Raw genomic sequence first — 57,671 nt, forward strand, 5'->3', positions numbered from 1 at the left:
AGTCAATCTGTCGCGCCAGACGTGTAGAAACCTTAGTGCGTTCGCAGGGACGACAGCGCGTTTGGAGCGCCGCCCGTGGCTCTCACGACGAGGGGACTATGCCTGCTCTCACTTCTCTCGGAACGCGCGCATCAGCTGGTCGTGCAGCGGCTTCATCAGATAGGAGATCACGGTGCGGTCGCCGGTCTGGACGAAGGCTTCGGCCGGCATGCCCGGGATCAGCTTGACGTCGCCTAAACGGGCAATCTCCTCCGGCGACATCGAGACGCGGATCGTGTAGTAGCTCTGGCCGGTGCGCTGGTCGGTGGTGACATCCGGCGAGACGCGGCTGACGACGCCGTTCAATTCCGGAGTGGTGCGTTGGTTGAAGGCCGAGAGCCGCAGCAGGGTCTTCTGGCCGACCTGCAGCTTGTCGATGTCCTGCGGATTGACCTTGGCCTCGACCTGCAGGTCGTCACTCTGCGGCACGATCAGCATGATGGTGTCGCCCGCGGTGATGACGCCGCCGACGGTGTGGACGGAGGACTGCAGCACCATGCCGTCCTGCGGGGCGCGGATGTCGACGCGGCGCAGCTGGTCCTCGGCGGTCACCTTGCGCTCGACGAACTCGCCGATCTTGTCGGTGGTCTCGCGCAGATCCTTCGACACCTCGCTGACCATGTCCTTGTCGACCTGGATGATCTGCAGCTCGGTCTCGCTGATCTTGCCCTTGGCCTGGGCACGCGCAGCGATGAACTGCGCGCGCTCGCCGTTGAGGCGGGCGGCGTCGCGCTCCAGGGTGGTCAGGCGCGACAGCTGCACCAGATGCTGCTCATAGAGCTGGCGCACGCCGTCGAGCTCCTTCTGCACCAGCGCGATCTCCTGGTCCTTGGCGGCAACCTGCGCCGAGAGGCCCTCGATCTCCTCGCCCAGCTGGGCCACGCGCTCGCGCAGCTGCGCCTTCTGGCCGATGCGGCCGTTGACGCGGACCTCGAACAGCTTCGTCTCGCTCGCCGTCAGGCTCTTGACGTCGGGGTCACTCATGCGCTGCAGCAGCTGCGGCGGAAACAGGATCTTGGCCCAGCCGCGCTGCTCGGCCTCAAGCCGGGCGGCGCGCGCCTGCAGCGCATCGAGATTCTTGGTGACGATGGCGAGAGACGCCTTGGTCACGGTGTCGTCGAGCCGCACCACGATGTCGCCGGACTTGACGACGTCGCCGTCACGCGCCCGGAGTTCGCCGACCACGCCGCCGGTCGGATGCTGCACCTTCTTGACGTTGGATTCGACCACGATCTGGCCGGGCGCGATCAGCGCGCCGGAGATCTGCTGGGTCGCGGCCCAGCCGCCGAGCCCGCCGGCAACCGCGACGACCACGCCCATGCCGACCAGCAGGTGGCGACGGATCGACTCGCGCACGCTCGCCGGCTTGCGTGCTCCCGTCAGCGGCCCCGCAATGACCTGACTGCTCATGCCTTCGTCACTCCGGCCTCGGAGACGATCTTGATCGGCGCCGGCGTCGTCACGCGCGGCTGCAGCACCTGCGCCAGTACCGTCTCCTTCGGACCGAACGCCTGCGCCCGGCCGTCCTTCATCACCAGCACCTGATCGACCGCCTCGATGCCGATCGGACGGTGCGCGACGACGACGACGATGGCGCCGCGCGCCCGCGCCGAGCGCACCGCGCGCGACAGCGCCTCGTCGCCCTCGGTGTCGAGATTGGAGTTGGGCTCGTCGAGCACGATCAGGAACGGATTGCCGTAGAGCGCGCGGGCCAGCGCCACGCGCTGCGCCTGGCCCGCCGACAGCGCCGCACCCTGCTCGCCGATCTGGGTGTCGTAGCCCTCGCGCATCTTGATGATCATGTCGTGCACGCCGGCTTCCTGGGCGGCGGCGATGATGCCATCGGGGGAGGCCTGCGGATCGAAACGGCTGATGTTCTGTGCGACCGAGCCTGCGAACAGCTCGACGTCCTGCGGCAGATAGCCGATGTGACGGCCGAGCTCGTCCGTCGACCACTGGTCGAGCGCCGCGCCGTCGAGCCGGACATGGCCCCGCACCGGACGCCAGACACCGACCAGCGCACGCACCAGCGACGACTTGCCCGACGCGCTCGGGCCGATGATGCCGAGGCCGTTTCCGGCGGACAGCGCGAAGCTGACATCCTGCACGATCGCCTTTTGATCGCCGGGCGCGACGATCGAGATCGCCTCGACCGACAGCTTGCCGACCGGCGGCTGCAGCAGGGTCGGCGCGGAACGCTGCGGCATGGTCTGCAGCAGCTGGCTCAGCCGGTGCCAGCTCTGCCGCGCGGCAACGAAGCTCTTCCAATGCGCGATCGCGAGATCGACCGGCGCCAGCGCCCGCGCGCTGAGGATCGAGCCGGCGATGATGATGCCGGCGGTCGCCTCCTGGTGGATGACGAGATAGGCTCCGACCGCGAGCACGGCCGATTGCAGCATCATCCGCAACACCTTGGCGATGGCGCCAAGACCGCCGACGACGTCGCTGGCGCGCTGGTTGCCGGCGAGATATTTCTCGTTGGTCTCGCTCCAGCGCTGCATCAGCCGCCCGGTCATGCCCATCGCGACCAGCACCTCGGCGTTGCGCCGGCTTGCGGTGGCGAGATCATTGCGACGGGCGGCGAGGCCCATCGCCTCCTTGGCTGGGGTGCGGGTGAGATACTCGGTGATCAGCGTCAGGGTGACGAGGATGACGGCGCCGACCAGCGCCGTGACGCCGAGCATCACGTGGAAGGCGAAGCAGATCGCCAGATACAGCGGCAGCCACGGCAGGTCGAAGAACGCGCCGGGTCCCTGGCTGCCGAGAAAGCTCCTGATGTTGTCGAGGTCGCGCAGCGGCTGCAGACCCTCATTGCGACCGCCGACCGACAGCGGCAGCCGCACCACCGTGTCGAACACCCGCGCGTTCAGGCTCTCGTCCAGCGCAGTGCCGATCCGGCCGAGAATGCGGCTGCGGATCATGTCGAGCGCGCCCTGCGCGGCGTACAGCGCGGCCGCGATGATGATGAGGCCGATCAGGGTCGGCACCGACCGGCTCGGCAGCACCCGGTCGTAGACCTCCAGCATGAAGATCGAGCCGGTCAAATAGAGCAGGTTGATGATGCAGCTCATCACGCCGACGCCGATGAACGCGCTGCGGCAGCCGCGCAAGGCATCGCTGAGTTCGGATTGCCTCACGTGAGGTGCGGCCGCCATCACCACCATCTCTTCAATTGATCAAATGAGCTGCAAGACCGCCGATAAAAAGCACAAACTGGCGGCAAACGCGGCGAAATATACTGATTCCTGCGGCGAGCGTCCAACGATGCTCACTTTAGCGTAAATTAGCGATGTGCCTGGGTGTGTCGCGCGGCGCAGTGCAAACGTTCAGCCGCGCCGGAGCGCAAGCCCTAGAGCCGCCCGCCGGTCCGCACCAGCCGCACCACCAGCAGAAGAATGATGGCGCCGAGCGCGGAATAGACGATTTCGGACACGAGGCCGGTCCCGATCCGGATGCCGAGCCGCGGGAAGATGAGGCTCGCGACCAGGGCGCCGAGCACGCCGATCACGATGTCGCCGACCAGCCCGAAGCCGGTCCCGCGCACGATCTTGCCGGCCAGCCAGCCTGCAACCAGGCCAACGAACAGAATGACCAGGATACCTTCGTTCGATACGTGCATGGCGTGTCCTCATCCGGCGCGGACGATCGATGCCACGCGTGACAGCACCTTAGCGAGGCCGCTGCGACGCTTCGACACGCGATGCACGGTTCTGGCGGCCGGGCGGCGTGTTTCGGGCGGACCGTTACGTTGCCGCCACACTCACTGGCGCCTCGGCCAGAATGCAGCGCGCCCGCCGCTGCGGCCCGAGCGCAATGTTCGGCGGCATCGCCTCCGAACAGCGCGGCTGCGCCAGGCTGCAGCGCGGCGCGAACGAGCAGCTCCGCGGCGCCTGGTCGAGCGAGGGCGGCGTGCCCGGAATGGTCTGCAGCCGCTCGCCGCGCCTGGCGCCGTGGACCGTCGACGCCAGAAGGCCTCGGGCATAGGGGTGCACGGGTTGGCGGACGATGTCGCGCAAGCTGCCCTGCTCCACGATCTCTCCGGCATACATCACCGCGACACGGTCGCAGATCTCGATCGCGACGCCGATGTCGTGGGTGACGAAGATGACGGACATGCCGAACTCGCGCTGCAGCTCGCGCAGCAGCAACAGGATCTGGATCTGCACGGTGGCATCGAGCGCGGTGGTCGGCTCGTCCGCGAGCAGCACCTTGGGACGGCACGCCAGCGCCAGCGCGATCATCGCCCGCTGCCCGCATGCCGCCGGACATCTCGTGCGGATAGGAGTCGAGCCTCCGCTTGGCCGAGGGAATGCGGACGACGTCGAGCATCTCCAGCGCCCGCGCGCGCCCTTCCGCGGAACTCTTGCCCTCGTGCCGCATCACGGTTTCGGCGATCTGCTTGCCGATCGTGTAGACCGGATCGAGCGCAAGCCCCGGCTCCTGGAAGATCATCGACGCCGTGCGGCCGCGGAACTGCGACAGCTCGTCCTCGCTCATCGCGAGCACGTCACGCCCCATGACCTTGACGCTGCCGGAAATCTGCGTCCGCCTGTTCGGCAGCAGCCGCATCAGCGCGCGCATGGTCACGCTCTTGCCGGAGCCGGACTCGCCGAGCAGGCCCAGCACCTCGCCATCCGCCAGCGACAGGCTGACATCATTCACCGCATGCACCGTGCGCTCGCCGGTGAAGCGAATGGTGAGGTTGTCGATCTCGACGAGGTTGGTCATGGCTACTTCACCTTGCCGCCAGGAACGCCCCGGCAGTTCTCCGATGCGAACTGCCACGCTCCCCCTCCAGGGGAGGGTGAGACCGCCGGGCGGGATGCAGACGTCTCTCCCATCATGGCAGCGTCGGCACCCTGGCGTGGAAGTCGGTCGCGCGCTGGAAGGCGGCGCCGATGGTCAGGATGGTGGCCTCATCGAACGAGCGGCCGATCAGCTGCATGCCGACAGGGAGCCCGGTGGCGGTGAAGCCGGTCGGGATCGCGAGCGACGGCAGGCCGAGATAGTTCACCGGGCGGGTGAAGCGGGTGATGCGCTGGATCACGGCTTCCGCGCCCGGGGCTCCGCCGACGTCGCTCTCGCCGATCGAGGGCGTCACCAGCGGCGACACTGGCGCGATCACCGCATCGACGCCGGAGGTCGCCGTGACATGCGCGGCCAAGGCAGCACCACGCCAGCGCAGGGCTTCGAGATAGGACACCCCCGACACCGCCAGCGCGTTCTGCAGCCGCATCAGCACTTGCGGACCGTAGTCCTGCGGCCGCTCGATCATCCAGCGCTTGTGAAAGGCCGCTGCTTCGACCGCGAGCACCAGCTGGCAGGCCGCAGTGAGCTGGCGCTGATCGGGCAGCTCGACCTGCACGATGTCGGCGCCCTCGGTCTTCAAAACCGCGATCGTCGCATCGAGGCAGCGCGCCACTTCAGGATCGAGATCATCCACATAGAACGCCTTGGGCACGCCGATCCTCAGGCCCTTGATCGAGGCTTGGGTGGCGCCGACATAGTCCGGCACCGGCGCGTGGCTCGCGGTCGGATCCTCCGGATCTGGACCGGCCATCAGCCCGAGCAGCAGCGCGCAATCCTCCGCGGTCTGCGCCAGCGGGCCGACCGTATCGAGCGATTGCGATAGCGGCATCGCGCCGGCGCGGCTGACGCGGCCCCAGGTCACCTTCAGGCCGGTGACGCCGCAGAAATTCGCGGGCATGCGGATCGAGCCGCCGGTGTCCGATCCGAGCGCCGCGAACGTCAGGCGCGCGCCGACCGCGGAGCCCGAGCCCGACGACGAGCCACCGGTGACGTAGCCGAGCTTCCACGGATTATGCACGGCGCCGTAATGCGCGTTGTGGCCAGTCGGACCGTAAGCGAACTCCGCCATCTGCAGGGTGCCGAGCCGGATCGCCCCGGCATCCTTCAAACGCTGCAGCGCGGTCGACGTGGTCGTTGCCACGAAGTCGCGCCGGATCAGCGAACCGCAGGTCGAGACGTGGCCGGCCTCGTAGTACATGTCCTTGTGCGCCAGCGGCACGCCGTGCAGCGGCCCCTTCGGCCCATCCTTGGCGAGATCAGCGTCGGCCTCGGCGGCCGCCTTCAGCGCCGGCTCGGACTCGATCGCCATGAAAGCGTTCAGCTTCGGCTGCCATTGCGCGATGCGGTGCAGGCAGGAGCGCGTCACCTCGACGGAGGACAGCTTCTTGTCCGCGATCGCCTTGGCGACGTCGGTCAGGGTCATCAAAGCAGGCTCGGTGGTCATCGGCCCACCTTCAGCGTCTGCGCCACGACGTAGCTCGCAGGCTCCAGGTCGAAAGGAAGAGTGCCGGCGACGGCGGCGAAATTATCGAAGGCCGGTCCGATCGAGTCTGAAATGCGCGCCGCGACTTCCTTGTCGACGGGCAGCCCGGAGGCCTCCGCGATGGCGCTGACTTGCTGGGGCGTGGGTCTGGTCATTCCGCTTCTCGCTGCTGATGTCCGCTCATCAGGCGGCCGGTGCCCGGCTATGTCCCGAACCTGATATCGCCATGTGGCAGGCGGCCTGATGACCCATTGTATCCAGCTCCGTCAATCTTGGCGCGACATTCGCGCATGGCGCCTCCGCAAACGGACAACGGGTGTGAAACCGGCAGCCGGCGGGCGGGTCGATCGGATTCGGCGGATCGCCCGAGATCGGCGGCACCTCGGTGCGCCTGTCCGGATCGGACGACGGCATCGCTGCCAGCAGCGCGCGCGTATAGGGATGCGCCGGCTTGGCCCAGACCTGTTCGACCGGACCGAGCTCGACGACCTCGCCGAGATACATCACCAGCACGCGGTCGGAGATGTAGTTGATGACGTTGAGGTCGTGGCTGATGAACAGATAGGTGAGGCCGAACTCGCGCTTGAGATCCATCAGCAGGTTCAGCACCTGGGCCTCGACCGACTTGTCGAGCGCCGACACCGCCTCGTCGAGGATGACCAGACGTGGCGACAGCGCCAGGGCACGCCCGATGTTGACGCGCTGGCGCTGGCCGCCGGAGATCTCGTGCGGATAGCGGTTGGCGAAGATCTCCGGACGCAGGCCGACCTTGCCGAGCAGCTCGCGCGCGAGTGCGCGCGCGGCGGTGTCAGCCATGCCGTGCACCTTCGGTCCGAACGCGATCGATTCCTCGATCGTCAGCCGTGGATTGAGCGAGGCATAGGAGTCCTGGAACACCATCTGCATGCCGCGCCTGAGCTCGCGCAACGACATCTCGTGGCCGACCTGGCGACCGTCGAAGATGATCTCGCCGGCATCGCGCTCCATCAGGTGCATGAGCAGCCGCGCCGTCGTCGACTTGCCGCAGCCGGACTCGCCAACGATGCCGACGGTCTCGCCCTTGCCGATGTTGAAGGAGACATCGTCGACGGCACGCACGGTCTTGCGCGCGCCGAACAGGCCACCGCGCACGGGGAAATGCTTCGTGAGCCCATCGACGCGCAGTAACGGCTGCGCTTTGCCGCCAAGGTCTTCGATCGGCGCCAGCCCGGTGACGGATGTTGCTTCACTCATGATGCGGCACTCAAGCAGGCGCGGCGAGTCCCGCTGGGCCCCCTCTCCCCGTTCTTACGGGGAGAGGGTCGGGGTGAGGGGCAGCCACACGGGAAGTGTGTGTGGTGAGACCTGTACCCCCTCACCCGGATCGCATCTGTCGATGCGATCCGACCTCTCCCCGCAAGCGGGGAGAGGTACACCGCCGATGCCGCGCAGTTGTCCGGTAAAATCAGCATGCCAAACATCAACTCCGGATGTCCATCGCGCTGCGCAGGCCGTCGCTCAGCAGATTGAAGCAGATCGACACCGCGAAGATCATCGCGCCGGGCAGTGCCGCCACCCAGGGGTTGACGTAGATTGCGGTGCGCAGGGTGTTCAGCATCAGCCCCCATTCCGGCTCCGGCGGCTTGGTGCCGAGGCCGAGGAACGACAGGCCGGCGGCGAGGATCATCGACACGGAAATAAGCCCCGTCGCGTAGACGAAGATCGGCCCGAGCACGTTGCCGAGCATGTGCGCGCGCATGATCGTGAAAGCATTGGCGCCGGAGGCGCGCGCGGCCTCGACGAAATCGCGGTTGCGCACGCCTGTGGTGACGCTCTCGGCGACGCGGGTGATCTGCGGCACGAACACGATGGTGAGCGAGACGATGGAGTTGGTGATCCCGGCGCCGAGCGCGCCTGAGATCGCGATCGCCAGCAGCACCGAGGGGAACGCGTAGAACACGTCGATCGTGCGCATGATCGCGGTGTTGACCCAGCCGCCGACATAGCCGGCGACGAGGCCGAGCAGGGTGCCGATGCCGAAGGCGAGAATGACCGGCGAGATGCCGATCAGCAGCGACAGCCTTCCGCCATGGATCAGCCGCGCCAGCATGTCGCGTCCGAGCTCGTCGGTGCCGAGCGGATAGTTCGGCGTCCCGATGTGGCGCAGCCGGCGGATCATCGAGCCCTGATAGGGATCGGCGAGATGCAGATAGGGCGCGAGCAGGGCTGACAGCAGGATCAGCAGCAGGATCGCGACGCAGACCATGCTGACCTTGTCCCTGACGATGCGGCGGCCGACGGTGGCCCAATAGCCGCGCGCGTTGGCCGCGGGAGCGGCCTGCAGCGAGGAGTCGTTGATCGCGCTCGAACCGACGCTCATCCCTAGCCCCGCTTGATACGCGGATCGATCGCGGCCTGCGCGATGTCGACCATGAGGTTGAGGATGACGAAGAACATCGCCAGCACCAGGATCGTGCCCTGCAGCAGCGGCAGGTCGCGCTGGAAGATCGCCGAATTCAGCAGCAGGCCCGAGCCGGGCCAGGAGAACACCGTCTCGATCAGAATCGAGCCGCCGAGCATGTAGCCGAGCTGCAGCCCCATGATCGCGAGCGCGGTCGGTGCGGCGTTCTTCAGTACGTGGCGGAACACCTGGGTCTCACGCAGGCCCTTGGCGCGCAGCGCCTCGACGAAATCCTGGCTGAGGATGTCCCCCGTCAGAGCCCGCACGGTGCGGGTGATGATGCCCATCGGAATCACCGAGGTGGTGATCGCGGGCAGCACCAGGAAGCGGAGATGGGGCCAGTCCCACGACCACGCGCCGGACCCGGACGGACCGGCGCCGACGGCCGGCAGCCAGTTCAGCTCGACCGAGAAGATGATGACGAGGACCATGCCGAGCCAGTAATGCGGCAGCGACACGCCGGCGATCGCGATCGACGTCGCGACCTTGTCGATCCAGGTGTCGCGGAAATAGCCGGCGACGAGGCCGAAGAACAGGCCGAGCGAGAAGCCGATGATGGCGGCGGCGATCGCGAGTGTGACGGTGTTGGACACCGCGCGCAGCACCTCGGCCAGCACGGGACGGCCGGTCGCGATCGAGTTGCCGAGATCGCCATTGACCGCGCGCCACAGCCACAGCCCGAACTGCACCGGCAGCGGCTTGTCGAAGCCGTAGGCGACGCGCAGCTGCTGCGCCAGCTCTTGCGAGGCGTCGGCTGGCAGCACCGCGACGAGCGGGTCGCCGGGCGTGATGTGAACGAGCATGAAGCAGACCAGCGCGACCCCGATGATGATGGGGATCGCATAGACCATCCGCCTGGCAGCGTAAGAGAGCACGGGTCACCTTCAATTGACTCTCACGATAGCCAGAGAGTCGCGACATGAGAGCGGCACAAAGAAACTCCCCTCCCCCCTTGCGGGGAGGGGTCGGGGGTTGGGGTCCCCACGAAGACTGCCGCCGGAGTACCCCCCACCCCGACCCTCCCCCGCAAGGGGGGAGGGAGCATAGCGGAGCAAGCGGCGGGTTAACGATCCGCCTCCAACTACTCCACCGAGATCGGCGAAAAGTCGATGAACCAGCTCTTCGGCTGCACCACGCCCTTGACCTTCGGGCTCATCGCGCGCGGGCCGACGTCGTGGGCGACGTAGAGGAACGCCGCGTCGTCGACTGAGGCGGCGTGCAGCTCGGCGAGCGCCTTGTCGCGCTCGGCGGGATCGAAGGTCTGGCGCGCCTTCTTCACCAGCTCGTCGAATTTGGGGTTGTTGATGAAGCCCCAATTGTTGGAGACGGGAGGCGCCATCGACGACTGCAGGAAGCGCACCAGCGCGAAGAACGGGTCCATCGCCGCATAGGTGACGTTGGTGGCGTTGGCGCCGTTGGCGGAGGCATCCTTGGCGCCGCGGCGCCAGTTGGTGAACAGCGTGTTCCACTCGATGACGTCGAGCTTGACGTCGAAATAGCATTCGGCCAGCGCCTGCTGCAGATACTCGTTCATCGGCAGCGGCTGCATCTGGCCGGAGCCCGACGCCGAAGTCTGGATCTTCACTTCAAGCTTCTTGTTCGGCCCGAAGCCGGCTTCCTGCATCAGCTTCTGCGCCGCCGCCTTGTCGTACTTGATCTCGAAGGTGACGTTGCCCCGCCAGGGATGGCCCTTCTCGAAGGTGCCGGTCGCCGGCACCATCAGGCCGGCGAGCAGACCATCGCGCAGGCCGTCGCGATCGACACAGAGATTGGCGGCCTTGCGGACGCGGATGTCGTTCCACGGCGAGCCCTCGACGCGCGAGAACTGCCAGGGCCAGACATGCGGCTGCTCATTGGCGTAGAGCTTGAAGCCGCGCTGCTTGATCTCGGGCAACGCGTCCGGCGCCGGCGCCTCGACCCAATCCACCTGACCGGACAGCAGCGCCGCGGTGCGCGCGTTGGCTTCCGGCATCGGCAGCAGGATCATCTTGTCGGACTTCGGAACCCGCGCCTTGTCCCAATAGGCCTCGTTCTTCGCAAGCTCGAGCCGCTCGCGCGGCGTGAACTTGCTCATCTTCCACGGGCCGGTGCCCGAGGCGTCCTTGGCGAACGCGGCCCAGGCGGCTTGCGACTTCGCCTTGTCGTCGGCGCCGGTCGCGGCCTCATACAGCTTCTGCCACTTGGTCGGACTCGCCATGAACAGATTGGTGAGATTGATCGGCAGGAAGCTGTCCGGCTCCTTGGTCGTCAGCTCGACGGTCATGTCGTCGATCTTGCGCGCCGAGGCGAGCGTCGGCATGCGCGACGCGGTAACGCCGACCTGGCTCGGATCGAACTGCGGCGCGTCCTGCTTCAGCACCTTCTCGACGTTCCACACCACGGCATCGGCATTGAACGGCGCGCCGTCATGGAAGGTGACGCCGGGACGCAGCTTGAACGTCCATTTGGTCTTGTCGGCCTCGTCGACCTTCCACTCGGTGGCAAGGCCGGGAATGACCACGCTCGGCTTGTCCGCCGACGACAGGTCCCACATCGTCAGCGAGTCATACATCGTCACGCCGGTAAAACGGTTGCCCTCGAAACCCTGGTCGGGCTGGCCGAGCGTGCGCGGAATGTCGGCGGCCGTCATGCCGATGCGCAGCACGGTCTCGGCGCCGGCCGCAGCCGGCAGCAGGACGAGCGAAGCCGTCGTCATCATCGCGGCCGCAACGGCCGCACGGTTGGTCCTCGAGGTCGCAATACGCGAAAGCACGATCAACATCTCCGATCAAGCTGGCTAAATTCTGTGCATCGTTATGCAACGGCTATGCCAGCAGAGCCCGCAAACACGGTCCTGCGACGCGAGGTCACAATTGTTTGTGCTCAAATGATCCCGCCGGAAGGCTTGGCACCCGGATTGCAGGTTTCGCGGATCGAATTCATCCGATTGCCACGGAGTGTTACTCGCATGCGTATTCTCAACTCACTGTTCGCCACGGCGCTCGCGCTCGGCCTTTCAGCGGCCGCTGCGCGGGCCGAGACCGTTCTGCGCTACGGCATCTCGATGGCCGACATTCCGCTGACCACCGGACAGCCCGATCGCGGCGCCGGAGCCTATCAGTTCACAGGCTACACGCTCTATGATCCGCTGGTCGCGTGGGACATGAGCACGGCCGACAAGCCCGGCAAGCTGATCCCCGGCCTCGCCACCGAGTGGAAGGTCGACGCCGCCGACAAGACCAAATGGCGGTTCACGTTGCGTAAGGGCGTCAAGTTCCACGATGGCAGCGACTTCAATGCCGATGCGGTGATCTGGAATCTGGACAAGGTGCTCAACGATAAGGCACCGCAGTTCGACAAACGGCAAAGCGCGCAGGTCAAGACGCGGCTCCCGTCAGTGGCGAGCTACGCCAAGATCGACGACTCCACGGTCGAGATCACGACCAAGACGGTCGATTCCTTCTTTCCCTATCAGATGCTGTGGTTCCTGATTTCGAGCCCGGCGCAGTATGAGAAGCTCGGCAAGGACTGGGATAAGTTCGCCAGCCAGCCCTCCGGTACCGGACCTTTCAAGCTGACCAAGCTGGTGCCGCGCGAGCTCGCCGAGCTCACGAAGAATTCCGAATATTGGAACAAGGACCGGCTGCCGAAGACGGACAAGCTCGTGCTGGTGCCGATGCCGGAAGCGCTGACCCGCACCAATGCGCTGCTCGCCGGCCAGGTCGATCTGATCGAGACGCCGGCGCCGGACGCCGTGCCGCAGCTCAAGGCCGCCGGCATGAAGCTGGTCGACAACGTCACGCCGCACGTCTGGAACTATCACTTGAGCGTGCTTCCAGGTTCGCCCTGGACCGACATCCGCCTGCGCAAGGCGCTCAACCTCGCGATCAATCGCGACGAAGTGGTCGGGCTAATGAACGGCTTGGCCAAGCCGGCCAAGGGCCAGGTCGACCCGTCGAGCCCGTGGTTCGGCAAGCCGACCTTCGAGCTGAAATATGATCTCGCCGCCGCCAAGAAGCTGGTCGAGGAAGCCGGCTACTCGCCGAGCAAGCCGCTGAAGACCACCTTCATCATCGCGCAAGGCGGCACCGGCCAGATGCTATCGCTGCCGATGAACGAATTCCTGCAGCAGAGCTTCAAGGAAATCGGGATCGACATCGATTTCAAGGTGGTGGAGCTGGAAACGCTGTACACGCATTGGCGCAAGGGCGCCGCCGACGAGATGAACGCCGGCATCACCGCCAACAACATCGCCTACGTCACCTCCGATCCGCTCTACGCCATCGTCCGCTTCTTCGCCTCCGACCAGATCGCGCCCGTTGGCGTCAACTGGGGCGGTTACAAGAACCCGAAGGTCGACGCGCTGATCGCCGAGGCCAAGCAGACCTTCGATCCGGCGAAGCAGGACGAACTGATCGCGCAGGCGCATGCCGCCGTCGTCGACGATGCCGTGCTGGTGTGGGTGGTGCACGACACCAACCCGCATGCGCTGTCGCCGAAGGTGAAGAAGTTCGTGCAGGCCCAGCACTGGTTCCAGGACCTGACGACGATCGGGGCGGAGTGAGGAATAACGCGCTCCGCGCCGATTCACCGGTAACTAACGGCGTCATCACCCGCGAAGGCGGGTGATGCATACCCCGCCTTCGCGGGGTATGACGACGGTGCGCGTTTCGCAGCATTGACGTTCCAAGCCGCACTCCGCCAATCGACGGCGGATGTCTCACTTCGTCAGCAGAGCATGGGCGCCGTTCCAATCCGCCGGCGGCGGGTTCTGCTGATAGGCGCGGATGCGCACCTCGTAGAGATCGTACAGCTTCGCCAGATCGTGCGCTTCGTCCTTCTTCCGGCCGCGCGCGATTGCAGCCAGCGCCTCGTCCCAGTCGCAGCTGCGATAGGCGGCCAGCATCTCGATGGTCAAATTGCGCAGAAGCTGGAAGCGTTCGGAATGCATCACGTCCTCGCGGCCGGTGATGGCATAGATCACCTCCGGCTCGGTCTTGCCCTTGACCATGATGAAATCGAGCTCGAGGATGGCGAGCCTGTCCTTGACCGCCATTGCCGTCGCCGAGCCGACGATGATGGGGAAGCCATATTCCTTGGATTGCCCTTCGAGCCGTGAGGCGAGGTTGACGCTGTCGCCGAGCGCCGAATAGTTGAACTTCAGGTCGGAGCCCATGTTGCCGACCACGCCGATGCCGGTGTTGAGGCCGATGCCGACCTTGAGCGGAATGTAGACGTGGCCGCCATGCGCGGCCTCCTGCTCGCGCTCACCGTTGACGCGGTCGATGCGATCGAGCATGTCGAGCGCGGCCTCGCAGGCGTTGAGCTGATGCTCCCTGTCGGCGAGCGGCGCGTTCCAGAACGCCATGATGGCGTCGCCCATATATTTGTCGACATAGCCCTTGCGCGCAATGATGGCGTTGGTGAGCGGCGTCAGGAACCGGTTCATCAGCTGGGTCAAGCCCTGCGGATCGTGCTTGTAGCTCTCCGAAATCGTGGTGAAGCCGCGCACGTCCGAGAACATCACCGTAATCTCGCGCTCCTCGCCTCCCAACGTGGGCGGCGACTGCGCGAGCTGCTCGACCAGAACCGGCGACAGATATTGCCCGAACACCGAGCGCATCTGCCGGCGCTGCTCCTGCTCGCGGACGAAATTGGCGAAGATCAGCGTCAGATAGACCGCGGTCGTCGACAGCATCGGATAGGTGAAGTCGATCAGCAGCCGGTGCTGCGTGTAGAAGTACCAGGATATGCCCAGCAGCGCGGTGGCGAACAAGGCTCCGACCAACACCAGGGTGATGGCGCCGAGCTGCGGCGCGAACACGATGACGAGCAGACCGAGCAGCATCGCGCCAACGAACTCGACTGCAATGCTCCAGGACGGCCGGGTCAGGATCGCGCCCGTGAGCACCGACTCCAACACCTGAGCATGCACCTCGACCCCGGGCATCGCCGGGTAGACCGGGGTGGTCTTGATGTCGTTCAGGCCGATGGCGGATGGCCCGATCAGGATCAGCTTCTTTGCGATCTTGTCCGGCGCCACGCGCCCCTCGAGCACGTCGACGGCCGAGACGTAGATCGAAGGGTCGTGGTTGGCATAGTGCACCCAGATCTTTCCATTGCCGTCGGTCGGAATCTGGAAGCCGCGGAGATTGAGGCTGACGATGCCGCCCGTGTCGGCCTTGATCAGAACCGTATCCGAGCCGGTCAGGACCCGCAGCATCTCGAAGCTGAGCGCCAGCATCGTGACGTCCTGTGCCCGCATGATCATCGGCACCCGGCGGATCATGCCGTCGCGCTCCGGCGGGATCGTGAACAGGCCCCGCCCCAGCGCCGCATGTTCGATCACGGGGACGTTGCGCAACAGCCCCGGGAACGGCGGCATGTAGGGCGCCGGATCTTCGCCCAGCATCGCAAAGCCGGTCACCGGCAGCGTCTTGTCGAGATCGGCGCGCTCGTTCGGGCTGCCGGTTTCGCCGAGCACGATGCGCGACCTGCGCAAGGCGTCGGCGAACACCTCATCGTTCGACGGCAGCGCCTTCAGCTTCTCCCGCGTCGCCGCGTCGAGATTGGGAAAGGTTTCCGCCGCGAGGCCCGGATTGAGCCGGTCCGGCTCGGCAAACACGACGTCGAAAGCAATCACGACGGCGCCGAGTTGCGTCAGCCTGTCGATGATCTTGGCGATTCGCGTCCGCGGCCACGGCCACTGCCCGAGCTTGGGACTGGCGAGACTCTTCTCGTCGATGTCGACGATGGTCACCGGACGGATCGTCTTGGGCCGCGGGCTGAGCGCCTGGAAATTATCGAAGGTCCGGAGGCGCAGTTCCTGCACCGGAGCAGGGTCGGCGACGCGTAACGTCGCGAAGGCGACCAGCAGCAGCAGGCAGATCACGCGCGCATAGCCGAACCTGCGCGCGAACCATCGTGGAACAGCTCTCAATCGCTTCATGCATCATCCGATATCACGCCGAGGCCGGCGACCCCAACGGCGCGGGCTCAGACGAGGTGAAAACCGTCGTGATGCGCCTTGAATTGCTCCAGCGTCACCCCTTTGAGGGTGAGCGTATCGTGCGCCGCATCGGTGATGACGGTGTCGTGTCCGCTATTGGCGGACTGAGCGGCGGCCACGATCGCATTGATGTTCGCAAACAGCGCGTGATCGATCTCGACCGTATCCTTGCTGACGTCGAAATCGCCGAGCGTGGCGCTGCCGAAATGCGGGTTGAAGACGAAGGTGTCGTTGCCGCCCTTGCCGAAGATGGTGACGCCGCCGCCGACATTGACGAAATTGTCATCCTGGTCCGTCCCGTTGACGGTCGAAGCGCCATCGCCGACGAGCGTCACCGTCAGCGCCTTCGTACCCGACGTGCCGTGGCCGTCGCCGACCACCGCCTGGTAGGTGACGGTCAGCGCGTCGCCGGGCTTCAGGAAGTCCAGGTTCACGTCTGCCGGATGATATTTCCAATGCAGGACCTCGGACCCGCCATTGGATGTGGCGCTGTCGAAGGTGACGGCGCCGGCATCGGCCAGCGCCTGGACCTGTGCCGTGGAAGGCAGGCTCGACCCGCCATTGTATTTGATCACGCCATTGTCGTGTACCGAGGCCGTCAGCGTGTCGCCGACATCCTTGTCGAGCACGGTCAGGGTGCCGGACATGCCGCTCGCCAGCTTCACCGGCTGATCGGGGATATAGCCGGCGGACACGTTGTCGAGTTCGAATGCATTCTGGCTGCTGGCGAGCACGACCTTGTTGAACGGCGACAGGCCGAGGAATTCGACATAGCCGTTCGAGGCCAGCGACGCCTGGCCGCCATTGGCGAGCAGCGGCGCGACGTCGCTGCCGGTGTAGGACGCCACCAGCTTGTTGCCGTCGTAGAAGGAGATGCTGTTGTAGCTGTCGACCGAGCCCCAATACAGCCCGAAGCTGTTCTTGGCGCTGTCGAAGGTGATGGTCTCCTGGGCCTGGTTGCCGATGCTCAGATAGTTGGTCTGGTCCGCACCGCCCTCCATGTAGGGAGCCGCGGACACCGGCGAGGAGCCGTGCACGAGGCCGGCATTGCCGCTGGCGGTGAAGGTCGCGTGCAGCGCCTCGCTGTAGAAGCTGTCATGGCCGCGCCCGTTGTCGGAATTGGACGTGACGTGATCGAAGGTCTCGGTCGCCATGCCCTCGGCATTGACCGGGGTGCCGGCCGAGAGCACGACGGCCCGCTCGGACAGGACGACTGTTTGAACGGTCGGATTGGTTTCGCCCGTGATCACCGGCGCGTCTTCCGCACCCTTGACCGTGATGGTGACGGGCACCTCGACCACGCCACCGTGGCCGTCGTCGATCTCGACCGTGTAGGTCAGCGTCACCTGCTGATCGGCGCCGAGATAGTCGAACACCTTGTCCTTGGCCGAGAAGGTCCAGGGCTGTGATCCCTTGTGGCCGTTGTTGGAATCGCTCAACTGACCGAGCGACAGCCAGCTCAACAGCACCGAGCTGTCCGACGGCAGGCCGTCATGGGCGCCATCGACGGTGACGCCGCTGACCTTGATCACATGGGTGTCGGTGACGTCGGCATCGGTGAGGGTGATGACGCCCGTGGCCGTATCCGGCAGGTCGGAGCCGGAGCTGCCTACGCGCTCGGCAACCGCGCCGGTCTGCACAGCGCTGGTCACGACCGGCTGGTCGTTGCTGCCGGTGATGGTGACGACGATCGTCGAGGTCGCGCTCTCGCCCTGATGGTCGGTGAGCGTCACGGTCGAGGTGACGGTGACGGTCTGGCCGGCGCCGAGGAAATCGAGCTTGCCGTCAGCGATGTCGTAGGTCCAGCCGACCGTGCCGTTATTGGTGTTGCCGCTCTGGCTCAGTAGTTGCAGCGCCTGCTCGAGCGCGGTGATCTGGCCCGGCGTCAGGTGGCTGGACAAGTCGGTGTGCCCATCGGCCGCAGTCCAGGTGACGCTCTGCACATCCGTGAGGATGGACGCCGTCGGGCGATCCGTCAGGTCGACGTCGGTGAAGTGAATGGTCCCGCCGACGCTGTGCGGATCGGAAGAGCCAGTCGTCTTCGCCGTTTCAGCGATGACGCCGCGCTGGGCGGGATCGGCGATGACCGGCGCCGCGTCATCGGCCATCAGCGTGATCAACGTGCCGCCGTTCGCGTCGCGGCTGCCGGCGAAATGCGCGTTGGTGTAGTCGCCGACGAGCGTCAGATCGATGCTGTGGCCCGCACCGTCGGTGACGGTGAGCACGCCCGTTTTCGAATCGTAGGTCGCCGTCGTGGTGGCACTCCATGCGATCGTCTGCAGGTCGATCTTGTCGGAAACGCCGAGCCCGGCGATCTTGGCGGAGAAGCTGGGATCATCGATGACGAGTTCGCTGCTGCCCTTGCTGCTGAAGTCGATCGTCTGGTCGACATGGCCATCGACCGTCAGGGTTGCTCCTGCATCGACCTTGATCGACCCGGAGCCCTGGACATCGCCGGTGATCTCGAACGTCCCAGCCGTGATCTCGATCGTGCCGTCGTTGTAGATCGTTCCGCTGAGGCCGCTCAGGCCGCTCGCGGTGATCGTGCCGTGGACATGCAGCTCACCATGACCGCTCACCGTGGTGTCGGCGAGATCGAGGGTGGCACCGAGATCCACGGTGAAGACGCCGACATTCTCGACCTTCATGCCGGTCAGCGTGACGTCGTGACCGGCAACCTCCAGCGTGCCGGCGATCTGGATCTTCAACGTGCCGCCGGTGAGCGTCGTGCTCCCATCCAGCACCAGGGTCGATGCAACCGGGATCTCACCATCCTCGTCGATGATGATCTGGCCGTCGGTGTTATCGATGGTGACATTGTTGAACGTGGTCGCGGCCGCGGTCTCGACATGCACGATGCCATGATTGACGAGATCGCCGCCGGTGATCGTGCTGTGCTCGATCAGCAGCAGCGCGCCCTCATCGACCTGAACGGTGCCGGAGTTGTCGACGGTCACGCCGACCAGCATCGCGCCCGCAGCCGAGGCGGCCTCGAGCGTCGAGCCGTCGCCGATTGTGACGCTAGCGCCGGTGAGCACAGCACCATCCTTGAGCGTCAGGATGGCGGCCCCCTCTGCGATCGAACCGATACCGGTCTGGCCGATCAGCAGCTCGCCGCCGCCGACGGCACTGCCGTCGATCGTGCTGTCGCCATCGACGGAGATGGTTCCTTGGTTGTTGATCGCGCCACCGGCGATATGCGTGCCGCTGAGCGACAGCGCGCCGCTCAGCGCGATGGTGATGGCGGCGGCGGTCGCATTGGTGATCGTCTCGTCGTCGAACGCATTGCCACTGCCGGACACGGTGACGACGCCGGAATTTCCGAGCGTGCCGCCGATCAGCGAGGCCTGGCCGGTCAGCGCGATCGTTCCTCCGGCCTCATTCGTCAGCGTGCCCCCGGTGATGCCCGCTTGCGACAGCGTCAGTCTGGCTGCACCTTCGACCGTGATCAAGCTGTCCGCATTGTCGACGCTGGTGCCGAGATCGAGCGTCAGCTCGCCATCCGCCTTCACGTCGATCTTGCCGAAATTGGTGACGACTTCGTTCGAGAGGGTGTTGCCGCTGCCGGTTAGGTCGATCTCGCCGAAATTGGTCAGATCGCCATTGCTGATCGCAGCCCCGCCCTTCAGAACGAGCAGGCCATCGGCTTGCTGAGCCGGCCCTTCACCGCCGTCGAGCGTTCCAAAGGTCTGAACGATCAGCCCGCCCTGGATCACGATGCTGCCGCCGTCGATGCTGCCGCCATCGAGCGTCAGGGTGGCGCCCTGGTCGATTTGGATCAGGCCGGAGCTGTCGCCAGCGGCGTTGGCGATGTCGCCATTCACCGTCAGCGTGCCGCCGAACAGCTCGAGCGTCCCGGTATTGACGACGCCGGCCGCGGCGCCGAACACGCCGCCGCCCGCCAGCAACGCCGTGCCGGCATTGTGCAACTGAGCGTGGTCCAGGATCTGCGCCGAGCCGCCGACACTGATCGTCGCGTCCAGAAAGTTATAGATGCGGGAGTCGGCCTCGGCCGTCAGAGCGCCGCTGATGCTCAGCGTGCCGTGATTGTCGAGCTCCGGCACCGGTCCGCCGCCGAAATGGTTCAGACTGACCGACTTGGCGGAGGCTGCCATCTCGATCGTCACCGGAAAGGCCGGCGTCAGCCCATGCAGCTGATCGGTGATGATGATGACGTCGTCATTGGCCGTCGGAGCGAGACCGGTTTCCCAGTTCGCGCCGTCGCTCCACAGCATGACCTGCCCGCCGCTGCCTTCGCCGGGCTGCGTGGTGGCTATCCAGACCACCGCCGGATCGTCCGTTCCGGTGATCGTCACCGTGATCGTCTGCGTCGACGTTGCGCCATGCGAGTCCGTCACGGTCACCGCGTAGGTGAGCGTCAGGGTCTGCCCGGCCGGAATGAAATCGGCGACATAGACCGGCAGGTTGCCGAAGCTCCAATTGATCTTGCCGGTGCCGCTGCCGGTGCTGTCCGACGCCAGCGAAGCCGTCAACGCCTGCTCGAACAGCGCCAGCGGCGCCGGCGGAACGGTGCTGCCGCCCTGCAGCACCGCGCTGGTCAGCGCGGCGGAGACGGCATGCGTATCGGTGAGGTCGACATCCTTGAAGGTCAGCGAGCCCGACGTCGGATCGTCCGAGACCAGCGGCCCGCCAGGCACGCTGGTGCCGCCTTCGAAGGCGATCGCATGGACGCTCGACGTGATCTGCGGCTTGTCGTTGGTGCCGGTCACGGTGATCGTGATCGGCACCAACGTATACTCGTTGGCGAGCGCGTAGTTGGTGTCGACGCGCACGAGATAGGTCAGCGTGAGCGTCTCGCCCGCAGCCAGGAAGTCGAAGCTGCTGTCGGGAACGCTGTAGGTCAGCGTGGCCGAGCCGAAATTCTTGTTGTTCGGATCGGAGACGACGGTGATCTTCACGGCCGTCGCCATGACGTCCTGCAGCTGCAGGGCATTCAACGATGCCGTGACGTCGGCCTGCTGCGCGCTGTGATAGGCATACGACTTGAAGCTCACCGAGACGGTCGGCCGGTCGCCGGGATTGATGTCGGTGAAATTGACGCGGCTGAGAATCGTATCGAGATCGGTGCTGATGCCGGTCTGGCCGGCCCGCTCGCTCAGTCCGAATGTCGAGCTGAGGGTGCCATTGACGTCCAGCACCCTGACCTCGGGAGGGCCGGCGAAGTGCATGTTCTCGACCGGCGTGTTGCCGGTGGGGGTCGACGTCGGACCGTCGGTCACCAGAATTTTCGGCGTCGCGGTCGTGCCGTCGGCCAGCGTGATCGGCGTCAGCGTCTGCAGCACGCCGACGTCGGTGAAGTGGGGCGTGCTCTTCGGGTTGGTGTTGTCGGTGAACTTCAGCGTGAAGACGTCGTTGATGAGCTTCTGGATGTCCGGCGAGAGCGGGACAGCGCTCTGGTTCACGACGCCGTTGCTGATCTGGATCTGCTGCCCGGCCTGGTTGACCACGGCGATCGGCTGCAGCGTCGTCTTGTCGAACAGCACGTAGGAGCCGGTGCGGCCGTCGGGCTCGACCAGCACCTGGAACTTGGCGTCGGGCAGACCGCCCTGCCCCGGCACGCTGAAGTCGATCTCGACCAGCACGGCCGTGCCGCGAATGCCCATGGTCGCGACCGGCGTGTCGACCTTCATGTCGCCATGCTTGGCGGTCTCGCCCGCCACGAACGAGATGGTGCCGGCAACGAGGCTGATCAGCGACGAATTGTTCGACCCGTTGGGGTCGTACACCATGTCGTTCAGCACCATCCGCGCATTCGACGACAGGCCGAACACGGTGCCGTCGATGAAGGTGATGCCAACAGTCGAATTCGAGCCGGACTGGACGATGTCGCCCTTCTCGACGTTGTCACCGTTGTGAAGGAGGATCGAGACGCCGTTGCGGATGACGGTCGCGGTGCCCTGCAGCTTGGTGACGTGACCGATCACCTTGCCCGCGCTTGCCGCCCCGCCGGCCTGGCTGACCTGCACGGCGCCGGAGAGCGCATTGACGAGATCACCGGTGAGGTGAGCGCCGTCGGGCGAAGCCAATGCAGCCCGTTTTTCGCCCTTGAAGTAATCAGGCAGCACGACCTCGTGGCCGTCGGACGACAGCACCAGATCGAGACCGGAGCGCTTGAAATCGGCGTGGAACAGGAAATGCGCGTCGGGAACGACGATCGCGTCCGCCGGCGCATGGGCGTGCGGCGCCGGCAGCTTCACAGCATGCGCGGACGAGCCCAGGCCATCGGAGAAAAGCGCGGCGTCAGACTTGCCAGCGTAATTCACGGGGCCACCGACTATGGTTAATTATTACATAACAATGCGTGTTCAATGCGTGCATATCACTGGCGAGTGTCTGGAGGAACCATCTTCAGCTTGTGCTCACAGCGCCAGGAAACCGCGTGATCCACGGGTTTGCTTCCATGTCGCCAAGTTTCTGCCTTCCTTTCCGGAAGGAAAATCATGATCTTACAAGTATTCAGGAGCGAGATCTGGCGCCCAAGCAGTCATTAACTGTATTCAACGAACACCCAATACTTTCTCAGGTGGCAATATCCGCACCCCCATACTCCCATCGGCGAAATTCAAGCTGACGACCGCGATCGGCCGAACACAGATCTACAAATTGCATCAATTAAGCGGGAGCTGCGGACCAATGCGGACCACAACCTCGACGTGAACCGGGCCGCCAGGAGCGACCCTGACCCGGCTTTCGCTAGCATTTGTCGCATCGGCGCAACACAACGTTCATCCTGAATGCCGCGATTTGGACCCCGGCGCGCGGGTTTTAAGCAGAGTCAAAGTCACCCCGCTGATGCTGTCCCCAACAAGCATCCGGTTCCGCAGGCGTGAGATCGCGCCGGCCGAGTTCCGGGCACGGGGCGTCACATGAAGATTCTCTCGCTGATGCGCGCATCGTTCGCGGCAGCGGCCGCCAGCGCCGTTCTGTGGATCGGCAGTCCAGCCGGGGCCGGGCCGATCGGACAGCCGCGGGGACTTGCAACCCTCTTCACGGATACCGAGCCATTCGGTCTGCTACGGGCCGATCTCGAGGCAGGGCCGCTGCGCAGCAAATGGCTGGCGCTGGCCCGCAAGCTCGACGACGAGCGCGTGCAGCTCGCCCTGTGCGACGGAGATCGCGACCGTTGCGCATCGCCAGCCGCGTTGCGCCTGCTCGCCATCGTCGATCAAGGGCGTGCCAAGGAAGGTCGCGCCCGCCTCGGCGAGATCAACCGGGCGATCAATCTTGCCATCCGGCCCGCCAGCGACCTGGCGCAGTATGGCGAGATGGACGTCTGGACGTCGCCGCTCGTCACGTTCGCCAATCTGGCGGGCGACTGCGAGGATTATGCGATCGCAAAGTTCGTCGCGCTCCGGCTGGCCGGAATCCCGCCGGAGGATTTGCGTATCGTCATCCTCCGCAACACCGCGCGCGACGAAGATCACGCCGTCGTGGCCGCCCGGCTCGAGGGACGCTGGCTGCTGCTCGACAATCAGCGGATGGCCATGATCGAGGACAGCGCCGCACGGCAGGTGCAACCGCGCTTCGTGATGGACGAGACCGGGATCTCGACCCTTCAGGCTTCGCCGCTGATGGCCCAAATCAGCAGCCCGGCGCCCGGCGCGGTTTCTGCCCACGACTGAGGATCACCCGAGAGGCCGCGTCAGCCCTTGGTGACATGCACGGCCGGCGTCGCGCCACCGTTCCACTGGCCGCCGATGGCGCGCTCGATCTGAGCCGCCAGTTGCAGCAGCAGGCCATCATCGGCCTGCTTGCCGATCGCCTGGATGCCGAGCGGCAGGCCGTGCTCGTTGCTGGCGAGCGGCAGCGAGATCGCCGGGATGCCGCAGAGATTGGCGAGCGGCGTGAACGCGAAATTGCGCCAGAGATTCTCGAACCAGTCGAGCACATCGGGATTATCGCTGATCGTCAGATATTCGGTGGTGCCGATCTTCGGCGTCGGCAGCGCCGTGATCGGCGTCAGGATGATGTCCCAGTCCTCGAAGAATGCGCCGAACGCCCGCGAGGTGGTGTTGAACACCGCCTGCATCGCCGCCCGCTCGGCGAAGCTGGTGCCCCTGCCCGCCTCCCAGATGCGGATGTTGACGGGCTCGATCAGATCGGCCGGCGGCCGCTCGAGCTTGCGCGACGCGAGAAGGTTGTTGATGACGATGGCGAAATTCGAGATGTAGCAGGTGGTCTGCGCCGCGAACGCCGCGCGATAGTCCACCTCCGGCAGCGCGTAGCCGACGTGATGGCCGAGGCTTTCGAGAAACTTGCCGACGCGCGCCAGCTCGGCCGCGATGTGCGGCGTCGCACGGTAGTCGCCCCATTGGTGCGACAACGCGATTCTGAGCTTGCCCGGATCGCGCTTGATCAGTTCGACATAGGGCTCCGGCGTGGTCCAATACGGCATGAACTCGCCGGGCGCGCCGCCGCGGCAATGATCGACAAACGCCGCCGTGTCGCGCACGCTGCGTGACTGGCAGCCCTGGATCGAGACGAGGCCGCTCAGGTCCGACAGATGCGGCGCGATCGAGAACACGCCGCGCGAGACCTTCAGCCCGATATTGCCGTTGACGCCGGCGGGAATGCGAATCGAGCCGCCGCCATCGGTGGCGTGTGCGATCGGCACTGCGCCTGCGGCCACCATCGCAGCACTTCCGGCCGACGAGCCGCAGGTCGTGTAGTCGGTGTCCCAGGGATTGCGGGTGACGTAGACGGCGGGATTTTCCGCCGAGCTGCAGACGCCGAATTCCGGCGTCGTCGTCCGTCCCATCAAATTGAGACCGGCCTTGCGCATCTTCGAGGTCAGGTGGGTGTCGGCAGCGGGACGGTTGCCGCGCATGTACAGCGAGCCTTGCTCCTGCAGGCGCCCGGCCATGGTCGGCCCGAGATCCTTCATCAGGAACGGCAGGCCGGCGAAGGGGCCCGCGAGGTTCGCGCCTGCCTTGGCGGGATCTTCGATCGCGTCGGCAAACACCTCCACCACGCCCGAGAGTACGGGATCAACCCTGGCTATTCCTGCAGCCGCCTGGGCTGCCAGCTCCGCCGCCGTCAGCTCGCCATTCGCGACGCGCGCCGCGAGCGCCAAACCATCATGCCGGGCCCACTCGTCCCAGCTCATCGCCAAAGTCATTCGTATCCGATCCTTCGCGCCGCGATCATCGATCGCCCCGATGATCCTGCGCTCTGCATTATCCGGCGGCGCGAACCTTAGTTTGCGAAGGCGGCGAGTCAATCAATCGCACTGCATGCCGCCAATACGGCGCGCTCATGCGCTACAGTTTACCGCTGATCGCACAGCTACGCGAGAGCCTTGGCTATGGCGCTCGTGCTCGCTCGACGACGACAGCCAAGCATCGTCATTCCGGGGCGAGACGACGGCGCGCCGGCCAATGCCTGACGCGCAAGCCGTTCCGGAAATCGGGACTCGCCCCCCACCGCGCCGGACCGTGCCTGGACAGGCTGGACGCCGGCCGACATTGACCCGCGTCAAGACGAGCGACCGGCACGCGTGCTCGATACAGGCATGGATCTCCTGACCTTCATTGCGGCGGCCATCGCCCTGCTCGCCACACCCGGTCCGACCAACACTCTGCTCGCCACCGCGGGCGCGAGCCGCGGCGCCCGCGCGTCGGCTCATCTGCTGCTCGCCGAGTGGGCCGGCTATCTGCTCGCGATCCTGATGCTGCGCATGGTGCTCGGACCGGTTGTTGCGGCCGCGCCGCTGGTCGGGCACGCCTTGCGCATCGTCGTCGTGCTCTATCTGCTGCACCTTGCCGTCGCACTGTGGCGTCACGGCAGCGGCGGCACCACCGATGCCGCGCCCGTCACGCTGCGCCGCGTGTTCGTCACGACGCTGTTCAATCCGAAGGCGATCATCTTCGCCTTCACGCTGCTGCCGGCGACAGGCGATCTGACGGAGCTGTTGCCGTGGTTCGCGGCGCTCGGCCTGTCGACCGCAATGATTGGGAGCGGCTGGATCCTGCTCGGCGCGACCTTGCGCCGCGGCTTCGGGCACGTCGTGCCGGCCACGCTCGGCTATCGTTGCAGTGCTGCGGCGCTGGCGCTGCTCGCGTGCGTGATCCTCGCCCCCGCGCTTGCGACGCTGTGAGGCGGTTCCCCTTGTTACATTGTTGCTGATCGACAACACGGCCGGCCACGTGCTATCCGCGGAGCGAACAGGGGGCGCATTGCGCATCATTGGCCGACGATATCTCACGAGCCATCCGCGCATGCTGCGCCGGATCGCGGCGCTGTGCGTGATGTTGGCGTACCTGTTCGCGGGCGCTCTCCATGGCGCGTGCGATCTCGATGTTGCACATCCCTCGACCGGCAAGCCGGAAATCGCCTCCCTGCTCGACAAGGCCGATCATTCCGATCAACGCGGAATGGCGGATCATCATTGCCACGGCTGCTTCTCGGTCGCCGTGCCGCAGCTGCAGATCGCAGCCGTTCCGGCTGACATCGTCGCCGCCACCGACTGGGCCATTCCAGTGCTCCGCGCCGGCGTTCTGTCCGACTCGGAATCCCCTCCGCCCAAGCACCTGACCTGACGCCACGCACCGGGCGGCTCCAGCCGTCCATCATTGCTCGTCAAGACAGGTTCAGCTTCATGCCATTCCCCGGGATGGCTGCGCGCGTTGCATGCGCGGCAGCCCTGCTCGTGATGTCCGCGCAATCAGCGGTCGCACAGCCTCTGACCATGCGCGAGGCGCTCGCGCGTGCGCTGAATGCCAATCCACGGCTGTCCGCCGCCGACCGCGACATCGGCATCGCCTCAGGCCAGCGCCTGCAAGCCGGCGCGCTGCTCAATCCCGAACTCTCCTACGAGCAGGACAATTCATTCGGTTCGGGAGCCTATCGCGGCACGCGCTCCGCCGAGACCACGCTGCAGATCAGCCAGGCGTTCGAATGGTTCGGCAAGCGCGATGCGCGTGTTGCCGCCGGCCAGGCCGGCGTGCGCGTCGCCGAGATCCAGCGCCAGGCGGTGCGGCTGGAAATCCTGTCGGAGACGGCGATCGCCTTCGTCACGGTGCTCGCGACCCAGCGCCGCATCCAGATCCTCGACGATCAGGTCGCAGCGCTCGACAGGCTGACGCCGCTGTTGCGGAGGCGTGTGGAGGCCGGCGCTTCATCGCCTGCGGAGACCGGACGTGCCGAGGTCGCCTCGGCACTGGTGCGGGCCGATCGCGAGCGCGTCAAGGCCACTCAGGCCAGTGCGCGGCGCGAGCTCGCGGTGCTGCTCGGCGACACCTCTGCGAAATTCACCGCGGTGTCGGGGCGTTTTGATGCCAGCGGGCAACCGCCGTCGTTCCAGAGCGTCATTTCCGCCATCGATGCCAACCCGCAGCTGGTACGCTGGACCGCAGTCTACGCGCAGCGCAACGCCGAGCTGCTGCTGGCGCGCCTGAAGCCCTATCCCGATGTGCGCGTCAGCGGCGGCTGGCGGCATTTCAACGACACCCAGGACGATGCCGTCAGGCTCAGCGTCTCCGTGCCCATTCCCGTGTTCGACCAGAACCAGGGCAACATCCTCTCGGCGCAGGAAAGCCTCGCCAAGACCGAGGCCGAGCGCAAGGCCAACCGCAACGCGCTGCTGGTGATCGCCGGCCGCGCCTACGACTCACTGCAGGGCTCGCTGCGCGAATTGTCCGTGTTGCGCGAGATCGCGATACCCAAGGCGCAGGAAGCCGCGGACGAGATCGCGCAGGGCTACAGCGCCGGCCGCTTCTCCCTGCTCGAAGTGCTGGATGCACAGGCGAGCGTGGCGCAGGCGCGGCTGCGCGAGCAGGAGGCGCTGCAGAACATCCACGTCGCCATCGCGACGATCGAGGGCCTCGTCGGGCGCCCCTTCACTTTGGCACGGGAGACTGCGCGATGAGGAAATCCATCGTCATCATCATCGCCATCCTCGCGGCCGCAGGCGGCGCCGGCGCGTCGCGCCTGCTGCTGGACACGGTGCCGCACACCGACGCGACCGTCGGCGATGCAGACCATGCCGAAAAGCACGAGCGCGCGGCGCCGAAGGACCACGTCGAGCAGGACGAGCACGGCGCCGACCGCATCCGCATCAGCGACGTGAAGCTCGCGGCTGCTGGCGTGACGCTGGCTGAAGCGGGACCGGCGACCTTGTCGGATACGCTGTCGTTCAACGGCGTGCTCAGGGCCAATCAGGAGGCGCTGGTGCAGGTGACGCCGCGCTTTCCCGGCATTGTCCGTGCCATCAGAAAGCGCATCGGCGACACCGTCGGCAAGGACGAGCTGCTCGCGTCGATCGAGAGCAACCAGAGCCTGACGGCCTATGACCTCAAGGCGCCGATCGGCGGCACCATCATCGACCGCCAGATCTCGCTCGGCGAATACGCCTCCGAGCAGAAGCCGGCCTTCGTCGTCGCCGATCTCTCGACCATCTGGGTCGACCTGTCGATCTATCGCCAGGATCTGAGGCGCGTCCGGCTCGACGACGAGGTGCTGATCGATCCCGACGACGGACGCGAGGTGATCCGCGGCCACGTCTCCTACATCGCCCCCGTTGGCGCCAGCGAGACGCAGACCGCGCTCGCCCGCGTCGTGCTGGCCAACACCGACGGCCGGCTGCGCCCCGGCCTGTTCGTCACCGCACGACTGGTGTTGGGCAAGCGCAGCGTCGCCGTGGCGGTGCGCGCCAGCGCGATCCAGACCCTGGAAAACAAGACCGTCGTGTTCGTCCGCGAGGACGGCGACAAGATCGAGGCGCGTCCCGTTGCGCTCGGCGAGTCCGATCCGAGCTACATCGAGATCCGCGATGGTCTGTCCGCCGGCGAGCACTACGTCGCCGAAAACAGTTTTGTGGTGAAGGCGGAGATGGGCAAGGGGGAGGCCGAGCATGATTGACGCGATCCTTGCGTTCGCCGTGCGCCAGCGCTGGCTGGTGCTGTTGGTCTCGCTCGCCGCCGCCGGTTTCGGCGCCTGGAATTTCACCCGGCTGCCGATCGATGCCGTGCCCGACATCACCAACGTCCAGGTGCAGATCAACGCCAAGGCGCCCGGCTATTCGCCGCTCGAGACCGAGCAGCGCATCACTTATCCCGTCGAGACCGCGATGGGCGGCCTGCCCAAGCTGGACTACACGCGCTCGCTGTCGCGCTATGGATTGAGCCAGGTCACCGTCGTGTTCCAGGACGGCACCGACATCTATTTCGCGCGCCAGCTCGTCAATGAGCGCATCCAGCAGATCAAGGATCAGCTGCCGCCCGGCGTCGAGGTCGCGATGGGGCCGCTGTCGACCGGGCTCGGCGAGATCTTCATGTATGCGGTCGAAGCCAAGCCCGGCGCCAAGACGTCCGAAGGCACGGACTACTCGCCGACCGACCTGCGCACGATCCAGGACTGGATCATCCGGCCACAGCTGCGCGGCGTGCCCGGCGTGATCGAGGTCAACACCATCGGCGGCTTCGAGCGCCAGTTCCACGTGCTGCCGGATCCCGGCAGGCTGATGGCCTACAAGATCAGTTTTCGCGACGTGATCGCCGCGCTCGCCTCCAACAACGCCAATGTCGGCGCCGGCTACATCGAGCGCAATGGCGAGCAATATCTGGTGCGCGCGCCCGGCCAGGTCGGCAGCGCCGCCGAGCTCAAGGACATCGTGATCGGCGCGCGCGGCGGCACGCCGGTGCGCATCGGCGACGTGGCCGAGGTGACCGAGGGCCGCGACCTGCGCACGGGAGCCGCGACGCTCAACGGCGAGGAGACGATCCTGGGCACGGCGATGCTGCTGATCGGCGAGAACAGCCGCGCCGTGGCGCGGCGCGTCGCCGCCCGGCTCGACGACATCACGAAATCGCTGCCCGAGGGCGTGATCACACGCACGCTCTATGACCGCACTCATCTGGTCGAAGCGACGATCCGCACCGTGGAGAAGAACCTGCTCGAAGGCGCCGCGCTCGTCGTCGTCGTGCTGTTCCTGCTGCTCGGCAACATCCGGGCTGCATTGGTCACCGCCTGCATCATCCCGCTGTCGATGGCGATGACCATCACCGGCATGGTCGAAAGCCGGGTCAGCGCCAACCTGATGAGCTTAGGTGCGATCGATTTCGGCATCATCGTCGATGGCGCCGTCATCATCGTCGAGAACTGCCTGCGTATGCTGGCCGAGGCACAGCATCGCAAGGACGGCCTGCTCACCACCTCCGAGCGGCTGCAGGCGATCGTCAGCGGCGCACGCGAGGTGATCGGGCCAAGCCTGTTCGGCACGGGCATCATCGCCGTGGTCTATCTGCCGGTGCTGACCCTGACCGGCGTCGAGGGCAAGATGTTCACGCCGATGGCGCTGACGGTGCTGATGGCGCTCGGCGCTGCCGTGCTGTTCTCCATCACCTTCGTGCCGGCAGCGGTCGCGATCTTCGTCACCGGCAAGGTCTCCGAGCAGGAGAATTTCGTCATGCGCGGCGCGCGGCGGATCTACGCGCCGCTGCTGCGCGGCGTGATCGCTCACCGCCTGATGGTCGCAGCCGTAGCCGCGATGATCGTCGTGGCAAGCGGCTTTGCCGCGACGCGCATGGGCGGCGAGTTCATTCCGAGCCTCGATGAGGGCGACGTCGCACTCGCGGCGCTGCGCATCCCTGGAACGAGCCTCACGCTCTCCATCGATCTGCAGAAGGCATTGGACGCGCGGCTGCGGCGCATCCCCGAGGTGAAGGACGTGTTCACCCGCATCGGCACGGCGGAGGTCGCGACCGATCCGATGGCGCCGTCGCAGGGCGACGGCTACATCATGCTGAAGCCGCGCCAGGAGTGGCCCGACCCGTCGAAGCCGAAGGCGCAGCTCGTTGCCGAGATCGAGCAGGCGGCCGACGAGATTCCCGGCAGCAACTACGAGATCTCGCAGCCGATCCAGCTGCGCTTCAACGAGCTGATCTCAGGCGTGCGCAGCGACGTCGGCGTCAAGATCTTCGGCGACGATCTCGACATCCTGCAGGGCGCCGCGCGCCAGGTCGAGGCCGCGATCCGCGGCGTCGCCGGCGCCACCGACGTCAAGACCGAGCAGGTGGCTGGTTTGCCCATCCTCACCGTCAAGATCGACCGACAGGCGCTGTCGCGCTACGGCCTCAGCGTCGCCGAGGTGCAGAGCGTCGTCGAGATCGCGATCGGCGGCAAGGCCACAGGAAAACTGTTCGACGGCGACCGCCGGTTCGACATCGTGGTGCGGCTGCCCGAGCGGCTGCGCGGCAATCTCGATGCCATCCGCGCGATCCCGATTCCGCTGCCCGCGAGCGAGGAGCAGAACACCGCACCGTTGCGCACGGCACTAGCAGGAGGCTCCACCGCGCAGCCGCGCTACGTGCCGCTGTCGTCGGTCGCCACCGTCGCCTCGGCGCCGGGGCCGAACCAGGTCAGCCGTGAGAACGGCAAGCGCCGCATCGTGGTCACGGCCAACGTCCGCACTCGCGATCTCGGCTCGTTCGTGACCGAGGCGCAGGCTGCCGTGACAGAGAAGGTCAAGCTGCCGCCGGGCTATTGGATCGGCTGGGGCGGCCAGTTTGAACAGCTGGTCTCGGCTACCAAGCGGCTGACGATCGTGGTGCCGGTCGCGCTCGCGCTGGTGTTCCTGCTGCTGTTCATGAGCATGGGCTCGGTCGCCGATGCGGCGCTGGTGTTCTCCGGGGTGCCGTTGGCGCTGACCGGTGGCATCGCCGCGCTCCTGCTGCGCGGCCTGCCGCTGTCGATCTCGGCCGGCGTCGGCTTCATCGCGTTGTCAGGCGTCGCCGTGCTCAACGGCCTCGTCATCATCGCCTTCATCGAGCGGCTGCGCCAGGAGGGCCGCCCGGTGCGCGCCGCGGTCGAGGAAGGCGCGCTGGCGCGGCTGCGCCCGGTGCTGATGACGGCGCTCGTCGCCTCGCTCGGCTTCGTGCCGATGGCGCTCGCCACCGGCGCCGGCGCCGAGGTGCAGCGCCCGCTCGCCACCGTCGTCATCGGCGGCATCATCTCCTCGACGATGCTGACCCTGCTGGTGCTGCCCGCGCTCTATGTGCTGTTCAGGAAGGAAACGCGGGAGGCGTAAGCCTCATAAGTCAGACGGCGGCGTCGACCGCAGCGCTCACAGCGCTATCCTTCAGATAGCGCTGGCTGGCGTGCGGGTCGTCGCCATTATCGATGTCGGTGCGATTGTCGATCCCCGCCGCGAAAGTCTCGGCCGTCAGGGCGCGGCCGAGCGTGACGAAATCGTTGGGATCGAGCCCGTTGAACCAGCGCGCGACCCCGCCCGGAACGGCGCGGGGCTTCTTCAGGGCGGTCTGCACCGCCACGATCGCGAGCGGCGAGCCGATGGTCAGGAACAGCGGCACGTGCACCGGAGACGTCTCCGCAGCGAGCTTGCGCAGCAGCTTGAACGTCACGACGGTGCCGAGCGAATGCGCGACCACCACGCACGGACCCTCGCGCAGCACAGGCTCGACGATGGCGTCGACCGCAGCAGTGGCGTGCGGCTGTTTCAGATAGGTGTACGCCTGTTTCAACACGCGCAACGCAATCTCGCCGTGGAACGGCGACAGCCCTTCCAGCAGCCGGACGATCGCAATGAAGCGGCGGTCATGCGGAAAACCTTGCTCCACTGTCTGCTGCGTCGATATCTGATCGTCGGTAAGACCGGCATCGAGCGCCATCTGCTGCAGGCCGGCGGTGATGAAGGCGCGCTCTTCATCATCCTCGGCAACGCCCTGCGCGATGGCCTGGCCGAGCGTGCCGCCGTCGGTCAGCCGTGCCAGGTCGTCGCCGTAGAACGGCGCACGCACGCTGGCGCGATCGAAGCGCCCCGGCCTGCCGAGCGCCTGCTCCAGCGCGCCGAGCCATTCCTCCTTGATGATCTGTTCGCTCTTGCCTTCCTGATTGATGCCGTGGACGAGCACGAGACGCATGTCACACCTCCCTCTGTCGGATCAGATTGGCGAGCGCGCGTCCCGCGTCAGGGGCGAGCGTGGTGAAAGGCAGCGGCAGAATGCTGTCGGCGAGCGCGAACAATGCCGGACAGACCGGCAGCCGCACCGTATCGAGCAGCGCCCAACCCTGGCGCAGCCAGGGGAAGCCGCCGGCGACGACCGCGTCGGAGATTCCGGTCGTCGCGCGAAAGAAATCGGGATGCTGAAGCTCGTCGCTGGTCCGCGGCTGGCGCGCATCGACTGCCGGCACGGACACATGGAGTCGTCCGTCCCTGCGCTCCCCCTTGAGATCGGCCAGCAGCGCGACGTCGAACGGAATCGGCTCTCCTCGCCTCGCATAGAACCAGGCCAGGCGCCGGATGCTGTCGCGATCTCCGGCCGCGTCGTACAGATAAGCGGCAACGGCCCCGAGCATCGGATCGATGTGCTTGTCGCCGCGAACGCGGGTCGCAACCGACAACGCCTCTTCGCCCGTCAAGGCGCCCGCCCGCAGCCTGCTGATGATGCTCTCGGCAGCCTCGACGGCCGATTGCCGCTCGTCATCGGGCACCCAATCCGGCACGGGACGATAGATGACGCTGGTGGCCCCCCGTATCGGCGCGAGCTGCGGCTTCGGAGCATCGACCCCATCGCGTCGTCCCACGGTAATCGACAAGATCAGCCGCGGGAGCACGGCGGCGCCGATCCAACTGCCGTCCCATAGCTCGATGGCGAGGCTGGCCGGCGGACCATGGGAGCGGTCGGGGAATGCGATCCGCCACCATGCGCCGCCGTCCACGATGCGGTCAGGCTCGATGGTCGCCGGCGGAGTGACCACCGGCACGCCGCGCACCTCTTCGCCATTGACGGCAAGGCCGGCTCCGGTCTCGAAATGCGTCGGGATCTGCTCGGCCTGGTAATCGCGACGGATCTTCTCGGCGAGCGTATCGGCCGGCTTGACGATCTTTGCGAATCCTCCATCGATACCAACCTTGAAATTCAAGTCTCCTTTCCGTGCGAGGCTTTCGAACGCCGGGTTGGGCACCGGCGGCGCCGCGGGCGGCGGCAGGTCGGGCGCCGTGAAGGCGATCGGCAGCTTCGCATAGACATCCTTCGGCTTGACGAAGGACGGCTTGAGGCTCGGCGTCTGGCGCAGACGGTAGCGCGCAGCCTCCTGCGGCAGATGGGTGGTCACCGCGTTGTAGATCGAGGCGGAGGTCACGACGTTCACACCGTCCCGCGCCTCGCTCGCCTCGGGATAGCTGCCCGCCAACGCCTTCAGCAGCACGCTCGTGAACAGGCAGCGCGCCGGACCGCCGGCCGGGTCCTTGATCATGTAGGATTCGGTGGCGTTGACGACGGCGCGGAAGCGATCCTCGAGAAACTCCTGCGGCTCCTCCTCCGGCCGGTCGAGGATGCCGCTGCCATTGAGATCGTCGGCGTCCTGCGGCGGACGCGAGCGGCAGGCGTCGATGAACAACGACACCCGGCCCGGCTGATAATACTGCAGCAGCCGCACGAACCGGCTGAGGCGGATCGCCTGGTCGGGCTGCGAGCGCCAACGCGTCAGCAGCAGGAACTGGTCCTCGGCATCGGCGGCAATGCCATGGCCGGCGAAATGGATGATAAAGTGATCGATCACGTCCGCCGTGTCGCCGACCACGGGCATCAGCGCCTGGTTCAGCCGCGTCACCGTCACCGCGCTGCCATCCTCGTCGGTGACCGCAGGCGGGGTCGTGAAGCCGGCCGCCCTGGCCCAGGCCAGCACGTCATGCGATGCCATGATCGCCCCTGGCAGCGCATCCAGCTTCTCCGGCCTGGAGACCGCGATCGAGATGCAGATTTTCTTGGGCATGGGGCGTAATCCAGGGCTAAGGAGGTGACGACGGTTGTGCGAGGCCCAGTTGCTTGATTAGTTCTTCCGTTTCGATCGCAAGGTCCTCCCAGCCAAGCTCTCGATATTTCGCGGCAGAGCAGCGAAGCACATTCGATGCCTCAGTGGCGTCTCCAGTTGCTGCCAATACTTGGCCGAACGTACGCCCTACCATAGCTATGCCAGCGGCAATTCCCAGATCGGAGATCAGACTGTAAGCTTCCCTTAGGCGCCGGACTGCCTCATCAGTTCGCTTTTCCTCAAGATCAAGCTGGGCTAACCCCCACAAGGTGGCAGAGAGATTTTCCGGATCATCAAGCTCGCGAGCTAGGTTTAAGCATTCCTCGCGAATGGCGCGCGCTTCGGTTAACTTGCCAAGCCGCAACAGAATATCGGCAGTCTTTCCAAGTGAGACCGAACGCGCGCGTACATCCCCCAATCGCTCAAACACTGGTAGCTGCTCTTCTGTGCGGATCCGAAAGGCCTCGTTCAGTTGGCCGGAATAAACCATAACATCTGCTATATGACCAAGCGTGACGGCGCGCGCGCGCACATCGCCGATGCGCTCAAACGCTGGCAGCAGCTTATCGCTCCAAATCCGTAAGGCCTCGGTCGCTTTGCCCTGGTTAGCTAAGCCGGCAGCAATCTTCCCTAACGTGACAGCTAAAGATCTATCATCGGCAATTGCCTCGTAGACAGGAAGTTGCTCATTCTGCCGGATCCGAAGTGCCTCTTCTACCTGACCTCGCATCATCAAGATATCGGCTATCCTGCCCAACGTTACGGCGCGGGAGCGCGCATCGCCGAGTTTCTCAAAAATTGGGAGTTGCTCTTCAAGTAGCTGTTGCGCCTGGTCTAGCTTTCCGCGTCTTACTAGGATCTCGGAGATGTTACCTTTTGCAAAAGCCTGGGTCTGAAGATCGCCGAGACTTTCGAGCATCGGCAACACTTGATCAGTCAGAAATAGCAACGGCTTGTCCTGCTCACCTCGAATCATCAAGCGTTCGGCATGAGCGCGGAGCAGAAGAGCGGCCTCCTTTTTGTCAATGTCAGCTCCCGTCGCCTGCTGTCGCTCTAGCTCCTCCACTCCTCGGGCGATCAACTTGTCCGCGACTTGGCCATCGCCAAAGGTCGCCGCGGCCTCTGCGGCTGCCCTCAAGAGCGCCAAAGGCACGAAACGATTTTGTGTATCAAGCAGCCGAATGGCGTCCCTTCCAAGCGCATCCGCCTGCTTGGCAGATCTAGCCTTCGACGCAAATACTGCCACCGGGCCAGACGCAGCCACTATTTCGCTGTCTTCTGCCAAGAGACCGAGGCGAGCAAATTCCTCGAAGAGCATGGCAGGCCAATCCATGTTGGCTGAACTGGTATTTCGCATTGTGAAGAGCTCACGCACCGTTTGTCGTGCGACTTGTTTCTGCTCTCGCTCGCTGAGTGGGTCTACACGCGCTGCTGCTAGTGGGTTTGCCGAGTAACCCGATAGGCACTGGTCCACGAAGTCCTCGTGAGTATCGACGAGGCCGAGCTCGCGCAACTGAGCCAAGGATGCGCCCACCATATGGGCCACTTTCTGTGCAACCTGTTCAGGAATGGGCAGCTTGAACAAGGTTAGTCCGCGCAACAACTCGCGTCCCGCTTCCCCGGCAAGATTGATCAAGTCATCGACTGCAAGATTTTTTATGAAGGTTTTCAACTCGGGATCGGAAGGCAGTTCACCGTGTGTTAGCCAGGACTCCATTTCTGTGAGCGCGCGTTCCACGCGGACTACGGTGACAGCCCGAGATAGCACCAACTTTCGTCCGATCAGATCCTGCAGGCCCGGATTGCCGCGCGCGATCTCCGGCACGCGTGCGAGCAGCGTCTCACGGTCCCTGAGCAGGGTCGCGCCATTGCCTTTAGCCAACGCGGCGCTGCGCTGGCGCAGGTCGAGCTTGCGTTGCGCAGCTGGCGACAGTGGCGGCAACGGCAGGTCGAGCAGGTGGGCCTCGAGGCCGTCGAGCCGGAACGGAAAGCGGCTGGTGATGATCAGCCGGCTCTCTGTCATCCCGGGATCGAACGATCTGAGCACGGCGCGCAGCGCCGGCACGGCCTCGGGATCGAGCAGATGACGTTGCCTGGCATCATCCCAGTGCAGCACGCGTTCGAGGTCGTCGATGACCAGCAGCAGCGGCGCACCGCCGTTGCCCGACTGGGCGCAAGGGCCCGCCAGCAGCGCGGTCAACTCCTGCTCGAAGCAGTTGCGGTCGGTGCGGACACGCTGCTCCGCGATGCGGACGGCATCCGAGGCCTCGCGATGTCCGCGCACGGCTTCGCCGATCGCCGCCAAGAGACTGAGCTCGCCGTAGTGCTCGAACGCCACCGCGAGCCGGAGGTGGCGCGCGCGGTTGGCGATCCGCGCCGCCAGGCTCGACTTGCCGAGCCGGCCCATGCCGTGCAGCAGCAGACCGGCATGGTCGCCATCGCGCAGCGCCCGCAGCGCGGTCTGCAGCTCGCGCCGGCGGCCGACGAACATCGCGTGCGAGGCGACTTCGGTCCCCGCGCGCTGCTTGATCAGGAATTCCTTCTCGCCATGCCGCGCCGGCAGCATCGTGCGGCGTGTCTTGCCGCCGACCAGCGCGTCGCCGCCCTGTGGTCCAAGCCACAGCCGGGCCAGATGCCAGTCGCGACGCAACCGCGTATCAGGCGCATTCAATAGCACGCGGCGAGCCTCGGCGACCGCTTCCGCCGGCGTCTTCCGGTCCGCAAGCCGCTCATACAATCGAGCCGCAAACATCGTGGCGGCGCCATCGCGCACCGAGCCATCCCAGCCGAGCACGGCCGCCACGCCGCCGTCCACCAGCGCCTCGGCCATGGATTGCGCAACCACCGCGACGTCGCCGCGTGGCCGATCCTCCGGACGCTTGTCGCCATGCCATCCGTCGCGGCGTTCGTTGGACGCGGCGGTCAGGCAGGCCGACAGGAACACGAAGCGCGGAGGTCGGGCGCGCAGGACGCCGATCAAGGCGTCAGAGTCGGTCGGCGCCTCCTGCCCCGTCTCGTCCTCCAGCAGCAGCACCGGCTTGGGCGCGGCCGCAGCTTGGCCGGCGGGACGCCAGGCCTGGTGGCCATGGCAGGACAGATGCAAAGCCTGCATCGCCGGCAGCTCGGTCAGGCGTGCAATGAGCTCGTCGGCATTGCCGCTCTCCTCGACCAGCAGATCGAGATCCGTGGTCCCGACGGCCGCCATGATCGCGCTCTCCTCGGCCTCGTAGTCGAGCTCGATCGCGCCGCGCGGAGACGCCGCCATGAACACCAGACCCAGCCGATAGGGATCGAGCGCAGGCGCGGGCCGCGGGAGGCCAAGCCGACGGACCGGGCTGAAGCCGAGCCGGACGTCCTGGGCCAGAAAGCCGTCGTGATCGGCAAGCAACTCCCACGGCGCGCGGAGCACCGCGAGCTGCGCTGGCGATGGTCGCCGCGCCGGCGTGGCAATTTCGAATTGCAGCGCGCGTCCCAGCGCCTGGTTGATCAATCCCGCCAGATCGCCGCCGTCGCCGTCGAGAAAGCCGTACAACTCGCGCCCCAGCGTCAGCAGATCCGCAGCCGGATCGCCGCGACCAAGAAGCTCGCCATAGCGCGACGCGAAAGCCTCGAGTTGGCCTGTCGTCTCCGCGTCCAGCAGGCGGCGTTGCCCAATGCGTCGATCGCCGCAGACCAGCTCGAATCCGTCTTCGGCCAGGTCAATGCCGATCATCTTCGCCCTCGCATGGGCCGGCTGCACCCCGACCCGCCGGAATCCATCTTGCGGCGAAACGAGGTCCTGCCGCAACCTCCCGAAGGAAGTCGAATTTTCCGACGAAATGTGAGCCAGTTCATAAATCGCACAAGAGCCGGCCGTCGCAGGTCGTGATCGCAGCCGGGCTTCGGCTACGACAAGACCGGCCCCGTCCTATGAAGAGGTCTAGGACTGATGCCGTTTGGTGATCGCCACCCGTGTCGCTTGGCTGTACAGTCCCGACATCTGGTCGAGCTGCGCGGTGGTCGCGGTGCAGCTGTCGATCCAGCCAGGCATCGCTTCGAACATCGGCGGCAGCGTCGCGGCACGCAAGGCCGCATAGTCCTCGGTCACGGCCCTGCCCCTGGCCGTGGCGCGGTAGCGCGTCTCCTTGCGCGACGAGCGGCCTTCGGTCTCGATCAGTCCAGCGCGGACGAGCTTGCGCGTGGCATATTGCAGATTCGGAACGTCGACACGGTTGAGCAATTGCCCAACCTCGGCGAGCCGCTTCGGCTCGTCGCCCATGCGCACGACGTTGAGGACCGCGACGTCGTCGCCGGTCAGCGGCACCTCGCAGACGGCCGCGAGACACGACGCCTTCCAGCGATAATAGGACTGCGCCAGCCGCTCCAGCGCGAACTCGAAATCCGAAAGCCGCCGCTCGGCGTCGCTGCGGGCGAGATGCCAGGAGCCCTTCCCATCGCCATTGCCAGCGTCGAGGCGGGCCTTCTCGGCCTGTAACCCCGTCTTGCCGCTTGCGGATTTCGCCTTCACCGCCACGGTCTTGCGTTTCGCCGCGGCGCTCGTCGTCCGTTTCAAATTCCCGTCTCCCGATGCCGCTCCGCACAATGCATGTGCAGCGCATGCTCAATCTCTGCTGTTTACATCCGACATTTTTACATTAAAAATTCAATGAAGAAAACACATCAGGTGCGGCGTCATTGTGGGCACCGGCGCCGACGAACGGGGAGCATGACGATGGCTGGCAAGAGCGCTGGACAGTGGATCGAGATCGCCGCCGCCGACGGCGGCACGTTCAAGGGCTATCTGGCGGTGCCCGCGTCAGGCTCCGGTCCCGGCATCGTGCTCCTGCAGGAGATCTTCGGCGTCAACGCCTCGATGCGCGCGGTGGCCGACTACTATGCCGAGGAAGGCTATGTGGTACTGGCGCCCGACCTGTTCTGGCGCTTCGAGCCGGGCATCGAGCTCGGCTATGGCGAGGCCGATTTCGGCAAGGCATTCGGCTACTACCAGCGCTTCGACGTCAATCTCGCCATCAAGGACACGGCGGATGCGCTGAAGGTGCTGCGCGCGCGCCCCGAATGCAAGGGCAAGGTCGGCGCGCTCGGCTTCTGCCTCGGCGGCAAGCTCGCTTATCTCACCGCGGCCCGCACCGACGTCGATTGCGCCGTCGCGTATTACGGCGTCGGCATCGAGGCCGATATCGGCGAGGCCAAGAACATCAAGGGTCCGATCGTCTTCCACTTCGCCGAGCTCGACAAGTTCGCGCCGGCCGAGGCGCGCGAGGCGGTCAAGGCCGGCTTCGCCGGCCGCGATGACGCCGAGTTCTATCTCTATCCCGGCTGCGATCACGCCTTTGCCGCGCCGGAGCGCGCCAGCTTCGACAAGCCGGCGACCCTGATGGCGCATTCGCGCTCGATCGCGCTATTCCGCAAGGTACTTGGCCCGCATTACGACCTGTCGTCGCTGTGGGACCGCCACACCGAGCTCGAATTCGCCACCCGCTCGGCGGAAGCGACGATGGGCACGATGGTCGCCGAGCCCTATGTCAACCACATTCCGACCATGACCGGCGGCGTCGGCTACAAGGACCTGCTGCGCTTCTACGCCAATCATTTCATCCCGAAGACGCCCGCCGATACCAAGCTGGTGCCGATCTCGCGCACGATCGGCGCCGACCGCGTCGTCGACGAGATGCTGTTCTGCTTCACCCACGACATCGAGATCGACTGGATGCTGCCGGGCATCCCGCCGACCGGCAAATATGTCGAGATCCCCCTGGTCGCGATCGTGCGCTTCCGCGGCGACAAGCTTTACAACGAGCACATCTATTGGGACCAGGCCTCGGTGCTGGTCCAGATCGGCCTGCTCGATCCGGCCAAATTCCCCGTCGCGGGCGTCGAGACCGCCAAGAAGCTGGTCGACGAAGCGTTGCCTTCGAACACGCTGATGAAGCGCTGGGCCGAGAGCGCGCCGAACTGATCACCCATTCCGACGGCGTCGGCAGGGCGCCCATCCTCATCCGGAGTTGCATCACCATGCGTGACCATCAGATCTCTCGCCGTACGATGTTGCAGCTCGCGGGCGCGGCTGCTCTGCCTCTCGCCGCGGGGCTTCCGCTGCAGTCGGCACGCGCCGCCGCGGGCACGCTGACGATCGCCTACAACGTCAACCTGCCGTCGTTCGATCCGACCGTCGGCGTGTCGGCGGTGAACCCGACGATCCAGTCGATCTACCAGGCGATCTTCGATCCCTATATCGGCCAGGCCGCCGATCTCTCGTTCAAGCCGGGCCTGCTGACGAAGTGGGGCTGGAACGAGGACCGCACCAAGGTCACGATGGAGCTGCGCTTCGACGCGACCTGGCACGACGGCTCCAAGGTGACGCCGGAGGACGTGGTGTGGTCGCTGACCCGCGCCGCCGATCCCAAGGGCGGCAATCCGATCCAGTTCGTGTGGGCGAAGATCAACAACTACAAGATCGACGGCCAGACCATCACCGCTGATGTCGTCGAGTTCGAGCCGGTGCTGTTCAAATGGATGGCGTTCCTGACCGGCTACCTCCTGCCGAAGGCCTACTATGAGAAAGTCGGCGCGGAAGGGTTCGAGAAGGCGCCGATCGGCTCGGGCCCGTACAAGGTCGATGCGTTCGAGCGCAACGCCTTCCTGCGGCTGAAGGCGCATCCCGGCTATTGGGGACCGAAACCGGCATTCGAGACCGTGGTGTTCAAGTTCGTCACCGATCCGACCAGCCGCGTCGCCGAGATCGAGTCGGGCGGCTCCGACATCACCTTCGAGATTCCCTATGAAGAATTCGACCGCCTCAAGGGCAAGCCTACTCTCGCCGGCCTGACCCAGCCGATCTCCGACATCGGCATGATCTTCCTCACCGACATCGATCCGATGCTCGACCGCAACGTCAGGCTCGCCGCCAATCACGCCATCGACAAGAAGGCGATCGTCGAGAAGCTGCTGCGCGGCTATGGCGTGCCGATCGACACCTTGGAGGCGCCGGGCTACGCGGCCTTCGATCCCTCGATCAAGACAGCCTATGATCCGGAGCTCGCCAAGAGCCTGCTTGCCAAGAGCGGCTACTCGACGACGAAGCCGGTCAAGTTCACGATCCAGACCACGCGCGGCTTCAAGCCCAAGGACTACGAGATGGTGCAGGCCATCGCCGGCATGTGGCGCAAGGTCGGCATCGAAGCGAACATCGAGGTCTATGAGATCGCCCAGCATTTCGAGCTTCGCGCGCGCCACGCGCTGGCGCCGGCCGCGTTCTATAATTGGGGCAACGCGATCGGCGATCCCACCACCTCCACCGGCTTCGCCATGTTCGGTCCGTCGCCGCACTCGGCCTGGAAGGGCAAGGACCTGATCGAACGCATCGGGCCGTTGTGGGGCGAGAAGGACGAAGCCAAGCGCATCGCTGGCTGGAAGGCGGTCGACAAATACATCGCCGAAGAGGGCGAGGTGATCCCGCTGCTGCAATATGTCCAGCCGATCATCCACAAGAAGGGACTGAAAGTTGTCGCGCAGGCCAACGGCATGATCCTGCCGCAGCTCGTCACGCAAGGCTGAGACGGAGCACGGGCGATGCGCTGGAGCGCCATTCTCAAGCGCCTCGCTCTGATCCCGCCGACCCTGCTCGGCGTCGGCGCCATCGTCTTCGTGCTGCTGCGCGTGGTGCCCGGCGATCCCATCGCGATGATGATCCCGCCTGGCGCCTCGCCTGCTGATATCACCAGGATGCGCGCGCTCTACGGGCTCGACCAGCCGCTGCTGTCGCAGTTCATCACCTGGCTCGGTCAGGTGGCGACCGGTGATTTCGGCCGCTCGATCAGCCTGCGCCAGCAGGTGTTCGAGCTGGTCGGCACGCGGCTGCCGGCGACGCTCGAACTCGCGAGCCTCTCGGTCGTGATGGCGCTGCTGATGGGCGGAGCCGTCGCACTGGTCGGCAGCCTCATGCGCGGCACCCGCGCCGAATGGCTGCTCGACACCGCCAACGGCGTCTTCCTCGCCATTCCGGATTTCCTGTGGGCGCTGATTCTGCTGCTCGGCTTCGGCGTGCTGCTGCCGCTGCTGCCGATTTCCGGCCGGCTGGATCCGCAGCTCGCGGTCGCCTTCCGTACCCACTTTTATCTCATCGAGAGTCTGCTCACCTTGCGCCTCGATGTCGCCGCCGATCTGCTGCGCCACATGCTGCTGCCCTCGCTGGCACTGGCGCTGCCTTTCGCCGCGCTGGTCGCTCGTCTCCTCAAGGCGCAACTCGCCGAGGCCGAGGACCAGGACTACGCGCAGATCGCCCGCACCCGCGGGTTCTCTCGCACCACCATCCTGCAGCGGGAGGTGTTTCCGAATGCGCTGATCCCGACGGTCGCGCTGTCGGGCGTGCAGGTCACCCTGCTGCTCGGCGGCACCGTGCTGGTCGAGCGCATCTTCTCCTACGAAGGCATCGGCAACATGGCGATCGATGCCGTCATCAACCGCGATTTCCCGCTGATCCAGGGGCTGATCCTGACCTTCGCCGTGCTGTTCATCGCCCTCAACCTCGCGGTCGACCTGCTGGTCGCGCTGCTCGATCCGAGGCTGCGTCATGGCTGATCTCGCTCTCTCAGCCCCGATCGCCGCTCCGGCATCACGGTGGCGCAGCGCGCTCGCGCGCGGCGGCGCACGGCTGTGGATCGGCGGCGGCATCGTCGCGCTGCTGCTGCTGGTCGCGCTGTTCGCGCCGTTGATCGCGCCGCATGATCCGGCCGAGCAGGACCTGATGTCGGCACAGCTGCCGCCGGCGTTCATGCAGGGCGGCGAGGCCGCATTTCCACTGGGCACCGACAGCCTCGGCCGCTGCGTGCTGTCGAGGCTGATGTACTCCGCGCGGACCGCCGTCATGGTCGCGCTGATTGCATCGCTGCTCGCGGCTATCATCGGCATCGCGCTCGGCCTGATCGCCGGCGCGTTCGGCGGCTGGATCGATCAGTCGGTGTCGCGGCTGATCGATATCTGGATGGCGTTTCCGCCGGTGCTGCTGTCGATCGTGCTCGCCGCCGTGATCGGCGCCGGCCTCACCTCGGTCATTGCCGCGATCGTCGTGGTCGACTGGACCCGCTTCGCGCGCATCATCCGCGCCGAAACCCAGGCCCAGCTCGCCCGCGACTACGCCGCTGCCGCGCGCGTGCTCGGCCTCACCCGCGCGCAGGCGCTGCGGCTCGAGATCCTGCCCAATCTCACCCCGCTGATCGTCACGCTGCTCTCAGTGGAGATGGGCATCGCGATCCTGGTCGAGGTGATCCTGTCCTTCGTCGGCATTTCCGTCACCGGCGACACCGCGAGCTGGGGCGGCATGATCACCGAGGGGCGGCAGATCGTCTATCAGGCGCCGTGGATCATGGCGCTGCCGATCGGCGCCGTCATCGTCAGCGTCATCGGCTTCAACCTGTTCGGCGACGGCCTGCGCGCCGCGCTCGACCCGGTGCAGCGCCGATGAGTGCCGTGCTCACCATCGACAATCTCCACGTCGCGATCGGCGCGGCCGGCGTGCTGCGCGGTGTCAGCCTGCGCGTGGAGGCCGGCGAGGTTCGCGGTCTCGTCGGCGAGTCCGGCGCCGGCAAATCGATGGTCGGCCGCGCCATCTTCGGCCTGCTGCCGGCCAGGGCCGCGATCACAGCCGGCCGCGTTCAGTTCGAGGGTCGCGACCTCCTGGGAATGGCGAACAAAGCGCGCCGCGATTTGCTGGGACGTCGCATCGCGCTGATCCCGCAGGATCCGATGACCTCGCTCAATCCTGTGAGGCGCATCGGCGCGCAGATCACGGCCGTGCTGCAGCTGCATCTGAAGCTGTCGAAGCGCGCAGCACTGGATCGCGCCGCCGAGCTGCTGACGGAGGTTGCGATCCGCGATCCCGCTGGTGTGCTCAACCTCTATCCGCACGAGCTGTCCGGCGGCATGCGACAGCGTGTGCTGATCGCGTTGGCCTTCGCCTGCGATCCGGCGCTGGTCATCGCCGATGAGCCGACCACCGCGCTCGACGTCACCGTGCAGCGCCAGGTGCTGCAGCTGGTCGAGCGGATGCGCCAGCGGCATGGCGCGGCGATCCTGTTCGTCACCCACGATCTCGGCGTCGTCGCCAAGATCTGCCGCAGCATGACCGTGCTGCATGCCGGCCGGGTGCTGGAGGACGGGCCGACCACTGAGGTGCTGGTGAAGCCGCATCATGCCTATACCCGCGCGCTGCTGGCGGCGACGCCGCGCGCCGATCGCCCGGCGGACGCCTTGAAGCCGGTGCCGCCGGCGCTGATCGAGAGCCTTTGGGCCGAGGCGCATCGGCTCGATCAGCCCGCCGCGGGGAGGCCGGCATGAGCGAGATCCTGCTGCGCACCGGCCAGCTCGGCTTCGCCTACCCGGCGCGCAGCACGTCGCTGTTCGGCAAGCCGGTCATGCGCGACGTGATCAAATCCGTGGATCTCGCCGTGCCGCGCGGCGCCGTGCTTGGCCTGGTCGGCGAGTCCGGCTCCGGCAAGACCACGCTCGGCCGCCTGCTGGTGCGCCTGCTCGAGCCGACCTCGGGCGGCATCCAGTTCGACGGCGTCGAGATCAGCCATCTCCCCGAAGCCGCGCTGCGTCCCTTGCGCGCGCGGATCCAGATGATCTTCCAGGATCCGCAATCCTCGCTCAATCCGCGATTACCGCTCGCCGTGACGCTGACGCGCCAGCTCGAGGTCTATGGCCGCCTCAAGGGCCGGCGCGACCGCCGCGATCGCGCCGCCGCGCTGCTCGACCTCGTCGGCCTGCCGACGGCGTTCGTCGACCGCTATCCGCATGAGCTGTCCGGCGGCCAGCGCCAGCGCGCCGGCATCGCGCGCGCGCTGGCGCTGCAGCCCGATTTCATCGTCGCCGACGAGATCGTCTCCGGCCTCGATGTCTCGACCCAGGCGCACATCCTGATGTTGCTGAAGGAGTTGCGCACCAAGCTCGGCCTCACCGTCGTCTTCATCAGCCACGACCTGTCGGTCGTCCGCGTGCTGTGCGACGAGGTCGCCATTCTCAGGGGTGGCGAGGTCGTCGAGCACGGCCAGGTCGGCCGCATCTTCTCCCAGCCGCAACACGCCTATACGCGCCAGCTGCTGGCCGCCATTCCCCTCCCCGATGTCGAGCCGGGCTGGCTCGACGACCCTCCGTCCCGTCAGCATCCTCATCAGCAAGGATCAGCCGCATGAGCGCGACCATCAAGGACTCCGTCGTCATCATCACTGGCGCCGCCGGCGCCATCGCCCAGGCGCTCATCGCCGAGATGCGCGCACGCGGCGCCGCCAAGATCTACGCCGCGGCGCGCGATGTCTCGGCGCTTGCGGCGTCGGACACGATCGTGCCGCTGAAGCTCGACGTCACCAGCGACGCCGATACCGCAGCGGCCGCGTCGCTCGCGTCTGACGTGACCCTGCTGATCAACAATGCCGGCGTCAATCACAACACCGCGCTGCTGGCGGCGCCCGATCTTTCCATCGCCAAGGAGGAGATCGAGATCAACTATCTCGCACCGCTGCGGCTGACGCGCGCCTTTGCGCCGGCACTGATCAAGAACCACGGCTCGGTGCTCAACATTCTCACCATCCTGGCGCGCGTGAACCTGCCGATCATGGGCTCCTATTGCGCCTCGAAGGCCGCTGCGCTCAGCCTGACGCAGGGCCTGCGCGGTGAATTGGCGCCGAGGGGCGTCCGCGTCGTCGGTGCACTGCCCGGCGCCGTCGACACCCGCATGACCGCCGGCCTGCCGATTCCAAAGATGACGCCGGCCGATGCCGCCAGGGAAATCCTCGACGGCTACGAGGCGGGCGAGGAGGACATCTATGTCGGCGACATGGCGAAGGGCCTCGCAGCCGGTCTCGCCCAGGATCACAAGGCGGTCGAGAAACAGCTGGCATCGGGGTGACGCTTGTTGCCGGCGGCTCGCGTGCAGCCCTTCGCAAGAGGCACGGACGTCGCCGCAGGCTCACCCTCCCCTGGAGGGGGACAATGCCGCCCACACCGAGATCAAGGCATGAACTTCGTCAGGTATAGGAGCCCACCGTCATGAAGCTGCCGAAACGTGCTACGTCTGCCCTCGTCGTCCTCGCTCTCTCCTCCACCATCGCCTCGGCCGACTCCATCCCCGGCCTGCGCGGCCATGATCACACCGGCATCACGGTGCCGGACGTCAAGGCGGCGATCGCATTTTTCACCGAAGTCATCGGCTGCAAGCACGCGATGTCGTTCGGACCGTTCTCCGACGACAAGGGCACCTTCATGCAGGACGTCGTCAACGTTCATCCGCGCGCGAAGATCGACGAGATCAGCATGGTCCGCTGCGGCTATGGCTCGAACATCGAGCTGTTCCAGTACGAAGCGCCGGAGCAGGCCACGACGTTGCCGAAGAACAGCGACATCGGAGGCCACCACATCGCGCTCTATGTCGACGACATCGACAAGGCGGCCGCGTATCTGAAATCCAAGGGCGTGAAGACGATGCAGGGGCCGATCCCGGTCAATGAAGGTCCGGCCGCGGGCCAGTCGATCCTGTACTTCTTCGCCCCCTGGGGCCTGCAGATGGAACTGATCAGCTATCCCAAGGGAATGGCCTACGAGAAGAGCGCGACGACCTTGCTATGGTCGACCACGGAGCCGCAGAAATAGTCCAGGCGATGTGACATGGCGTGCGGAAGCATGTTCCCGCACGCCATGAAGACCGCGTCATCGCCCGTCACTGCACGTTGAACGTCGCGCCGGGACATTCGGTGGTCACGCTGATCGGAAAAGCCTGCGCCGCCGCCGCGGTCGGCCTCGGCTTCGCGACCACCTTCCAGCGGCCGGGCTTGTTCAGCCAATATCTGTGCCTCGATGTCGCAATGCGGCGCTCGGTGTAGGTCGTGCCCTTCCAGATCAAGGGGCCCTTCGGCTTCGGTGCCGCGACCTCATGCCATGGTCCGAACTCGCCGAAGTCCATGAACCACAGATGCCATTCGAGCTTCTGATATTCATGGTGGGACGCGACCACCTCGACGATGGGGCGGCCGTTCAGCCACGACACCTCGTCCTCGAGCGGCTTGATCTGCTGGCAACTTGTATGCAACGGCTCCTGAACGCGAAGCAGATCGTCTCGCTGGCTTTGCGTGAGCATCGCCGAGGTGACGGGCAGTCCCACGTTCGGATCATCGGCCGGATAGGAGCAGATCGGCACCGTCGGCGGCCCCTGGCCCGTCCAGGGATTGTTGCTGCAAAAGACTCGCCTCGTCACCGACGAAATGCCGGTGGTCGCCGTTTCCTCCGCCTTTCCGGTCTCCCGGTCCCAGACACCGCTGAACGTCGTCTTTTGATTCGGCGGACAGGCCACTGTCTTGTGGGCCGTCCACCAGTGCGAAACCTCGAATTCATAGTACGAGTAGCGCGGCTCCGGATACAGCACGGCTCTCACGCTGGTCAGCGCGTGGTGCGCTTCGCACGCCGTTCCATAGGTATCCAGCCAGCACACGAGGTGGAAGTTTTCGTTCGGCCAGCATCCCGCGCGCGCCGACGACGTAAAGCCGAGCGTGGCGACCACCAAGGTAAAGGCAAGAAGATATCTCCGCATGGCGTTTTCCATGATGGCGTCTCCCCATGTCCTGCCTGTGCAGCCACAGGTTGACGGTGAGTTTGCTCCGGCGCGGCGCCTGGTCCTTGATCGGGATCAATCCGCTTGCGCGACGTCGTCAACGTCGGCCGGATATCGGCGATGACGCGACCGCGCAGCAGGTCCGGCTCGCCGGCGGCCACGTGTATCGTCGGAGCGGGTCACCGCTTCGAGCCAAGATATTGAAAGACCAGCCTGTCCCACCAGTCGCTCTGCGTCTCATCCAGGATTGCAGCGATCAGGCGCTTTCGAGTTGGGCTGCCTTCCGCGACGCCGCCCGCGAATGCTTCGTTGCGGTTGCGCTGGAAACGCCAAATGAGGCCCCCAGCCGCGAGTGCCAGCCCAAGCAGCGCCAGCACAGCCTGTGCAAAGCCGAACGAGATGATGGAGCGTGTCACCGGCCGCCACCCCGGGTCGCGTTCGATCGGGACGGCGATGCCGAGGCCGGAGGGATATTAGCTTTGTGTGAAGTCGACGACGCACTCGCGCGGCGCGGTCGGCGTGATGGCGGCCGCCGCAACGTCGAGCTTCGCCGCGAAGCGACCCGAGATGAGTTGCTCGTCACGTACGGGCTTATCCCGTGCATCCACGTCTTTATGTCCGCGGTCGGCAAAGACGTGGATGGCCGGGACGAGCCCGGCCATGACGACTTGGAGGCAGACGGGCACAAAGCTCAGATCATCAGATGCGACAGCCCTGCCGCAAGCGGGGGAGATGTGAGCACCATGTGAGCCGCCGCAAGCCGTGTGCACGCACCAGAGCGAGAGACGAACTGCGGACGGCCTGATCGTTTCGATCGAGAGGCCCGACCTAGTTGACAGACATCGGCGCCGCGCTGGTCATCCAGCTGTCCGAGCGTCCATTGCGTGCGAGCCGCTGATAGCGCGGTGCACGGGCTTCGCGCGTGATGCGAGCCGCGGCGCCGTACATGGCCGAGCCACCATTCGGGTTCACGATGGTGTAGCCGGCGATCGAGCGCGGATGCTCGCGGGTGACGTGGCCGCCGGAATTGCCGTCGTGAACGTACCAGACGTTGCCGGCGACCTGCTGCTGCAGGATCATGACATGGCCTGAGCGGACCGCCGCCATGCCCGGCGCAGGCGCCGCGCGCGGGAAACGCCGCCAATTGGATGCAAGGTTCAACTCGGGAACGACACGGCCAAACGTGTAGAGCGACGCCTCACAGCCGCAGAATGCGTGCGGGCAGCCCGACGGCCGGCCGCCGACGACGCGGCCTTCGCCCTGCACCGAAGCCATGGCATTCATGACGGAGTGGTGGCGGTAGGAGGTGTGATGATGATGGTGGCGGGGACGAGCCTGCGCCTGAACTGACAGAGCGAGCAATGCGACGACGATGACGACAACGCGGTACATTCGGAGGACTCCTGTACACTGTGAAATCCCCCTGCCGCGCGCCAATCAACGTCCAAACATGTCCTCAAAGTGACCAAAACGCCCCTGAGCCATGCATTTGCGGGACGCGACCGCCCGCTCGCGCGGTTCCAAATGAACATGAGTTATTGACTCGCCCTGATACAAGATCACGCGACAATCCACCTGCAGGAGAAGACATCTACGTCATCATCTGTAGGATGATAGCTGAGATCGCGAGGGCCTACTGATAGCCGCGGGAATGATACTAATGAGAAGCCGTGCCGTAGGCGCAGATCGGCGGTATCGGTGCTGCTACAATCTGCGTGCTCACACTGGATGATCTCAGGAGATGGATATGATGACGTTTCGCGGCAGCTGCCTGTGCGGCGAGGTGGCGTTCGAAGTCGACGGCCCTTTCGACAAATTCCTCAACTGTCATTGCTCGCGTTGCCGCAAGGCCAGCGGCACGGCGCATTCCTGTGAGGTGGTCGTCAAGGCCGACGCATTGCGCTGGCTGCAGGGCGAGGACTTGGTGACGCGGTTCGACCTGCCGCGCGCGCGCAGCTTTGCGACGGCCTTCTGCAACAGATGCGGCAGCCCGCTGCCGCATCTGACCCGCAGCGGCCGCGAGGCGATCATTCCCGCCGGAGGCTTCGATCAGCCGCTCGGCGCCGCCCCCGATCGACACGTCCATTGGGCGACGCGCGCCGACTGGTACGTTCATGGCGAGCGCCTGCTCATCGAGGACTGATACTGATCGAGGACGGAGTGATCAGGGTAGATGATGCCCGTCGGGCGACTCAGGTGCTGCATAGGGATTGGCGATGGCCCGTTACGGCCTCTGCTCCAGGTGCACGGCCATGCGCGATCAATCCGTTTTCATCAATGCGCTCAGGCCGATTTGGGCTGTCCAGTCCTGCCTGTAAAAATATTTCGCTTCGCTTTTTCGTAATTCCATGATCCTCTCACCGCATCCCGCCTCATCGACGAGGGGCGCTGCGCGGTCGTCACGAAGCGTGGAGTGCGGGATGTGATGGGCGGGCCGGTTTGCAGCGTGAGAAGTCGCGCCGACGAACAACACCGGCTCGTACGGTCAAGTCGCGTGGTCCTGATACTCCGAAGCCAGTATCAAGCCTGCGCCGGCGCTGATGGCGCCGGGCGGGTGACGGTGACCAACAAGCCCGGCGCACCGGGGAGAACGCGAAGCAGCCGTGAAAACCATCGCGCAGGGAGGGCCGGGATGTCTCGGCCGAACCTGTGGTTCCTGCCCCGTGCATTTTTTTCGCACGGGGGCCACGGGAGCGGTGAGCTCCCGGCCTTCCCTGCACCCTCGCTTTGGAAAGAGGGTGAACGATGCATCACTCGGACGCAAAGCGCGCCGCGAGAGCGTTGGGCTATTTGTAAAAGGTCGTTCAAATGCGTTGGCGGCGGTGCGCAATCACGAATGCGACGTCGATCGTTGTGAGCTGCGCCTGGTGTCCAATGTCGGTGCGACAAATTCGGTGTCGCCCCTGGCTTGTCCCGAGACCCCTAACCACCGGCGGGTGTGAGGCACAAGTGAAGGGCATGCCCGTATCATAGCTTCCTGTGGCTAGGGGTCCCGAGTCGAGCCCGGGACGACAGCGGAGGTCTCGTCGGCCCGTTTCGCCATTGACCGCCCCATCGATTGGCCTATCTCTTCAACACCGCAAAGAAACGGAACTGGATACCCTGATGACCGCACATGTCAGCAACTTCGCTGCCGCCATCGATCCTGTGAAGCTCGACCGCCTCGCCGAGGTCGCGGTCAAGGTCGGCCTGCAGCTGCAGCCCGGTCAAGACCTGCTGCTGACGGCGCCGTCGGTGGCGCTGCCGCTCGTGCGCAAGGTCGCCGAGCACGCCTACAAGGCCGGTGCGGGAATCGTGACTTCGTTCTTCTCCGACGAGGAGCTGACCCTGGCGCGCTACCGCTATGGACACGATACGAGCTTCGATCGCGCCGCGGACTGGCTCTACCAGGGCATGGCGAAGGCGTTCTCGGAAAACACCGCGCGGCTCGCGATCGTCGGCGACAATCCGATGCTGCTGTCGGGCCAGGATCCGTCCAAGGTGGCGCGCGCCAGCAAGGCCAACTCCAAGGCCTATCAGCCGGCGCTGGAGAAGATCACGAATTTCGAGACCAACTGGAACATCATCGCCTATCCCAGCGCGTCCTGGGCCAAGCTGGTTTTCCCTGACGTCCCCGAGGAGGTCGCGGTGGCCAAGCTCGCGGACGCGATCTTCGCGGCGTCGCGGGTCGACCGCGACGATGCGGTGTCCGCCTGGGAGCGCCACAACGCGGTGCTGCGCGAGCGCACCGAATGGCTCAACGGCCGGCGTTTCAGCGCGCTGCACTACACCGGCCCCGGCATGGATCTGACCATCGGCCTTGCCGACGGCCACGAATGGGAAGGCGGCGCCTCGACTGCCAAGAACGGTATCACCTGCAACGCCAACATCCCGACCGAGGAGGTGTTCACGACGCCGCACTGCCGCCGCGTGTCGGGTCACGTCGTCAGCTCCAAGCCGCTGTCCTACCAGGGCACGCTGATCGACAACATCCAGGTCAGGTTCGAGGACGGCCGCATCGTCGAGGCCAAGGCCTCGCGCGGCGAGGAAGTGCTGAACAAGGTGCTGGACACCGACGAGGGCGCGCGCCGGCTCGGCGAGGTCGCGCTGGTGCCGCACTCCTCGCCGATCTCCAAGAGCGGCCTGCTGTTCTACAATACGCTGTTCGACGAAAACGCGGCGTCGCACATCGCGCTCGGCCAATGCTACTCGAAGTGCTTCGTCAACGGCACCACGCTGTCGCCGCAGCAGATCGCGGCGCAAGGCGGCAACCAGAGCCTGATCCATATCGACTGGATGATCGGCGCTGATGATACCGACATCGACGGCATCAATGCCGACGGCAGCCGCGTGCCGGTGTTCCGCAAGGGCGAGTGGGCCTGAGGGATGCCAGGTCGGGCACCACTGATGCCTGTCCCAAACGCGGCCGCGAGCCATGCTCGCGGCCGCACCGTTGTTGGAACGGGCTTACTGCTTGGCGCTGCCCGTGGTGGCCTGCACGTCGATCGTGATCCGCTCCGACATCACCGGCTTGTTGTGCGGGATGTGGCTCCAGTCGCCGAGCACGAGCTGCAGCGTGTGCTTGCCCGGCGTGAGGGTGACCGACGCCTCGGTCTGGCCCTTGCCGAAATGCACATGGCCGGAATCGACGGGGATGGCCTCGTTGAGCGCATCGCCTTCGAGCGCGGGCGCGTCGATCAGCAAATGGTGATGGCCGGTGTTGGGGGCTTCGGTGCCGGACGGCGCCACGCCCATGCCGGACAGGCCGAAGCGGATCACGACCGGCGAGGAGACGGTGTCGCCGTCCTTGAGGTTGATGAAGTAGGCCTTGGCATTCTCGGGGGCAGGCGTTTCGCCGGCCATGACGACGGAGGTGGTTGCAAGGGTGGCGGCGGACAGCGTGAGGGCGATGGCGAGGCTCAGGCGACGCATCTCGGGAATTCCTTATCTCTGCGACGGCGGCAAAAGTTTTAAGGTGAAGGCATGATGCAAGGCGCGTCACGCGACCGGAGGAAGCATGTCCGCATCTTGCAGTGCGAGCAAACAGTAAATCGGCAGGTTTGGCGAGGCCGCGAACAAATTGCGGCGCTTGCGTGAAGTTTATAGCGCTTGCGTGGTTGTGATGCGACGGCTGGTCGCGCCTGTCGACTCAAATCTTAATGATCCCGGCAAGCGGCCATTAGGCGCAACCAGCTATGGTTGCAGGCTCATGCCGGCGCCCTGCCGGTCATTTCAGTCCCATCCATTTGAGGTCCGCGATGTCCCCGTCCTTGATCGAAACCGCCAATCTCGCCGTCGACCTGGCGCCTGCCCCGATCGAGCCGTCGTGGATCATCGAGGGCACTCCGACGGCGACCTCCTGCACGATCGCGCGCAGCAGCGATGGTCTGGGCTCGACCATCGTCTGGCATTGCACCGAGGGCAAGTTCAACTGGTACTACGATTTCGACGAGACCATCCTGATCCTGGAAGGCGCGATCGTGCTGGAGAGCGAAGGCATGCCGGCGAAGCGCTATGGGCCGGGCGACGTGGTGTTCTTCCGCGATGGCGCCCATGCCAAATGGCACGTCGAAGGCCATGTCAAGAAGCTCGCCTTCTGCCTGAAGACGCAGCCCTACGTGCTCGGCCTCGCGGTGCGCGTGATCAACAAGCTCAAGCGCATGTTCCTGACGCCGGAAGGCCGTCGCGGCGCCAGCCTCGCGGGTGCCTGAGGCTACACTCCGTCGAGAATGATCACGGTCGGACTCGACGGCAGCAGCTCGCGCGACATCTTCAAGGTCCGCTCGCTGCGGCGGTCGATCTCGAACTGCTGGCCGACCTTGCGCATGAACTCCTCGAGCGGCGTCGCAAAGCGGTGCATCGGCAGCACCACCGAGGCGCGCAGCCGCTTGGTGATCTCGGAGATGCCGTCGAGCGACATCGTATAGGTGCCGTCGATCGGCACCATGACGATGTCGAGCCGGCCGATCGCGGCGAAATGCGTTTCGTCCAGCTTGACGTGAAGATGGCCGAGATGGCCGATGCACAGGCCGGCGACCTCGAAGATGAAGATCGAGTTGCCGTCCTTGATCATGTCGATGCCGATGGAATCGCCGAAATAGCGGCGGATGTCGGTGGTGATGTTGCGGACCAGGACGTCGCCGATCCGCTCGTACACCTGGGCCGGCTTGCCGTCATCGCCCCAGCCGTGCAGCACGTGCGGAATGCGCGGATCGGGCGCGAGCGTGTAGTGCGTCGAGTGCGCCCGGTTCATGGTGATCACGTCGGGCAGCCGCCCGACCTGATAGGCGCCGCTGTAGTCGGTCGCGATGCGGATGCCCATGGGCGTATCGATGAAGTAGGTCGAGTGTCCGGCATAGGTGATCGTCACCTCGTTGCCGGCACCCGCGGCCTGGCGCAGGCTCACCGGCATGGCGCGCGGGCCGCCGGCCATCGCCAGGCACTCGCTGGCGCGCGGCCCCGGTTGCGCCAGAGCGGGCGATGCGAACGCGACCAGGGCGGCGAGCAGCGAGAGCAGCGGACGCAGCATGGCAGTTCCCCTTCAACAGCGCGTGTGAGTGTAGCGCCTAAACCCGATCAGAACTATCGTCATCACGACGCGGGGACGGACAGGGCAAGGTCCGGCGAATGGTGGAGGATGGCATGACGGATCAAGGCACATCGTCGCAGGCGCCAATCATGCAACCCGTCATGCAACCGGTGCGGTCGATCGATGCCGGGGTGCTCAGCATCGCCTATGTCGAGAGCGGACCGGCCGACGGCCCCGTCGTCATCCTGCTGCACGGCTATCCCTACGACATCCATTCCTATGTCGACGTTGCGCCGCGCCTTGCCGCGCAAGGCTGCCGCGTCGTCGTGCCCTATGTGCGCGGCTATGGCCCGACCCGCTTCCGCGATCCATCGACGCCGCGCTCAGGGCAGCAGGCCGCGGTCGGCGCCGACCTGATTGCGCTGATGGATGCGCTGGCGATCCCGCGCGCCGTGTTCGCCGGCTATGATTGGGGCGGCCGGGCCGCCTGCGTCGGTGCGGCGCTGTGGCCCGAGCGCTGCGCCGGCCTGGTCTCGGTCAACGGCTATCTGATCCAGAACATCGCCAGGGCGATGGAGCCGGCGCCCGTTCCGCGCGAGTTCGCGTTCTGGTATCAATGGTACTTCCAGACCGAGCGCGGCCGCGCCGGGCTCGCCGCGAACCGCGCCGAGATCGCCCGTCTGCTCTGGCAGCAATGGTCACCGAACTGGCGCTTCGACGATGCGACCTTCGCGCGCGCGGCGGCGGCCTTCGACAATCCGGATCACGTCGCGGTCGTGATCAACAGCTATCGGCATCGCTTCGGGCTGGCGGAGGGCGATCCGCGCTATCAGGACCTCGAGCGGCGATTGGCGGCCCAGCCCGTCATCAATGTGCCGACGGTCACGCTCGATGGTGACGGTGACGGCGTCATCCCGGCGACCGATGGCCAGGCGCATGCGGCGAAGTTCAGCAACCGGATCGCCCATCGCGTGATCCCGCGCGCCGGCCACAACCTGCCGCAGGAGGAGCCCGAAGCTTTCGCTGCCGCCGTCATGGAGTTGCTGCGCTGATCACCTCACGTCCGCGGCGGGCTGAGCCGCCAGGCTCCGAACAACAGTCCCGCGGTCATCAGGCCGCAGACCAGCGCAGCCTCGGGCAGCGTGAGAGCCAGCGCCGCGGTCGCCGCCCAGCCGATCGAGGAGAACGCCTCGGCAAAGGTCGCGAGCCGCGACGATGTCTGGCGGCGGCGAAATTGACTGCGCCGCGCCTGCACCCGGAACCACAGCTGGATCGCGGTCGAGGAGACCGTCGCGGCCAGCACCGCCGCGGCCGTCACCAGCGCCTGCGACGGCGCGATCCAGGCCAGCGCGAGCACGAGCGGCGCGAAGATCACGGCGATCGTCAGCAGCACGACCTCGATCTTGGCCCGCACCACGCGCGCGGCGGTCAATGGCGCGGTCGCGACCAGCTCGGGCGCGTCCTCACCGGAGATGGTGAGCCAGGCCAGACCGCCTGCAAGCTGGCCCGCCGCCATCACGATGACGGGAGTGATGAGAATGACCGCCTGCGAGCTGTCGGAATAGCTGCGCCACAGCAGCAGCGCCGGCGGCACCAGATAGAGCAGCTGCATCAGCGTCTGCGAGATCAGCCAGGGATCGCGCCGCAGCAGCATGAACTCCTTACGCCGGAGCGCCTGCTGCCGCGATCCGCCGCGAAAGGCGCGGATGCGCGTGCCGGCGCGGCTGGAGACGCCCTGGGCTGCGGCGCTGATCGCGGTGTCGGCAAAGCGCGGCGAGAACACCGCCATCACCACGCCGAGCAGCAGCAGACCCGCAGCAAGCAGGACCAGGAGTGCCTGGCCGTCGCCGAGGGCGGCGCGGGCCGGCAGCCAGAGGACGCTATCCGGATCCGGCGCGATCGCAGCCGCAGCGTCCGAAGTGAGAACGGCAAAGCGCGACAGCGTGCCATAGGACACGATCGCCGCGATCTGCAGCACGATCACGAAGCCGGCTCCAATCACGGCTGCCAGGATCTGCGCGATCAGGCGCGTACGTGCCGGCCCGATCAGTCGGAACAGGATGATCGTGATCGCGATGGCGATCGCGGCCGCCGACAGGCCGACGGCTGCGACCACCGCGAAAGCCGCGAGCCAGCGCACGCCGCCCTCGATCAGCAGGACGTCGACGAACGGGGTCGCCAGCAGCAGCGCCATGCTGGTGACAGACAGCGCGATCGCGGCGATCCGGACCGAGAAGATCTCGGCCAGCCGCACCGGCGACGACATGATCAGGTCGAGATCGGCGCGGGCGTAGAACACGCGGGTCACGGACTCGATCGCCTGCGACAGCATCAGCGCCCACGACAGCATGATGGTCGAGGTGATGACGATCAGCGCGGTCTTGTCGAGCGGCGGCTGCAGGTCGGCGTAGCGGCCCACCACGACCCAGGCCGGCAGATGCATGACCGCACCGAACACCAGCAGGCCGATGATGGCCGCGCGGGTCCGCCGACTCCGGCCAGCCGTGATCATGCCGAGCCACTCCCGCCAGGCGAGCCTGATCTCGTGACGGGCGAACCAGGCGAGCGTGGCCGTCCGCGTCATGAAGCCAACTCGACGTCGACCAGCGCGATGAACAGCTCTTCCAGGCTGGTGTCATTCGCTCCGTTCTGCTGGCGGAGCTCGGCGAGCGTTCCTTCGGCCACGATGCGCCCGGCGGCGATGACGCCGATGCGGTCGGCCATCCGCTCGGCGACCTCGAGAATGTGGGTGGTCATGATCACGGTGCCGCCACGGCGCACGCGCTCGGCCAGCAGCCCCTTCACATGACGCGCGGACACCGCATCCAGCCCAGTCAGCGGCTCGTCGAGAATGATCAGTTGCGGATCATGAATCAGCGCGCCGGCAAGCGCCACCTTCTGGCGCATGCCCTTGGAAAATCCTTCGCATCGCTCGTGGAGATGCGCCTCAAGTCCGAGCGAAACCAGCAGCTCGCGGGCGGCCTCACCGGAGCGCGCGGCATCGATGCCCCAAAG

43 protein-coding genes and 1 pseudogene (1 of these 44 cut by a window edge) are annotated in these 57,671 nt (G+C 65.9%); 19 read left to right on the forward strand and 25 right to left on the reverse strand.

Annotated features, from left to right (window positions below):
* Positions 1–108 precede the first annotated feature (108 nt).
* The 10 genes and pseudogenes from S58_RS32895 to S58_RS32940 all read right to left on the reverse strand — a co-directional run bounded on the left by S58_RS32895 (position 109) and on the right by S58_RS32940 (position 11,532).
* Positions 109–1,449 carry an HlyD family type I secretion periplasmic adaptor subunit gene (locus S58_RS32895; protein WP_015669758.1) on the reverse strand — a complete coding sequence of 447 codons (1,341 nt, stop codon included), beginning with the start codon at positions 1,447–1,449 and terminating at the stop codon, positions 109–111.
* Positions 1,446–3,194, reverse strand: coding sequence for a type I secretion system permease/ATPase (locus tag S58_RS32900; RefSeq protein ID WP_015669759.1), 1,749 nt, complete (start codon positions 3,192–3,194; stop codon positions 1,446–1,448). Before S58_RS32900 ends, S58_RS32895 begins: the two co-directional genes overlap by 4 nt.
* A gap of 194 nt (positions 3,195–3,388) precedes the next feature.
* On the reverse strand, positions 3,389–3,658 hold the full coding sequence (locus S58_RS32905; RefSeq protein ID WP_015669760.1) for a GlsB/YeaQ/YmgE family stress response membrane protein: 270 nt from the start codon (positions 3,656–3,658) through the stop codon (positions 3,389–3,391).
* 124 nt (positions 3,659–3,782) lie between these two features.
* A pseudogene (locus S58_RS32910) lies at positions 3,783–4,767 on the reverse strand (ABC transporter ATP-binding protein).
* Between the two features lie 112 nt (positions 4,768–4,879).
* Positions 4,880–6,292 (reverse strand): Asp-tRNA(Asn)/Glu-tRNA(Gln) amidotransferase GatCAB subunit A, encoded by a 1,413-nt coding sequence (locus S58_RS32915; RefSeq protein ID WP_015669762.1) that lies wholly within the window; start codon positions 6,290–6,292, stop codon positions 4,880–4,882.
* Positions 6,289–6,486, reverse strand: a complete 198-nt coding sequence (locus S58_RS32920) for a hypothetical protein (protein WP_015669763.1) — start codon at positions 6,484–6,486, stop codon at positions 6,289–6,291. The genes S58_RS32915 and S58_RS32920 overlap by 4 nt, the downstream gene beginning before the upstream one ends.
* Positions 6,487–6,514: 28 nt before the next feature.
* On the reverse strand, positions 6,515–7,564 hold the full coding sequence (locus S58_RS32925; protein ID WP_015669764.1) for an ABC transporter ATP-binding protein: 1,050 nt from the start codon (positions 7,562–7,564) through the stop codon (positions 6,515–6,517).
* A gap of 226 nt (positions 7,565–7,790) precedes the next feature.
* On the reverse strand, positions 7,791–8,690 hold the full coding sequence (locus S58_RS32930; RefSeq protein WP_015669765.1) for an ABC transporter permease: 900 nt from the start codon (positions 8,688–8,690) through the stop codon (positions 7,791–7,793).
* 2 nt (positions 8,691–8,692) lie between these two features.
* Positions 8,693–9,646 carry an ABC transporter permease gene (locus S58_RS32935; RefSeq protein ID WP_015669766.1) on the reverse strand — a complete coding sequence of 318 codons (954 nt, stop codon included), beginning with the start codon at positions 9,644–9,646 and terminating at the stop codon, positions 8,693–8,695.
* Positions 9,647–9,852: 206 nt separating this feature from the next.
* Positions 9,853–11,532 (reverse strand): ABC transporter substrate-binding protein, encoded by a 1,680-nt coding sequence (locus S58_RS32940; protein WP_377812150.1) that lies wholly within the window; start codon positions 11,530–11,532, stop codon positions 9,853–9,855.
* A gap of 186 nt (positions 11,533–11,718) precedes the next feature.
* On the opposite strand from S58_RS32940, the gene S58_RS32945 reads away from it, so the two are divergent.
* Positions 11,719–13,314, forward strand: coding sequence for an ABC transporter substrate-binding protein (locus tag S58_RS32945; protein WP_015669768.1), 1,596 nt, complete (start codon positions 11,719–11,721; stop codon positions 13,312–13,314).
* A gap of 156 nt (positions 13,315–13,470) precedes the next feature.
* On the opposite strand, the gene S58_RS32950 is transcribed toward S58_RS32945, so the two are convergent.
* A complete protein-coding gene (locus tag S58_RS32950; protein ID WP_015669769.1) occupies positions 13,471–15,699 on the reverse strand; it encodes a CHASE2 domain-containing protein in 2,229 nt (742 codons plus the stop codon).
* Positions 15,700–15,746: 47 nt separating this feature from the next.
* On the reverse strand, positions 15,747–22,043 hold the full coding sequence (locus tag S58_RS32955; RefSeq protein ID WP_015669770.1) for an Npun_F0296 family exosortase-dependent surface protein: 6,297 nt from the start codon (positions 22,041–22,043) through the stop codon (positions 15,747–15,749).
* A gap of 603 nt (positions 22,044–22,646) precedes the next feature.
* Here S58_RS32955 and S58_RS32960 point away from each other — a divergent pair.
* Positions 22,647–23,402, forward strand: a complete 756-nt coding sequence (locus tag S58_RS32960; protein WP_015669771.1) for a transglutaminase-like cysteine peptidase — start codon at positions 22,647–22,649, stop codon at positions 23,400–23,402.
* A gap of 20 nt (positions 23,403–23,422) precedes the next feature.
* On the opposite strand, the gene S58_RS32965 is transcribed toward S58_RS32960, so the two are convergent.
* The gene (locus S58_RS32965) at positions 23,423–24,898 is read right to left on the reverse strand and encodes an amidase (RefSeq protein ID WP_015669772.1); all 1,476 of its coding nucleotides are present in this window, start codon (positions 24,896–24,898) and stop codon (positions 23,423–23,425) included.
* Positions 24,899–25,291: 393 nt separating this feature from the next.
* Between S58_RS32965 and S58_RS32970 the strand changes: the two genes are divergently transcribed.
* The 5 genes from S58_RS32970 (at position 25,292) to S58_RS32990 (ending at position 31,804) form a co-directional block, all read left to right on the forward strand.
* A complete protein-coding gene (locus S58_RS32970) occupies positions 25,292–25,876 on the forward strand; it encodes a LysE family translocator (RefSeq protein WP_042341060.1) in 585 nt (194 codons plus the stop codon).
* A gap of 121 nt (positions 25,877–25,997) precedes the next feature.
* Positions 25,998–26,318 carry a hypothetical protein gene (locus S58_RS32975; RefSeq protein ID WP_015669774.1) on the forward strand — a complete coding sequence of 107 codons (321 nt, stop codon included), beginning with the start codon at positions 25,998–26,000 and terminating at the stop codon, positions 26,316–26,318.
* Between the two features lie 59 nt (positions 26,319–26,377).
* Positions 26,378–27,646: a divalent metal ion exporter subunit IhpA gene (gene ihpA / locus S58_RS32980; RefSeq protein WP_015669775.1), complete on the forward strand. Its 1,269-nt coding sequence runs from the start codon at positions 26,378–26,380 to the stop codon at positions 27,644–27,646.
* Positions 27,643–28,638 carry a divalent metal ion exporter adaptor subunit IhpB gene (gene ihpB, locus S58_RS32985; protein ID WP_015669776.1) on the forward strand — a complete coding sequence of 332 codons (996 nt, stop codon included), beginning with the start codon at positions 27,643–27,645 and terminating at the stop codon, positions 28,636–28,638. Before ihpA ends, ihpB begins: the two co-directional genes overlap by 4 nt.
* Complete coding sequence (locus tag S58_RS32990; protein WP_015669777.1) at positions 28,631–31,804, forward strand: efflux RND transporter permease subunit; 3,174 nt, start codon at positions 28,631–28,633, stop codon at positions 31,802–31,804. Before ihpB ends, S58_RS32990 begins: the two co-directional genes overlap by 8 nt.
* A 10-nt stretch (positions 31,805–31,814) precedes the next feature.
* Here S58_RS32990 and S58_RS32995 read toward each other — a convergent pair whose 3' ends face one another.
* The 4 genes from S58_RS32995 to S58_RS33010 all read right to left on the reverse strand — a co-directional run bounded on the left by S58_RS32995 (position 31,815) and on the right by S58_RS33010 (position 39,103).
* Positions 31,815–32,657 (reverse strand): hypothetical protein, encoded by an 843-nt coding sequence (locus S58_RS32995; RefSeq protein WP_015669778.1) that lies wholly within the window; start codon positions 32,655–32,657, stop codon positions 31,815–31,817.
* Between the two features lies 1 nt (position 32,658).
* Positions 32,659–34,512: a caspase family protein gene (locus S58_RS33000; RefSeq protein ID WP_015669779.1), complete on the reverse strand. Its 1,854-nt coding sequence runs from the start codon at positions 34,510–34,512 to the stop codon at positions 32,659–32,661.
* A gap of 16 nt (positions 34,513–34,528) precedes the next feature.
* Positions 34,529–38,263, reverse strand: a complete 3,735-nt coding sequence (locus S58_RS33005; RefSeq protein ID WP_015669780.1) for a tetratricopeptide repeat protein — start codon at positions 38,261–38,263, stop codon at positions 34,529–34,531.
* 207 nt (positions 38,264–38,470) lie between these two features.
* Complete coding sequence (locus S58_RS33010) at positions 38,471–39,103, reverse strand: helix-turn-helix domain-containing protein (RefSeq protein WP_015669781.1); 633 nt, start codon at positions 39,101–39,103, stop codon at positions 38,471–38,473.
* Positions 39,104–39,262: 159 nt separating this feature from the next.
* Here S58_RS33010 and S58_RS33015 point away from each other — a divergent pair, with 159 nt between their 5' ends.
* The 8 genes from S58_RS33015 to S58_RS33050 all read left to right on the forward strand — a co-directional run bounded on the left by S58_RS33015 (position 39,263) and on the right by S58_RS33050 (position 47,193).
* Entirely contained in the window at positions 39,263–40,507 is a 1,245-nt protein-coding gene (locus tag S58_RS33015) for a dienelactone hydrolase family protein (protein WP_015669782.1), read from the forward strand.
* 56 nt (positions 40,508–40,563) lie between these two features.
* Positions 40,564–42,105: an ABC transporter substrate-binding protein gene (locus S58_RS33020; protein WP_015669783.1), complete on the forward strand. Its 1,542-nt coding sequence runs from the start codon at positions 40,564–40,566 to the stop codon at positions 42,103–42,105.
* Between the two features lie 15 nt (positions 42,106–42,120).
* The gene (locus tag S58_RS33025) at positions 42,121–43,128 is read left to right on the forward strand and encodes an ABC transporter permease (RefSeq protein WP_015669784.1); all 1,008 of its coding nucleotides are present in this window, start codon (positions 42,121–42,123) and stop codon (positions 43,126–43,128) included.
* The gene (locus tag S58_RS33030; RefSeq protein ID WP_015669785.1) at positions 43,121–44,011 is read left to right on the forward strand and encodes an ABC transporter permease; all 891 of its coding nucleotides are present in this window, start codon (positions 43,121–43,123) and stop codon (positions 44,009–44,011) included. Before S58_RS33025 ends, S58_RS33030 begins: the two co-directional genes overlap by 8 nt.
* Complete coding sequence (locus S58_RS33035) at positions 44,008–44,883, forward strand: ABC transporter ATP-binding protein (protein ID WP_015669786.1); 876 nt, start codon at positions 44,008–44,010, stop codon at positions 44,881–44,883. Before S58_RS33030 ends, S58_RS33035 begins: the two co-directional genes overlap by 4 nt.
* Positions 44,880–45,740, forward strand: a complete 861-nt coding sequence (locus S58_RS33040) for an ATP-binding cassette domain-containing protein (RefSeq protein ID WP_015669787.1) — start codon at positions 44,880–44,882, stop codon at positions 45,738–45,740. The genes S58_RS33035 and S58_RS33040 overlap by 4 nt, the downstream gene beginning before the upstream one ends.
* Positions 45,737–46,453 carry an SDR family oxidoreductase gene (locus tag S58_RS33045; protein ID WP_015669788.1) on the forward strand — a complete coding sequence of 239 codons (717 nt, stop codon included), beginning with the start codon at positions 45,737–45,739 and terminating at the stop codon, positions 46,451–46,453. The genes S58_RS33040 and S58_RS33045 overlap by 4 nt, the downstream gene beginning before the upstream one ends.
* 140 nt (positions 46,454–46,593) lie before the next feature.
* Positions 46,594–47,193 (forward strand): VOC family protein, encoded by a 600-nt coding sequence (locus S58_RS33050; protein WP_015669789.1) that lies wholly within the window; start codon positions 46,594–46,596, stop codon positions 47,191–47,193.
* Between the two features lie 67 nt (positions 47,194–47,260).
* On the opposite strand, the gene S58_RS33055 is transcribed toward S58_RS33050, so the two are convergent.
* The 4 genes from S58_RS33055 to S58_RS33070 form a co-directional block, all read right to left on the reverse strand.
* Complete coding sequence (locus S58_RS33055; protein ID WP_042341062.1) at positions 47,261–48,127, reverse strand: hypothetical protein; 867 nt, start codon at positions 48,125–48,127, stop codon at positions 47,261–47,263.
* A gap of 200 nt (positions 48,128–48,327) precedes the next feature.
* Entirely contained in the window at positions 48,328–48,564 is a 237-nt protein-coding gene (locus S58_RS33060) for a hypothetical protein (protein WP_015669791.1), read from the reverse strand.
* 57 nt (positions 48,565–48,621) lie between these two features.
* Positions 48,622–48,810 (reverse strand): hypothetical protein, encoded by a 189-nt coding sequence (locus tag S58_RS37980; RefSeq protein ID WP_042340381.1) that lies wholly within the window; start codon positions 48,808–48,810, stop codon positions 48,622–48,624.
* 166 nt (positions 48,811–48,976) lie between these two features.
* Positions 48,977–49,540, reverse strand: a complete 564-nt coding sequence (locus tag S58_RS33070; protein ID WP_015669793.1) for a hypothetical protein — start codon at positions 49,538–49,540, stop codon at positions 48,977–48,979.
* A 355-nt stretch (positions 49,541–49,895) separates the two neighbouring features.
* On the opposite strand from S58_RS33070, the gene S58_RS33075 reads away from it, so the two are divergent.
* Together S58_RS33075 and S58_RS33080 are read left to right on the forward strand one after the other, a co-directional pair.
* A complete protein-coding gene (locus S58_RS33075; RefSeq protein ID WP_015669794.1) occupies positions 49,896–50,291 on the forward strand; it encodes a GFA family protein in 396 nt (131 codons plus the stop codon).
* Between the two features lie 962 nt (positions 50,292–51,253).
* Positions 51,254–52,510, forward strand: coding sequence for an aminopeptidase (locus S58_RS33080; protein ID WP_015669795.1), 1,257 nt, complete (start codon positions 51,254–51,256; stop codon positions 52,508–52,510).
* Positions 52,511–52,594: 84 nt separating this feature from the next.
* On the opposite strand, the gene S58_RS33085 is transcribed toward S58_RS33080, so the two are convergent.
* Entirely contained in the window at positions 52,595–53,059 is a 465-nt protein-coding gene (locus S58_RS33085; RefSeq protein WP_015669796.1) for a DUF4399 domain-containing protein, read from the reverse strand.
* Positions 53,060–53,385: 326 nt separating this feature from the next.
* Here S58_RS33085 and S58_RS33090 point away from each other — a divergent pair, with 326 nt between their 5' ends.
* Entirely contained in the window at positions 53,386–53,838 is a 453-nt protein-coding gene (locus tag S58_RS33090) for a cupin domain-containing protein (protein ID WP_015669797.1), read from the forward strand.
* Positions 53,839–53,840: 2 nt separating this feature from the next.
* Here the strand turns inward: S58_RS33090 and S58_RS33095 are convergent, their stop codons facing one another.
* Entirely contained in the window at positions 53,841–54,656 is an 816-nt protein-coding gene (locus S58_RS33095; RefSeq protein WP_015669798.1) for an MBL fold metallo-hydrolase, read from the reverse strand.
* Between the two features lie 113 nt (positions 54,657–54,769).
* On the opposite strand from S58_RS33095, the gene S58_RS33100 reads away from it, so the two are divergent.
* Positions 54,770–55,708, forward strand: a complete 939-nt coding sequence (locus S58_RS33100; RefSeq protein WP_042341063.1) for an alpha/beta fold hydrolase — start codon at positions 54,770–54,772, stop codon at positions 55,706–55,708.
* Between the two features lie 5 nt (positions 55,709–55,713).
* On the opposite strand, the gene S58_RS33105 is transcribed toward S58_RS33100, so the two are convergent.
* Complete coding sequence (locus S58_RS33105; RefSeq protein WP_015669800.1) at positions 55,714–57,240, reverse strand: hypothetical protein; 1,527 nt, start codon at positions 57,238–57,240, stop codon at positions 55,714–55,716.
* Positions 57,237–57,671, reverse strand: partial view of an ABC transporter ATP-binding protein gene (locus S58_RS33110; RefSeq protein ID WP_015669801.1) — the 3' portion only. It continues 315 nt past the right edge of the window; the window shows 435 of its 750 coding nt (coding positions 316–750); its start codon lies off the right edge, out of view; it ends in the stop codon at positions 57,237–57,239. Before S58_RS33110 ends, S58_RS33105 begins: the two co-directional genes overlap by 4 nt.

Source organism: Bradyrhizobium oligotrophicum S58 (genome assembly GCF_000344805.1).
Taxonomy (GTDB): domain Bacteria; phylum Pseudomonadota; class Alphaproteobacteria; order Rhizobiales; family Xanthobacteraceae; genus Bradyrhizobium; species Bradyrhizobium oligotrophicum.

Coding starts and splice junctions, on each gene's coding strand:
- S58_RS32895 (WP_015669758.1), bottom strand. CDS start 1,449: ATGAGCAGTCAGGTCATTGCGGGGCCGCTGACGGGAGCACGCAAGCCG.
- S58_RS32900 (WP_015669759.1), bottom strand. CDS start 3,194: ATGGCGGCCGCACCTCACGTGAGGCAATCCGAACTCAGCGATGCCTTG.
- S58_RS32905 (WP_015669760.1), bottom strand. CDS start 3,658: ATGCACGTATCGAACGAAGGTATCCTGGTCATTCTGTTCGTTGGCCTG.
- S58_RS32915 (WP_015669762.1), bottom strand. CDS start 6,292: ATGACCACCGAGCCTGCTTTGATGACCCTGACCGACGTCGCCAAGGCG.
- S58_RS32920 (WP_015669763.1), bottom strand. CDS start 6,486: ATGACCAGACCCACGCCCCAGCAAGTCAGCGCCATCGCGGAGGCCTCC.
- S58_RS32925 (WP_015669764.1), bottom strand. CDS start 7,564: ATGAGTGAAGCAACATCCGTCACCGGGCTGGCGCCGATCGAAGACCTT.
- S58_RS32930 (WP_015669765.1), bottom strand. CDS start 8,690: ATGAGCGTCGGTTCGAGCGCGATCAACGACTCCTCGCTGCAGGCCGCT.
- S58_RS32940 (WP_377812150.1), bottom strand. CDS start 11,532: ATGTTGATCGTGCTTTCGCGTATTGCGACCTCGAGGACCAACCGTGCG.
- S58_RS32945 (WP_015669768.1), top strand. CDS start 11,719: ATGCGTATTCTCAACTCACTGTTCGCCACGGCGCTCGCGCTCGGCCTT.
- S58_RS32950 (WP_015669769.1), bottom strand. CDS start 15,699: ATGAAGCGATTGAGAGCTGTTCCACGATGGTTCGCGCGCAGGTTCGGC.
- S58_RS32960 (WP_015669771.1), top strand. CDS start 22,647: ATGAAGATTCTCTCGCTGATGCGCGCATCGTTCGCGGCAGCGGCCGCC.
- S58_RS32965 (WP_015669772.1), bottom strand. CDS start 24,898: ATGACTTTGGCGATGAGCTGGGACGAGTGGGCCCGGCATGATGGTTTG.
- S58_RS32970 (WP_042341060.1), top strand. CDS start 25,292: ATGGATCTCCTGACCTTCATTGCGGCGGCCATCGCCCTGCTCGCCACA.
- S58_RS32975 (WP_015669774.1), top strand. CDS start 25,998: ATGCTGCGCCGGATCGCGGCGCTGTGCGTGATGTTGGCGTACCTGTTC.
- ihpA (WP_015669775.1), top strand. CDS start 26,378: ATGCCATTCCCCGGGATGGCTGCGCGCGTTGCATGCGCGGCAGCCCTG.
- ihpB (WP_015669776.1), top strand. CDS start 27,643: ATGAGGAAATCCATCGTCATCATCATCGCCATCCTCGCGGCCGCAGGC.
- S58_RS32990 (WP_015669777.1), top strand. CDS start 28,631: ATGATTGACGCGATCCTTGCGTTCGCCGTGCGCCAGCGCTGGCTGGTG.
- S58_RS32995 (WP_015669778.1), bottom strand. CDS start 32,657: ATGCGTCTCGTGCTCGTCCACGGCATCAATCAGGAAGGCAAGAGCGAA.
- S58_RS33000 (WP_015669779.1), bottom strand. CDS start 34,512: ATGCCCAAGAAAATCTGCATCTCGATCGCGGTCTCCAGGCCGGAGAAG.
- S58_RS33005 (WP_015669780.1), bottom strand. CDS start 38,263: ATGATCGGCATTGACCTGGCCGAAGACGGATTCGAGCTGGTCTGCGGC.
- S58_RS33015 (WP_015669782.1), top strand. CDS start 39,263: ATGGCTGGCAAGAGCGCTGGACAGTGGATCGAGATCGCCGCCGCCGAC.
- S58_RS33020 (WP_015669783.1), top strand. CDS start 40,564: ATGCGTGACCATCAGATCTCTCGCCGTACGATGTTGCAGCTCGCGGGC.
- S58_RS33025 (WP_015669784.1), top strand. CDS start 42,121: ATGCGCTGGAGCGCCATTCTCAAGCGCCTCGCTCTGATCCCGCCGACC.
- S58_RS33030 (WP_015669785.1), top strand. CDS start 43,121: ATGGCTGATCTCGCTCTCTCAGCCCCGATCGCCGCTCCGGCATCACGG.
- S58_RS33035 (WP_015669786.1), top strand. CDS start 44,008: ATGAGTGCCGTGCTCACCATCGACAATCTCCACGTCGCGATCGGCGCG.
- S58_RS33040 (WP_015669787.1), top strand. CDS start 44,880: ATGAGCGAGATCCTGCTGCGCACCGGCCAGCTCGGCTTCGCCTACCCG.
- S58_RS33045 (WP_015669788.1), top strand. CDS start 45,737: ATGAGCGCGACCATCAAGGACTCCGTCGTCATCATCACTGGCGCCGCC.
- S58_RS33050 (WP_015669789.1), top strand. CDS start 46,594: ATGAAGCTGCCGAAACGTGCTACGTCTGCCCTCGTCGTCCTCGCTCTC.
- S58_RS33055 (WP_042341062.1), bottom strand. CDS start 48,127: ATGCGGAGATATCTTCTTGCCTTTACCTTGGTGGTCGCCACGCTCGGC.
- S58_RS37980 (WP_042340381.1), bottom strand. CDS start 48,810: ATGGCCGGGCTCGTCCCGGCCATCCACGTCTTTGCCGACCGCGGACAT.
- S58_RS33070 (WP_015669793.1), bottom strand. CDS start 49,540: ATGTACCGCGTTGTCGTCATCGTCGTCGCATTGCTCGCTCTGTCAGTT.
- S58_RS33075 (WP_015669794.1), top strand. CDS start 49,896: ATGATGACGTTTCGCGGCAGCTGCCTGTGCGGCGAGGTGGCGTTCGAA.
- S58_RS33080 (WP_015669795.1), top strand. CDS start 51,254: ATGACCGCACATGTCAGCAACTTCGCTGCCGCCATCGATCCTGTGAAG.
- S58_RS33085 (WP_015669796.1), bottom strand. CDS start 53,059: ATGCGTCGCCTGAGCCTCGCCATCGCCCTCACGCTGTCCGCCGCCACC.
- S58_RS33090 (WP_015669797.1), top strand. CDS start 53,386: ATGTCCCCGTCCTTGATCGAAACCGCCAATCTCGCCGTCGACCTGGCG.
- S58_RS33095 (WP_015669798.1), bottom strand. CDS start 54,656: ATGCTGCGTCCGCTGCTCTCGCTGCTCGCCGCCCTGGTCGCGTTCGCA.
- S58_RS33100 (WP_042341063.1), top strand. CDS start 54,770: ATGACGGATCAAGGCACATCGTCGCAGGCGCCAATCATGCAACCCGTC.
- S58_RS33105 (WP_015669800.1), bottom strand. CDS start 57,240: ATGACGCGGACGGCCACGCTCGCCTGGTTCGCCCGTCACGAGATCAGG.